Genomic DNA, 57,671 nt, shown 5'->3' on the forward strand with positions numbered 1-57,671 from the left:
TCCGGGGCGACATCCGCGATCGTCGCAAGGCCCGGAAGAAGGCCCAGGCTGCACCCGCCAGCGTCGTCAGCCCTGTCGACCTGCCACGCGCCGACGAGCAGCACAGATGACGCACCCGCTCGACTGGCTGAGTTGCCCCCATTGCGACCAGCCACTCCACCGGCACGACGGCGCCCTGCGCTGCCCGGGCAACCACACCTACGACATCGCCCGTCAGGGCTACGTCAACCTCTTGGGCCACGCCGCGCCGAAGAACGCCGATACGCCCGCCATGCTCGATGCCCGGGCCCGCTTCCTGGGCAGCGGCCTCTTCAGCCCCATCGCCGACGCCGTGGCCGACGCGGCAGCGGGCGCCACCCGGGTCCTGGAGGTGGGCGCGGGAACCGGGTACTACCTGGCCCACACCCTCGACGCGCTGCCCGACGCGCAGGGCCTCGCCACCGACGTCTCCGTCGCGGCCGCGAAGCGGGCCGCGCGCGTCCATCCCCGCGCCGGGGCCGTCGTCGCGGACACCTGGGCGGGGCTACCGGTGGCCGACGGCGCCGTCGATGCCCTGCTGTGCGTTTTCGCCCCCCGCAACCCCGCGGAGTTCGGGCGGGTCCTCGAGCCCGGGGGCCGGCTGGTCGTGGTGGTGCCCCTCCCCACCCACCTCCGCGAGGTCAGGGCACGCCACGGGCTACTGGACGTGCGGGGGGACAAGGCCGAAGCCGTCACCGCCGCCTTCCCTGGCTGGGACGCCGGCACGGCGACGGTGGAGCGCACGGCAGACCTCACCGCCGAGCAGACGCACGACCTCATCGCCATGGGCCCCAACGCCTTTCACGGTTCCCCTTCGGAGGTCGCCCCGGGTACGTGCCGTATCGCCGTGACGATCCTCTGCCTGACCCGGCCCTGAGGCACACCGGCCAGAGGCCATGGGCGGACCATCCTGGCCCCCGTAACGGTGGGGGTAGGCTCTCGAGCTACTACGTTCGAGATACTTGGGGGTTCCAATGGGTTGCAGCATGGCCCTTTCCGGGCTCTGTGGCCCGTCTGCATCACTAGGGTGTGCAGCATGACGTTGGACCCCGACCAGGGCAGCTTCCGGGTTGACCACAATGACGCGTAACCGTTGGGGCTTCGGCCTGGGCACTCTGGGGCGCGACATGGTCGCCGCCCTGGTGTCGATGTACCTCCTGTTCTACCTCACCGACGTGCTCGACGTCAGCGGCGCGCAGCTCGCCGTCGTGACGGTCATCCTCGTGCTGATGCGCATCTTCGACGCCGTCAACGACCCCTTCATGGGCGTGATCGTGGACAACACCCACACCAGGTGGGGCAAGTTCAAGCCGTGGATCTTCTGGGGCGGGCTGCTCTGGGGCATCGCCACTCTGATGATCTTCTTCGACACCGGCGTCGACGGCTGGAACTACGTGATCCTGTTCACCGTCCTCTACCTGGTGTGGGAGATCGCGTTCACCATCAACGACATCGCCTACTGGTCCATGCTGCCCTCGCTCACTCGTGATCAGAAGGAGCGCGAACGCATCGGGGTGGTGGCCAGGATCTGCGCCAACGTCGGACTGTTCTCCATCGCCGTCGGCCTGGTCCCCATCACGCGCTGGTTGACCGACGTGTTCGGCTCGGAGCGCACCGCCTGGTTCGTGCTGGCTCTGGCACTGGTCGTGATCATGTTGGCCTTCCAGTCGCTCAACCTCCTCCTCACCCGCGAGCGGGTCACCACCAGGCCTGAAGCCACCCCCCTCCGCGAGCTCTTCACCGTCATCTTCCGCAACGACCAGTTGATGTGGGTCACGTTGGCGATGGTGGCCTACATGGCCGGCTACATCACCACGACGTCGTTCGGCCTCTACTACTTCAAGTACATCTTCGACGACGAGGGCGCCTACCCCATTTTCGCGGCTGTGCTCGGCGTCACGCAGATCGCTGCCCTCGCCCTCTTCCCGCTGGTCTCCAGGGTGCTGAAGCGCCGCCAGATACACCTGCTCGCCACCGTGCTGTGCCTAGCCGGCTACGTCGTGTTCCTCTTCTCCGGCACCTCGCTGCTGCTGGTGGCGGCGGCCGGCGTACTGCTGTTCAGCGGTCAGGGCGCGATCCAACTGCTCATGGTGATGTTCATCGCTGATTCCGTTGAGTACGGCGAGTGGAAGCTCGGTCGCCGCAACGAATCGATCACGTTCTCGCTGCAGCCGTTCATCTACAAGCTCAGCAACGCCATCGCCAGCGGCGTGGTGGGGGCCACCGTGATCATCTCCGGCATCGACGAGGCGACCAGCGCCGCAGACGTGACCGTCAGCGGCGCCACCACTGTCCGGCTGTCGATGCTCGTGCTCCCCATGATCCTGATGGCCGTCAGCTACCTCATCCTCCGGGCCAGGTACACACTGGACGAAGAGTTCTACGCCCGTGTGGTGCGAGAAGTGAAGGAGCGCCATGTCCTACAAGCTGCTGACTAAGCGCAGCACCATCCACGACCTCTACCGCCACCCCATGGGGCGCGACATCGTGGACAAGCTCTTCCTCCAGACCGGCCTCCCCCGACGCCTGATCTACCTCTTCGCCGGCCTGCCCATCGGCGTCGTGGAGAAACTGACGGAGCGCATCAGCGGTCCGGGCATGGTGGACATGATCCTCGGCCTGGTCAACAGCGAGACGGAGCGCCCCCGCAGGGGCCGTGCCCCGGACCCGACGCCGTGGTGGCGCGAAGCGGTCTTCTACCAGGTCTACCCGCGCTCCTTCGCCGACTCCAACGGCGACGGGGTCGGCGACATCCGCGGCATCATCGGCAAACTCGACTACCTCCAGCAGCTGGGCGTCGACTGCCTGTGGCTGTCCCCCGTGTTCGACTCCCCGAACGAGGACATGGGCTACGACGTGCGGGACTACCGGGCCGTCATGGAGGAGATGGGCACCCTCGACGACCTCGACGAGCTGATCGCCGAATGCCACGACCGCGGGCTGCGGATCATCCTCGACCTCGTGGTCAACCACACCTCCGCGCATCATGAGTGGTTCCAGAAGGCGCTGAAGGACCCCGACGGCAAGTACGGCGGCTACTACTTCCTCGAGAGGGGTTCCCCGGACCAACCGCCGAACAACTGGCGCTCCTTCTTCTCCGGCCCGGCCTGGCGTTGGTTCCCCGAGGCCGAACGCTGGGCGTTGCGGCTCTTCGCCGAGGGGCAGGTGGACCTCAACTGGGACAACGACGAGGTGCGCGCCGAGGTCGCTGACATCGTCACGTGGTGGATGAAGCGCGGCATCGACGGCTTCCGGCTGGACGTCATCAACTACATCTCCAAGAAGCCGGGGCTGCCGGACGGGCATCCGTTCATCGGCGAGTTGCTCGAGTTCATCGGCGTGGAGCACTACTTCTACGGCCCGCGCCTCCACGAGTTCCTGCGGGGGCTGCGCCGGGAGGGGTTCACCCGCCGCGAGGCGCCGGTCTCAACCCCCCGTCGGAAACTGCCCGACGGCGAGCTCGGCGACCCACTGCCCCCGGACATGATCGGCATCATGGTGGGCGAGACCCCCGGCATCGGCATGGAACTCGGGCGGCTGCTGAGCGGTTACGGGCGCGGCGAACTTGACCTCATCTTCAACTTCGACGTGCTCGACAACCCCGGCCAGACCAGGTGGCACACCTACGACTACAAGCTCTGGTACCTCAAGCGCTTCTACCGCGCCTACGACCGGCACCTGTCCCCCAACGACTGGATCGCAGTCTTCCTCGACAACCACGACAACCCGCGGATGCTGTCCAAGTTCGGGGGTGGCCGCGAAGCCGACCCGGCCGTGCGCACGGCGATCGGCAAAATGCTGGCCACCATCCAGCTCACGATGCGCGGCACGCCGTTCCTCTTCCAAGGACAGGAACTGGGTGCCACCAACCACGCCTTCGAGGACGTCGAGCAACTCCGCGACGTCGAGTCGATCAACCGGCACGCGGATCTGCTGACCGCGGGCATGAGCAAGGTCGAGGCGTGGAAGCAGATCCTCGCGGGCACGCGCGACCACGCCAGGGTTCCCATGCGCTGGGATCCCGACGGCGGGTTCAGCGAGGCCCCCGCGTGGTTGGCAGGCACGGACACCACACCGGGATTCTCCGCGAAGGAGCAGATGGAGGACCCGGATTCGGTGTTCGCGTGGCACCGCGCGCTGATCGCGCTGCGCCGGAAGTTCCGCGCCCTCACGCTCGGTGACCTGCGGTGGGTCCACCGGCAGAAGAAGTACTACTTCGCCTACCAGCGCACGCTGGGCCCTCAGCGGTTCCTGATCGAGTGCAACACCACGGGGCGCAAGATCAAGCGGCCGCACGTGCGGGGCACGATCGTGCCGGTGCTGGGCGGCCCCCGCGGCCCCGTGATGGAGCCGTGGGAGGCGACCGTCAGCCGGATCTACTGACCTCATAGGCCCAGGAAGGCACGCATCTCTTCGCAGGCGGCTTCGGCACGCTCCTGCGAGGGGAGTTCGCAGAAGATGCGCAGCAGCGGCTCGGTGCCGGAGAAGCGAGCGATGATCCACCCGTCCTCGAAGTACACCTTCGCGCCGTCACGGTAGGACACGTCGACGACCTTCTCGGTGAATTCGGGGAGCTTCTTCTCCACCATGAGGGTGTTGAGGATCTCGGGCTTGCGCTCCTGCGGGAACTTGAAGTCGGTTTCCGCCATGTAGTGGGGGTCGAACTGACCGGTGATCTCTTCGTAGATCTGGCTCATGGGCTTGCCCACCACGGCGATCATCTCGACGAGCAGGGCCGCGGCGTAGATGCCGTCCTTGCCGGAGATGTGGCCGCGCACGGTCAGGCCGCCGGAGGATTCGCCGCCGATGATGGCGTCGGTCTCGAGCATCTTGCCGGAGATCCACTTGAAGCCGACCGGCACCTCGTAGGACTGCTCACCGAACTGCTTGGCCACGTCGTCGAGCAGCGACGTGGTGGCCACGTTGCGCACGACGGCGCCCTTCCAGCCCTTGTACTTGAGCAGGTAGTAGTAGAGGATCACGAGCAACTGGTTGGGGTGGAGGAAGTTGCCCTTGTCGTCAATCACGCCGATGCGGTCGGCGTCGCCGTCCGTCGCGATGCCCAGGTCGCACTTGTTGTCGAGGACGTAGCGCTTGAGGGACTCCAGCGTCGCGCTGGTGGGCGACGGCATGCGGCCACCGAAGAGGGTGTCGTGCCTGTCGTGGATGACCTCGACGTCGGCGCGGGCCGTCATCAGGATGGTCTGCAGTGACGTCTTGGACACCCCGAACATCGGATCGAGCGCGATCTTGAGGTTCGCGTTCTTGATCGCCAGCATGTCGACCTGCTCAACGATGGAGTCGATGTAGCCGTTGAAGGGGTTGATCTCGGTGATCTTCCCGGCGTCGAGTGCCTTCTCATAGGCGAGGTGGCCGATGCCGTCCTCGTCCTCACCCTCGAGCAGGCCCATCCGACGCTCGACGTCCTGGGTGACCTCCTCGTCGGCGTCCTTGCCGCCGGCGGTGAACACCTTGATGCCGTTGTAGAGCGCGGGGTTGTGGGAGGCGGTGATGGCCATCCCGTAGGGCAGGCCCTGGTCCTTGACGGTCCACATGATCATCGGGGTGGGCGCCTGCGCCACCTTGATCACCTGCGTGCGGATGCCCTCACCCGCGAACACTTCTGCGGCCCAGTGGGCTGCGACATCGGAGAGGAACCGGCGGTCATAACCGATCACGATGCCGGTGTCCGCCAAACCTTCTTCCCTGATGCGCTGTGCGAGTGCCCCACACAGCAGTCGAACGTTGCTACGGATGAATTCGTCGCCGATGATCGCACGCCATCCGCCGGTACCAAACTTGATTCTCGCCACGACTTCACCCTAGACCCGCGCATCAGATGAGCCAGGAACAGTGCCCGGATTACGAGCGAATGAACAGAAAGCGTGAACGTTCTACGCCAGATCGATCAATTCGGCATAGTCATCGGTCCACAGGTCCTCCACGCCGTCGGGCATGATCAGCACGCGGTCCGGCTCCAACGCATGCACCGCCCCCGGGTCGTGCGTGACCAGGACGACCGCCCCGGCATAGGTCCTGATCGCGTTGAGGACCTCGGCCCTCGACGCGGGGTCGAGGTTGTTGGTCGGCTCATCGAGCAGCAGCACGTTGGCCGCGGAGACCACCAGCATGGCGAGCGCCAGGCGGGTCTTCTCACCACCGGAGAGCACCTTGGCGGGCTTGGCCACGTCGTCGCCGGTGAAGAGGAAGGAGCCGAGCACCTTGCGCACCTCGGTGTCGCCGAGGTTGGGCGAGGCCGAGACCATGTTGTCCAGCACGCTGCGGTTGACGTCGAGCGTCTCGTGCTCCTGCGCGTAGTAGCCCACCCTGGCGCCGTGGCCCAGTTCGACGCGGCCCGCCGTCGGCTCCTCCATGCCGCTGAGGAGCCGCAGCATGGTGGTCTTGCCTGCGCCGTTGAGGCCCAGGATCACGACCTTCGAGCCCTTGTCAATGGCAAGATCGACGGCGGTGAACACCTCGAGCGATCCGTAGGACTTGCTGAGGTTGAAGCCGCGCAGCGGCGTCTTGCCACACGGGGCGGGCTCCGGGAACCGGATCTTGGCCACCGCGTCCACCTGCCGCTCCCCCTCGACGGAGGCCAGGAGCTTCTCCGCGCGCTTCGCCATGTTCTGCGCGGCGACCGCCTTGGTGGCCTTGGCCCGCATCTTGTCGGCCTGCATCATCAGCTGACCGGCTTTGCGTTCGGCGTTGGCGAGTTCGCGCTTGCGGCGACGCTCGTCGGTCTCGCGCTGCATGAGGTAGCGCTTCCAGTTCATCGAGTAGATGTCGAGTTCTGCCCGGTTGGCGTCGAGGTGGAAGACCTTGTTCACCACAGCGTCGAGCAGTTCGGTGTCGTGGGAGATGACGATGAGGCCGCCGGGGAAACCCTGGAGGTAGCTGCGCAGCCAGACGACGGAATCCGCGTCCAGGTGGTTCGTGGGCTCGTCGAGCAGCAGGGTGTCGGCGTCTGAGAAGAGGATGCGAGCCAGCTCGATGCGGCGGCGCTGCCCGCCGGACAGGGTCTTGAGCGGCTGCGCCAGGATCCGATCGGGCAACCCGAGGTTGGCCGCGATGCGGGCCGCCTCGGATTCAGCGGCGTAGCCGCCGGCGGCGACGAACGCGGCCTCGGCGCGGCTGTAGGCCTCCATGGCGTCCTCGCGCACCCGACCCTCCGCGGTGGCCATGCTCTCCTCGGCCTTGCGCATTCGGCGCACCACCACGTCGAGACCGCGGGCGCCCAGCACCCGGTCGCGGGCCAACTGCTCTGGGTCGCCTGAGCGGGGGTCCTGCGGTAGGTAGCCGAGTTGCCCGGCGCGGGTGACGGCGCCGCCGGCCGGCTGACCCTCTCCGGCCAGGATCCTGGTGAGGGTGGTCTTCCCGGCACCGTTCCGGCCGACGAGGCCGATCCGGTCACCGTTGATCACCTGGAAGCTCACCGGGGACAGTAATAAACGCGCTCCCGCGCGCACTTCGACGTCCTTTACCTGCAGCACCCGCCCAGTGTTCCCCGCCGGACCCGGATCGGCCAAACCGGATGCGCAGGACTACCGCGTGGAGTTTGGCGATCAGGGAGGGTCATTGTTCAATGTCACCGTCATTGCGTCCCAACCGAGGAGACGACCACCGTGCGCAGGCCCCTTCGACTTTTCACTGCGGCCGCAGCCGTGGCGCTCGCCGCCCTGCTTGCCACCGCATCCGTTCCTGCTCTCGGCGAATCGGGCCCCGAACCGGCGGGCACGCCCGGGCACAACGCCGAGTGGTTCGTGGAACTCGCAGCGCAACCGACGACCTCCGGCGGTAGCCGTTCCACCGTCGCGCGCCAGCAGAGCAGCTTCCGCGACACGGTGCGACGCGCCGTGCCGGACGCGGTGATCGGCCGGACCTATCAGAGCCTGTTCAACGGCTTCTCGGTGCAGGCGGACGCCGCGGATATCGCGCGGTTGGCGGACCTCCCCGACGTGCGGGCCGTCTACCCCGTCTTCCCGGTCTCCGCCCCGGAGGCGCGGTCCGCCACGCCCAGCGCCGACTCTCCGCTCGAGGTGACCGGCGCTGCTGCCGCGCAGTCCACCCTCGGGCTCACGGGGGCGGGCGTCAAGGTGGGGATCATCGACACGGGCGTTGACCTCGACCACCCCGATTTCGGCGGTAACGGTGTGCCCGGCGGCACCGCCTTCCCCTCGGCCAAGGTGGCCCACGGCTACGACTTCGTCGGCGACGACTACGGCTCCGGGGCAGCCATGCCGGATGCCCGCCCCGACGACTGCGCCGGCCACGGCACCCACGTGGCCGGCATCGTCGCGGCCGACGGCGGTGTGAAGGGCGTGGCCCCCAAGGCCACGCTGGGTGCGTACCGGGTGTTCGGCTGCACCGGTGGGACCGACACCGCCGTCATCCTGGACGCGATGGAACGGGCGCAGGCGGACGGCATGGACGTGGTCAACCTCAGCCTGGGCGCGTCGTTCCAGGCGTGGGCGCAGTACCCGACGGCCGCTGCGGCGGACCGGTTGGCCGCCTCGGGCGTCATCGTGGTGGCGGCCATGGGCAACGACGGTGCGAACCTCGGCCAGTCGTTGGGCGCGCCGGCCACCGGACGCGATGTCATCGCCGTCGCCGCCTTCGAGAACAGCATCACTCCCCGCGCCGCCTGGTTCTCCTCCTGGGGGTTGGCCGCCGACCTTGAGCTGAAGCCCGACATCGGCGCCCCCGGGCTGGGCATCTACTCCACCGTGCCGCTGGGGGACGGCAGCCCGTACGGAGCGATGTCGGGCACCTCGATGGCCTCCCCGCACGTCGCCGGCGCCGTCGCGCTCCTGATGGAGGCCCACCCCGGTCTCACGGCGACCCAGGCGCTGACCCGGCTGCAGAACACCGCCCTGCCGGCGCAGTTCCCCTCTCCCTCGGTGTCGACCGCGTTGGACACCGTCCAGCGCCAGGGCGCCGGCCTGCTCCGCGTCGACGAGGCGGCGGCCGCGGGGGCGCTGGTCACGCCGTCGAAGATCTCGGCAGGCGAAGGCGCGGACGGCCCGCACACCGCCACGCTCACCATCTCGAACCCGACGACGGGCGCGGTGACGTGGACCCCCAGCCTCGCGCATGCCACCACCACCCGCCCGGACCCCCAGGCCGGCAACACCCAGAACACGTTGCTGTACGGCACCCAGCGGGCGCGCGTCACGTTCGGCCGGGGCTCGGTCACGGTCCCGCCCCGGGGAACCGCGCAACTCTCGGTCACCGTCGACGCTCCGGCCGACGCCGTGGAGGGAACGGTTTACGGCGGGTTCGTGGTGCTCACCCCTGATGTCGGCGACGCACGGCGCGTGCCCTTCGCGGGCATGGCCGGCGACTATGGGAACGTGGACCTGCTCGCGTCCATGAACCGCGGCCTCACCACCCTGGCCCACGCCGCGTGCGAGTCGCGGTGGGGCTCCATCTGCTTCGACGAGGAGCCGGCCTGGCAACCGGCCGCCGGTGACGTCACCTATCACCCCGCCGATCTCCCGGCCATCGCCGTGCATCTCGCCTACCCCACCCGCAGCCTGGTCGTGTCCGTCCACCGGGCCGACGCACGGGGCCGCCCTCTCGAGGCCAGCCTCGAGGACCTGTTCCGCTGGGACCGCATGGGCCGCTCCGCACAGGTCTCCCTCTACTTCTGGGACGGCACGCTGGCCTCCCCCTCGGGTCCTGCCCCTGCCCCACCTGGCGACTACGTGCTGAGGGTCTCCGCGGAGGCGCCCGACGGCGACGGGCGCGTCCAGCACTGGACGTCCCCGGCCTTCACGTGGGGTGAGCAGGTGGCACCCACCCCGACACCGACCGTGAACCCGACGCCGACGGTCACGCCGAGCCCTACGATCACGCCGACCGTGGCACCCACGCCGACGGTGACCCCGATCACGCCGACCGTGCCCCCGACCCCTGCCCGGACGCCGACGCCTCCGGCCGAGCCGAGCCCAGCTCCCTCCGTCGCGCAGAGCTCCCCGTCGCCGACCTCGAAGCCCCCCGCGACGCCGCCGGTGAAGGAACCGTTCGTGCGCACCGCCCCCTACACCCAGGCGGGCACACACCTGTTCAACGGCCGCCGGTGGTTCACCTCGTGTGAGCCGTACTCCGCGACCGAGCGTTGCCGCACCGACATCTGGGCCACCGTGGTGGTCATCGAGGACGGGGAGTTCGTCAGGAGGGACGGCTGGGCGTTCAACAACCTGACGTACCTGCCGCTCATGACGCGCGCGGCCTGGGGCGCCAACCCGCTGGCCCACCACGACATGGACGGTTTCGCTTCAGGCGGCCGCCAGTGGCGCACCGAGTGCGACACCGCCCGCACGGGCCGCGGCGCCTGCCGTTCCTACACGCTGACGACGGTGTACGCGGCCGCGCCCAGGGCGACCGGCGGCTACGCGTTCATGCAGAGCAACCAGTGGGTGTTCAACAACATCGTCATGTTCAGCTGACCGGCTCGATCAGTGCGGGGCCTTCGGTCCCCACCTTGTTCACCGCCCGCGACACCTTCCGGTGTCCCATGTCCAGCGGTGCGGTCAACATCGCCACGGCGGCCTGCGCATCCGTGAATGCGGGGTCGAGCCAGTCGTCCCAGCTGTCGCGCGGCACCACCATGGGCATCCGGTCGTGCACCCACCCCAGCTCGTCCGTCGCCTCGGTGGTGATGATGGTCGTTGTGGATAACCAGCCGTCCGGTCCCTTCCAGAACTCGTAGAGCCCGGCCATCACCATGAGCCCCGACGGCGGGCTGAGGAAGTACGGCTGCTTGACGGGCTTCTTCTCCCCCGCCACGTCCTCGGAGCGCCATTCGTAGTAGCCCAGGGCCGGGAGGAGGCAGCGGCGAGCGGCGGCGGCCTTCCGGAACGACGGCTTCTCGGCGACCGTCTCCACCCTGGCGTTGATCAGCCTCGCGCCGCCGTCGGGCGACTTCGACCAACTCGGCACCAGGCCCCACTTGAGCGGCACCAGCTTCCTGGTGACCCCGCCGTCCTCCGCCCTGTCGACGACGGCGGGCACCACGTCGGTGGGCGCGATGTTGAAACGGGGCGTGGCCACCTCGGCCATCTCCTCGTCGATGAAGGAGATCTCGAACTCCTCCACCAGCTCACTGGGATTAGCCGTCGCCGCATACCGTCCACACATGACAGCAAGGCTAGTAGGGTTGCTCCATGAGTCTCTTGCGATTCGTAGCCCGAAGCCTGTTCGCCAGCTACTTCATCTCAGAAGGTGTCAAGGCGGTCACCAAGCCTGCCGACACCGCGCCAGATGCCGAAGCGTTCACCCACACCTTCACGCCGCTCGTGCAGCGCATCGTGCCTGCTGACCTTGCGTCCTACGTGCCCGAGAAGGCCGAGACGTGGGTGCGCATCTCCGGCGTGGTCCAGATCGTGGGCGGCGCCATGTTCGCCACCGGTATCGGCCGTCGCCTCGGCGCAGCCATGCTCGCCAAGGCCAGCGTCCTGAACCTCGCCATCTCCATGCCCGGCAAGCAGGCCACCAAGGAGGCCAAGGAACATGCGCGGCCGGAGATGCTGCGCAATGCGGCTCTCCTCGGAGCCGCGGTGCTCGCCACGCAGGACCTGCAGGGCAGGCCCAGCCTCGGTTGGCGTTCCGCGCACGCCGCCAAGGTCACGGAGAAGAAGGTCTCCGCCCTGAGCAATGACGTGAGCCGGAAGGCCCGGAAGCAGGCGAAGAGGATCGGTAAGAAGCTCGAGGCTGTCACTCCTTGACCAGCCAGTCGCTTCCCTCCGCCTCTTCCCCCGTCATCGGGGAACTGATCGTTCCCGGTTCCAAGTCGGAAACCAACCGCGCCCTGGTTCTTGCTGCCCTCGCGGACGGGCCCAGCACGCTTCGCGGCGTGCTCGACTCGCGTGACTCGCAACTGATGATCTCCGCGCTGCGTGCGCTGGGCGTCTCTCTCGAGGCCCGGGGCGACGCGCTGCGCGTCACCCCACCGGTCCGTTTCCGCGGTGCAGCCGACATCGACTGCGGCCTCGCAGGCACCGTCATGCGCTTCGTGCCCCCCGTCGCGTTGTTGGCGGACGGGCCCAGCTCCTTCGTGGGAGACCCGCACGCCTCGGAGCGCCCCATGGGGCCCCTGCTGGACGGTCTGCGCCAGCTCGGCGCCATCATCTCGGCGGATGCCGTCCCGTTCCGGATGGTCCCGCCCGCGTCGCTGGGGTCAGAGGCGGTCATCGACTCCTCCGGTTCCAGCCAGTTCGTCTCCGGTCTGATGTTGATCGGCGCGCTGCTGCCGCAGGGGCTGACCATCCGCCACACCGGGAACACGCTTCCGTCGCGTCCGCACATCGCCATGACCGCGCAGATGCTGCGCGACCGGGGGGTCACCGTCAGCGAGCCTGACGAGCGTACCTGGGTAGTGGCACCGGGCAGCATCCAGGCCCGCGACACCACTATCGAGCCAGATCTCACCAACGCCTCGGTGTTCCTCGCGGCGGCCGCGGCCACCGGCGGGCAGGTCACCGTGCCCGGCTGGCCGCAGCAGTCGCTGCAACCGGGGGCGCTGTTCCTGGAGGTCGCCGAGCGCATGGGCGCCACCGTCGAGCATCGCGGGGACAAGGTCACCGTGACCGGCCCCTCGCAGCTGCATGGCATCGACGTGGACCTCACCACCGCGTCGGAGCTGACACCGTCCATCGCCGCGCTGGGTGCTCTGGCACAGGGCACCACCCGCGTGCGGGGCGTGGCGCACATCCGGGGTCACGAGACGGACCGCCTCGCTGCGCTGGTCGCGGAGCTCCGGAAGATCGGCATCCGGGCGCAGGAAACCGACGACGGCCTCACTATCGAGGGCGGCACCGGCCTCAACCGGGCCGAGATCGAGACTTACGCCGACCACCGGATGGTCCACTTCGCCGCCCTGGTCGCGCTGAAGCAGCCGGGCATCACCGTGACGGACCTGCAGTGCGTCTCCAAGACGATGCCGGCCTTCCCCCAGGACTGGGCGAGGCTGGTCGGTTGAGCAGCCGCTGGGACAAACACGACCGCGACGTCGAGGACTTCGACAGGCCTCGTCGCCGCACCCGTCCCCGCACCAAGGAACACCCGGACTACTCGGCGCTCCCCATCGCGCGGGTGATCTCCGTGGACCGCGGGCGCTACCGCTGCCTCCTGGAGGGCCGTCCGGTCACCGCGGTGCGCGGCCGCCTCATCAACCGCAAGGGCGGCATCATCGTCGGCGACGACGTCCGCCTCGACGGCGATGTCACCGGCGACGAGGGCAGCCTCAGCCGCATCGTCGAGGTGATCGAGCGCTCCACGGTGTTGCGCCGCAGCGCCGACGACGCGGATTCCTTCGAGCGGCCCATCGTCGCCAACGCCGACCAACTGTTCATCGTGACCGCGCTGGCTGATCCGCCTCCGCGGACGGGCATGATCGACCGCATCCTGGTGGCGGCCTTCGACGCCAAGATCAGGCCGGTGCTCTGCCTGACGAAGTCAGACCTCGCCTCGCCGGACGAACTGAAGCGCGCCTACGAACCGCTCGGCGTGCCCATCGTCGTCACGGAGCCGGACGCGGACCTGACGCCGATCCGGGAAGCCATCCAGGACAGGGTGACGGTGTTCGTGGGCCACTCGGGCGTGGGAAAGTCGACACTGGTGAACCGGCTCATTCCTGATGCGAACCGCGCCACGGCAGAGGTGAGCGAACTCACGGGCAAGGGTCGCCACACGTCAACCTCCGCGGTGGCGATGGAGGTCCCCGGCGGGGGGTGGATCATCGACACCCCCGGAGTGCGCTCGTTCGGCATCATGCACGTCTCCCCGGAGTCGCTGGTGGGCGCCTTCCCGGATCTCAGGGAGTTCGCCGAGGACTGCGCGAGGGGCTGCAAGCATGAGACAGGGGCCGTGGACTGCGCATTCGACGATGCCGTGGCCGATGGGCGGCTCTCTCAGGAGCGACTCGCGTCCTTCCGCCGGATGGAAGCGGCGTTCATCTAGCCGTTGCCGCTACGGTGGTGCCATGGCACAGACAAAGGACCTCACCGACGACGTGCGCCTCGCACATCTCATGGCCGACGACGCCGATTCGCTCTCTATGAGCAGGTTCAAGGCGCTGGACCTCCAGGTCCGCTCCAAGCCGGACGCGACCCCGGTCACCGAGGCCGACACCGCCGTCGAGGAGTCCATCCGCCGCACCCTGGCACGCACCCGCCCCCGCGACGCGGTGCACGGCGAAGAGTTCGCCGACAGCGGCGACTCCCCGCGGCGGTGGATCATCGACCCCATCGACGGCACCAAGAACTACCTGCGCGGCGTCCCGGTCTGGGCCACGCTCATCGCGCTCGAGGTCGAGGGTCACATCGTCGCATCCGTCGTGTCGGCGCCCGCCCTGGGGAGGCGCTGGTGGGCGACGTCGGGTGGCGGCGCCTACACCGGGCGCTCCATCCTCAACGCCACCGAGCTGCGGGTGAGCAAGGTGGAGAACATCGCGGACTCCTCGCTGTCCTACTCCGACATCGCGGAGTGGGTCGATTCAGGCAAGGGCCAGGGATTCATCGACCTCATGCGCGAGTCGTGGCGCACCCGCGCCTACGGCGACTTCTGGAGCTACATGCTGGTGGCCGAGGGGTGCGTCGACGTGGCTGCAGAGCCGGATCTGGCGCTGTACGACATGGCGGCCCTCGACATCATCGTGCGCGAGGCCGGCGGCCGCTTCACGAACCTGAGCGGCGAGGACGGTGTGAAGGGCCCCGGTGCACTCGCCACCAACGGGCTCCTCCACGACGCCGTCCTCGGCTACCTCAGCTGATCAGAGCACCCGGACGCGCAGCGTCTCGTCGAGCGCCTCGAGTTCTGTGAGCAGGCCGTTGACATCCGCCGTGGCGATGTCGGTGATGGCGTAGCCCAGCGCACCCTTCGTCGACAACGTCTGCGACAGGATGTTGATGTCGTGCTTGGCCAGCAGGGAGTTCAGGCGGGCCATCACGCCGGGCACGTTGTGGTGCAGGTGCACGATGCGACGCTCGTGCACCGGGCCGGCCGCCACCTCCGGCAGGTTGACGCTCATCGACGTGGAGCCGGCGTTCTGGTAGTCGTTGATCTTGCCGGCTACGTAGCGGCCGATGTCCTCCTGCGCCTCCTGCGTGGAGCCGCCGACGTGCGGGGTCAGGATCACGTTGCTCAGGCCCTGCAGCTTCGACACGAAGGGCTCGTCCTTGCTCTTGGGCTCCGCCGGGTAGACGTCGACGGCCGCGCCGGCCAGGTGGCCGGAGACCAGCGAGTCGTGGAGCGCGTCGAGGTCGACGACATGGCCGCGGCACAGGTTCAGGAACAGCGAGCGGGGGCGCATCTTGGCGAACTCCTGCGCGCCGAACAGGTGCTTGTTCTCCGACCGGCCGTCCACGTGCACCGAGATGGTCTCGGCCTGGGCCAGCAGGGCGTCGAGGCTCTCGACGCGTCGGGCGTTACCCAGCGCTAGCCTGTCGGCGACGTCGTAGAACAGGACCCGCATGCCCAGCGCCTCGGCGACGATCGACAGCTGCGAGCCGATGTTGCCGTAGCCCACGATTCCCAGGGTGCGGCCACGCACCTCGTGCGAACCGATGGCGGACTTGTCCCAGACACCGTTGTGCATGTCGCGGTTGCGGTCCGTCAGCCTCCGCGCCATCGCGATGATCTCGCTGATGGCGAGTTCGACGACGGAGCGGGTGTTGGAGTAAGGCGCGTTGAACACGGCGACACCGAGCTCCGTGGCTGCCTCGAGGTCGATCTGGTTGGTGCCGATGCAGAAGGCGCCGATCGACTTCAGCTGGGGCGCCGCTTCAAGCACCTGTCGGGTGACGTGGGTGCGAGACCGGATGCCGAGGTAGTCGACGCCGTCGAGCGCCGCGACAAGGTCGCGCTCTGCGAGGGCGCCGGGGCGAAGCTCCACCTCAAAGCCCTTGGCTTCGAGGGACTTCACGGCGTCTTCATGGATGTTCTCAAGGAGGAGTGCCTTCACGATGGGATACTTTACGCGCCCGCACCCGTGGAGGTCGCGCCCGTCCAATCAGCCATGAGCGAATCGCACCGTCCTGAGCGGCAGGGCCCCTACAACGTCAGGGTGGCGTCGACCAGCGCCCGGGTGTACGGCTGCTGCGGGTTGTCCAACACGTCGGCGACAGCGCCCTCCTCGACGATGTGGCCGCGCTCCACCACCAGGACCCTGTCGCACATGTGGCGCACGATCGCCAGGTCGTGCGAGACCAGCACCAACGCCAGCGAGCGTTCCCGCACTTCGTCGGTGAGCAGGTTGAGCACCTGGGCCCGCACAGAGACGTCCAGCGCCGACACCGGCTCATCCGCCACGAGGAACGCGGGATCAGAGATCAGCGCACGGGCGATCGCCACCCGCTGGCGCTGGCCGCCGGAGAGCTGGTGCGGGAACCGGTCCAACGTGTCGGCGCTCAACCCGACGCCTTCCAGGGCCCGGGCCACCACCTCGACGGAGGCTTCAGGCACATCGCCCCTCCCCCGCAGCACCGGCGACCTCAGGGGCTCAGCAACGATGTCGCGCAGCTTCATCCGTGGGTTGAGCGAGGAGTTCGGGTCCTGGAACACCATGGAGGCGGAGGCCCGCAGCCAGCCGCGTTTCCGTTCCGGGAGGCCGACGATGGAGCGGCCGTCGAACAGCACGTCCCCCTCCGACGGCGGCACGAGGCCGAGCATCAGCCTGGCCATGGTCGTCTTTCCGGAGCCGGACCCGCCCACGATCCCGACGCGCTCCCCCGGCGCGACGACGACGTCCGACGGGTGCAGGGCGACGAACGGCCGGCCGGCCCGTCGGTAGGTCACGGCCGCGCCACGGAGTTCGACGATGCTCATGCCTCCTCCGCCCGGTAGAAATCGGCCACGGAGGGCAGCCGCTCGCCGGGGGGCACCGCGTCGATGCGCGCAGAGGCGATGAGGCCCTTGGTGTAGGGGTGCTGTGGCTCGGCGATCACGGAGCTGATGGGCCCCTCCTCGACGATGCGTCCGTCCAGCATCACGATCACGCGGGCGGCGATCTGCCGCACGACGGCGAGGTCATGGGAGACGAAGATCGCGGAGCGTCCCTCGAGTTGCTCGGCGAGCAGGGCGAGGATCTGGCGCTGGACGAGCACGTCGAGGGCGGTGGTGGGCTCGTCGCAGAGCACCAGCCCGGGCCGGTTGGCCAGTGCCATGGCGATCAGGGCCCTCTGGCGCTGGCCGCCGCTGAGCTCGTGCGGGAACGAGTCGGCGATGCGTTCGGGTTCCGTGATGCCCACCCGACCGAGCCAGGCGAGGACTTCGGGGCGGATCCGACCACGGCGGTCGCCGTGGTGCAGTGCCACGACCTCACCGATCTGGCGGCCCACCCGCATCGTCGGGTCCAGCGCGGTCATGGGTTCCTGGAAGATCATCGCGAGGTCGTCGCCGCGCAACGCCCGGTATTCGCGTTCGGGCAGGCCCACCAGCTCACGGCCGTCCAGGCGGATGGAACCTGTGACCTGGGCATGGTCCGGCAGCAGGCCCATGATGGCGAGCGCGGTGACGGACTTGCCGGACCCGGACTGGCCGATGATGCCGAGGCTCTCGGCGGCGTCGACGGTGAACGACACACCGTCGACGGCCCTGCGCTGGTGTCGCCCGAACGTGACCGTCAGGTCCGTGACCTCGAGGTAACTCACCGGATCTCCGTCAGCCGTGGGTCGAGGAGGTCTCGCAGACCGTCCCCCAGGAGGTTGAAGCCCAGCGTGGCGACTGCGATCGCCAGGCCGGGCCACAACGCCTGGATGGGCTCGCTGAAGATGTAGTCCTGCGCCTCGCGCAGCATGCGGCCCCACGTCGGCTCGGAGGCCCGTGAACCGAGCCCCAGATACGAGAGCCCGGCCTCGGCAAGGATCGCCACGCCGAAGCTCACCGACGCCTGCACTCCCAGCACAGGGGCGATGTTCGGCAGCACGTGGCGCACCGCCACGGCCGTCCCGGGGGTCCCGCTGAGGCGGGCCGCCTCGACGTAGCCCTGCGACATCACCTGTAACGTCGCGGCCCGTGCGATGCGCAGGAAGGCGGGGACGGTGGCGATGGAGATCGCGAGCATCGCCGTCCAGGTCGACCCGCCCAGGGCGGCGGCGAACAGGATGGCCAGCAGCAGCGCCGGGAAGCCGTAGAGGATGTCGGCCAGGCGGGCGGGGATCTCCCCCATCCACCCGCGCTTCATACCGGCGAAGATCCCGGCCGGCACGCCGACGACGGCGGCCCCGGCCACCGACACGATGCCCACGAGCAGCACGATCTTCGCGCCGTTGATGATGCGGGAGAAGATGTCGGCGCCGAATCCGTCCGTGCCCAGCAGGTGGGGCCAGCCGGGCTCAGCCAGCCGCTCGCCCACCATCGCTGTGGGGTTGTACGGGGTCCAGAAGACGCCGGCCACGGCGAACATCACCACCGCGCCGATGAGGACGAGACCTGTGTAGAGCGTCGCGCGCTTCATGCCGCGTCCGCTGCACGTCGGAGACGGGGATCGATGAGTTGATAGGCGACGTCCACCAAGAAGTTGATCACCAGCACGCTCCACACCAACAGCAACACGATGGCCTGCACGACGGCGAGGTCACGCTGTGACACAGCCAGCAGCAGCGCGGAACCCAGGCCCGGCAGCGCAAAGACCTGCTCGATGATGATGGCGCCCACCAGCAGGGTCGCCAACTGGAGGCCGATGACGGTCAGCAGCGAGATGGCGATGTTACGCAGCCCGTGCCGGAACAGGGCCCCGGCCCTGGACCAGCCGACGGCGCGGGCTGTGCGGAAGTAGTCCTCCTGCATGACCTCGATCACCGACGAGCGCACGTAGCGCGAGATGACGCTGCCCTGCACCAGCGCAAGCGAGACGACAGGCAGGACGAGCCGCGTGAGCCACTCGCCGACGGAGTCCCAGTACGACACGTAACCGCCGGCGGGTAGCCAGCGCAGCTGGATCGCGAAGATGATCACCAGCCAGATGCCGGCCCAGAAGGCGGGCACGGCCAGCCCCACCTGCGACAGGGCGGAAACGGCCGCTCCGTCGGCGTGGCGCCGTCGGACCGCCGCGTACGCCCCCACCGGAACCGCCACCAGCACCGCGACGAGCATGCCCAGGATGGCCAGCGAAAGCGTCACCTCGAGGCGCGCGGCGATCAGGGGCGCGACGGCGCGGCCACTGATGTAGGAGGCGCCGAAGTCGAACCGGAGCACGCCCCAGAGCCACTCGAGGTACCGCAGCCCGAACGGGCGGTTGAGGCCGAGCCGCTCCCGCAGCGCCTCCGCCTCACCCGGCGCCGCGTTGGAGCCGAGGATGATCTGGGCCATGTCGCCTGGGAGGGCGTTGGCCACCACGAAGATCAGGAACGAGGCCAGCAGCAGGCTGGCGAACAGCCACGCCGCCCGCACCAGCACCCGTCGCAGGGCCACGCGCGATCAGCCCCTGGCGAGCATCGTCAGGTCGAACGACAGAGAGATCTGGTTGACCTGGACGCCCGAGATGTCGGGGGTGGTGATGATGATGCTGGGCAGCAGGAACAGCCAGTCGGCGGCCGCGTCGTCGGACAGGAGACGGGCGGCTTCCTTCAGCTTCTCGGTCTGCTCCTCCGGGGTGAGTGAGGCGTCGGCCTCCTTCAACAGCTCGTTGTACTCGGGGTTGTTGTAGGCCCAGTAGTTGCCCTCGAACGAGAACGCCGTCATGTCGCGCGGTTCCACGTGGGCCACGATCGTCATGTCATAGTCGTGGTTGCCGTAGACCTGCTCGAGCCAGCGGCCCCATTCGAGTTCCTCCACCACGACATCGATGCCCACGGCCTTGAGTTGTTCGGCAATGAAACGGGCCGACGGCGGCGCGTAGGGCAGCACCGGAACGCGCAGGCGCAGCGTGAGGCCGGACTCGTGGCCCGCTTCCTTGAGCAGTTCGCGCGCCTTGGCCGGGTCGAACGGGTAGGCCCGCGAGAGATCCTCGTACCAGGGGTCTGTCGGCGGCACGTGCGAGCCGATCAGCGGCCCCATGCCCGCCCAGACCGCGTCGACGAGAGCCTCGCGGTCGATGGCGTGGTTGATGGCCTGACGGACCTTGAGGTCCTTGAGGGGCTCGGATCCGTGGTTGAAGCCGAGCACCACTTCGCCCGTGGTGGTGCCCTCATGGATGGTGTAGCGCGACTCGTCGCGGAACTGCTCGATCGACTGGGGCACGGTCAGGTTCGAGATGATGTCGAGCTGTCCCGAGAGCATCGCCGCGTTCATGGCGTTGGGATCCGAGTAGTAGCGGAAGTACACGTCGGAGAAGCGGCCCGGGGTGCCCCAGTAGTTCGTGTTGGGCTTGAGCTGGATGTAGGAGCCCTCCTCCCACGTATCGAAGACATACGAGCCGGAGCCCACGGGCACGGTGTTGATGGTGTCGAAGCCGGCGGGATCGGCCACGATCCCCATCGGGCCGCTCAGGTCGTACAGCCAGGCATGCGACGGCTGCTTCAGCGTGATCTCGACGGTGGACTCGTCGATGGCCTCGATGGTGTCGACAGGTCCCCACTTGTCCCGGATCTGCGCCGTGGCGGTGTCGCCGCGGTTGCGCTCGAAGTTGGCCACGACCGCGTCGGCGTCCACCGGAGCACCGGAGGCGAACTGGGCGCCGGACTCCAGCGTGAAGGTGTACTGCAGCGAGTCTTCGGAGATTCGCCATTCCTTGGACAGCAGCGGCTTGATGTTGCCGTCCGAGTCCACCTTCACCAACGTCTCGTAGACGTTGTACAGCAGCACGAACGGCGTGCCCGCACCGGCCACGGTGATCGGGTCGAGGCCGTCAGGCCGGGTGGTGACGCCGATGTTGAGCATCGACTCGGCGGTCTCCGGGGCAGGGTCAGGGCGGGCGCAGGCACTCAGCACCACCGATGCCACGAGGGCCAGGATGACGGCCACCGACAGGCTGCTACGGCGCATGGGGGGTTCCCTTCGAGGGTCCGGCTAAAGCGTCATCAGTGTAACCAGTAGGTTTTTGGTGCGTGATCATCCAATCGCTCCTGAGCCATCACGGGCGATCAGGACCGGGGGGATGGTGACGCCCGTCAAGTCGACCCCGGGGTCTGCGATCTGCGCCAGGACCATGTCCAGCACCGTCGCCGCCACCTCCTCCACGGGTTGGGCCATGCTGGAGATGCCGAGCTCCCGCGCCACGGGGGTGTTGTCGAAACCGATGATCCACCGGCCGGATTCACCGCGTCGGCGCAGCACGGTGAACGCGCCCAGCGAGAGGGTGTCGGAGGCACAGACCACCGCCGTCGCCCCCATGGCCAGCAGTTGCGTCATGCCGGCTGCGCCGTCGTCGACGGTGTCCTCCACCTCGACCGCCAGTTCGTTCTCCGCTTGCGGCGTGAGTCCCAGGGCCTCAGCCCAGCCGGCGCGCCGGTCCTTGCCCACCGGAGAGCCGTCGGACCAGCCCAGGTACCCGATGCGCTCGTGCCCCTGGCTGCGCAGGTGGGCAGCCGCCTCGGCTGCGCCGGCGCGGCCGTCGACGTCCGCCCAGCGCCCGTGATCGGGCGCGCCCCACGGTCTGCCGAAGGCCGCGAAAGGAACGCCTGCGTCCGTCAGTTGCTCCGGACGACGGTCGTCGAGCCAGGTGTCGGTGAGGATGCAGGCGTCGATGGCCAGCGTGCGGCGCAGCTCGACGAGCTTGTCCACCTCCTCGTCGTTGGTGCGGGCCGGGAACAGCACGACGCGGTAGCCGCTCTGATCGGCCCGTTCGACGAGTGAGTGCGTGAAGGCGTCCATGATGGATCCGCTGATGCCGTTGCGCGGGTTGCTCAACCTGAGGCCCAGCGACATGGCCCGCTGGTTGCGCAGCGCGCGGGCCGCGGCCGACGGACGGTACCCGGAGCGTTCGATGGCCTCCTGGACCCTCGCCCGCGTCTCCGGGCGCACCCTGTCAGGGAAGTTGAGGACATTGGAAACCGTCTGCCGTGACAGGTTCAACTCGGCGGCCAGGCTCGCAAGCGTCGGCTTGTTCATCTCACCCCCTGGATCGTTCAAGTTGCAGCAATGGTGCTCTGCAACGACGCCGGGGTCAAGCGACGCGGCCGAGCATCACATTCAACTGGTCGAGCGGGCCGCCCGTGGGCGATGCAGCACGGGCATGAGAAAAACTCCCGGCCAGATATCTGGCCGGGAGTCTTCCGGTAGTAGCGGGGACAGGATTTGAACCTGTGACCTCTGGGTTATGAGCCCAGCGAGCTACCGAGCTGCTCCACCCCGCGTCGCTTCGACAACTATACGGAAGCCCTTCCCAGAACACAAATCGAGGTCGGTGTTCGAGTTGGGGCATGGGTTCCACGGTGGTTCACGTCACCCCCGACACCGGCAACGCCGCTGGGCGAGATGTGCTGGGCGGGCGCTGTGCGGGTATGAATGGACCCATGAAATGGTTGCGGAACGCGGGCTGGGTGGCAGCGGGCATCGGCCTGGCTGGGACCGCTCTCGGAGTTTTCGGTGCACGGTCCCTGAACGGGCCGAGGCGCCAGTGGCCGCCCTACGGCTTCACACCGTTCGAGGTGGGGCTGCAAGCCGACAACGTCACCTTCACCGCCGACGACGGGGTGCGGATCGCCGGCTGGTGGTTCGACGTGCCGGGGTCGCGCAGCGTCGTCGTCATCGCCCACGGGCACCGGGGCAACAAGTCGGACCTGCTCGGCATCGGGCCGGGCCTGGTGCGCCGGGGCCACAGCGTGCTGCTCTTCGATTTCAGGGGGTCGAGCGACTCCGGCGACGGTGCGCTTTCGCTGGCCTTCCACGAACAGCGCGACCTGTTGGCGGCCGTGGACTATGCAGCGGCACGCCGCCCCGACGCCCGGCTCGCCGTCGTGGGCTTCTCCGGGGGTGCTGCCACGGCCATCCTGGCAGCAGCCAAGGAGACCCGCGTCGGGGCCCTGGTGCTGGACTCCCCCTTCGCGACTCTGACGGACGTGGTGGCCCAGGCCTTCCGTGGCCACCGCCTCCCCGCGGCGCCGTTCGTTCCGCTCGTGGCGCTCGCCAACCGGGTGGTGCACGGCTACCGGCTCCACGACGTGCGCCCCATCGACGCCATCGCCGAGCTTGCGCCCCGGCCGATCCTGCTGCTGCACGGCACCCGTGACGAGGTCATCCCCTACCAGCACGCGCTGGACCTGAGGGACGCGGCAGGGCGCGACGCCGTCGAACTGGTGACCTTCGACGGGGCGTACCACTGCGGCGGCTACTTCTCCGACAGGCCCGGCTACATCGCGCTGGTCGACGACTTCCTGCAGCGTTGGCTCGACAGCTGAGCCGCTGACCACACCACAGTGAAGCCGTCCCGCCGAAGGAATTCAGCGGAACGGCTCCAGGAACTTTAGGGACCGGCCCCCAAGGTTACGGACGCTGCGGAGGCGGCTGGGTCTTGGCCGGATCCCGCTGGACGAAGCCGCCGAGGACCTCGTCGATCCGGGACATGACATCAGCGGGCAGTTCGACGCCGCTGGCCTTGACGTTCTCGGCCACCTGCTCCGGACGCGAGGCACCGATGATCGCCGCCGCCACGTTCTCGTTCTGCAGCACCCATGCGACGGCGAGCTGGGCCATGGTCAGGTCCACCTCCTCGGCGATGGGGCGAAGGTCCTGGACGGCGGTGAGCAGGTCGTCCTGCATCCACCGGCTGATCATCTGTTGGCCGCCCTTGGCGTCGGTGGCCCGCGAACCCTCCGGCGCACCCTGGCCCGGCAGGTACTTGCCGGTCAGCACGCCCTGGGCGACCGGGGACCACACGATCTGCGACAGGCCCGCCTCCTGCGAGGCGGGGATCACCTCGTCCTCGATGACCCGCCACAGCATGCTGTACTGCGGCTGGTTCGACACGAGCGGAATGCGCAGCTCCCTGGCGTACCTCGCCGCCTCCAGGATCTGCTCACCGCGCCATTCCGACACGCCGATGTAGAGCGCCTTGCCCTGGCGCACGATGTCGCCGAAAGCGACCATCGTCTCCTCGAGCGGCGTCTCCACATCGAAGCGGTGCGCCTGGTAGACGTCCACGTAGTCCATCTGGAGCCGCTTCAGCGACGCGTCGATGCCCTCCATGATGTGCTTGCGCGAGAGGCCGGCGTCGTTGGCACCCTTGGGTCCGATCGGCCAGTAGACCTTGGTCAGGATCTCGAGCGACTCGCGGCGCTCGCCCTTCAACGCCTCGCCCAGCACCTGCTCGGCGACCGTGTTCGCGTACGTGTCCGCGGTGTCGAACGTGGTGATGCCGTTGTCCAAGGCGGCGCGCACGCACGCGCTCGCCGCGTCGTTCTCCACCTGCGAGCCGTGGGTGAGCCAGTTGCCGTAGATGATCTCTGTGACCTTGAGACCCGAATTGCCGAGATAGCGGTATTTCATGACCCACAACCTACTCTCCGGAGCACCTCGGCGGGCACGCTAGGCTCGCCGGTATGACCCAGGCGGACCTCCACTACGAACTGAGCCAACACGCACTCGACAACGGACTGCAGGTCGTGGTGGCGCCAGACGACGCGGCGCCCGGCGTCGCGGTCAACATCTGGGTGGAAGTGGGTTCCGCCGACGAGGTTGCGGGCCGCACCGGGTTCGCGCACCTCTTCGAGCACCTCATGTTCCAGGGTTCCTCCAACGTCGCCAGCGGCGAGCATATGGCCACCGTCGAGGCCCTCGGCGGCACGGTCAACGCCACCACGTCGCCGGACCGCACCAACTACTTCGAGACCGTGCCTCGTGGCGCCCTCGACCTGGCCCTCTGGCTGGAGGCCGACCGGTTCGCGTCGCTCGCCATCACCCCGGAGAACTTCGAGGCCCAGCGCCAAGTGGTCAAGGAGGAGAAGCGCCAGCGCTACGACAACCAGCCCTACGGCGACCTCCTCGAGCTCCTCACCGCTCAGCACTTCGCGCCGGAGCACCCGTACGGGCACCTCACCATCGGGTCCATGGAGGATCTCGACGCCGCCTCGCTCAGCGACGTGGCGGCCTTCTTCAGCACCTGGTACCCGGCGAGCAACCTCCGCCTCGTGCTGTGCGGCCCCGTCGGCGTCGACGAGGGGCTGAGCCTCGCGGAGCACCACTTCGGTCACCTCCCGGCGCTGTCGAAGCCTGCCCGCGGGGCGATGCCGGTGGGCGGGCTCGTGGCGCCGCAGACCGACGTCGTCACCCGTCAGGTCCCCCACTCGCTCAGCTACCTGTCCTGGGCCACCCCGGACGCGGCGCACTCGGACGTACCGGCCCTCGACATCGCGCTGGCGGTGCTCGCCGACGGGAACACCAGCCGCCTGCACCGGGCCTTGGTCAAGCGCTCCGATGTCGCCTATGAGGTGCACAGCGGAATGTTCACCAACCGCTCCACAGCGTCGCTGACGACGTTGGTGGGACGCCCTGCAGACGACGTGTCGCTGGAGCAGCTCTCCGACGCGATCACCGGGGAACTCGCCACCTTCCTGGCCGAGGGACCCACGGAGGCGGAACTGGCCCGCGCCGTGGCACAGTTCGAGCGCGACTGGCTGTGGGACCTGGCCACCACCAGCGGCCGGGCCGACGCCATCAACGAGGCGTGGCTCCTGCACGGCTCCCCGAGGTACGTGAACAAGTATCTGGGCGAGGTCCTCGCCCTCACGCCAGACGACGTCCGTGCCGCCGCCGCAAGGTGGCTCCAGCCCGACGCGTGCCACACACTCCTCTACCGTGCGGAGAACGCCCGATGAAAAGACCAGCCGTCCAGCTCGCCACGCCCTGGCACTTCCCCACCCCCACCGTCGTTCGCCTGTATTCCGGACTCAGCGTGTGGCACTTCCACCTCCCCGGCCAGCACGTGGCCACGTTCGAAGTGGTCCTCCCCACCCAACTCACGTATGAGCCCCGCGACAAGGAGGGCGTGGCCAACGTGGCTCTGCACGCCATTGACGAGGGCACCCACCAGCACCCCGACGGCGGGATCGGCGAACTGCTGGAGGCGCAGGGGGCGACCCTCCACGGCGGCACGCACCACCGCTACACCACGTTCGGTGGGCAGGCTCCCTCGCGGCGACTGACCGCAGTGCTGCCGCTGTTCGCTGAGGTACTGACGCAGCCTGCCTACAGCGAACGCGACGTCGCGCACCACGTGGAGGCCCAGATCGCCTCCCACGAGTCGCGGCTCGCCTCGCCCGGCGCCGCGAACCGGCTCGCCCTGCGCGCAGCGCTGTACGACCCCACCCACCGCGACTCCCGGCCCACGAGCGGCCTCCCGGAGACGCTTCAGCGCATCACGGCGGCCGACGCGGCGCAATGGCACCGGAGCCACTTCTCCCAGGTCGGCGCCACCCTCGTCATCGCCGGTGCCGTCACCCTGGACGAGGTGCTTGAGGGCATCGGCGGGTGGCACTCCGGGCAGCCCGCGGCGCAGGGGCTGCGGCCCACGTCGCCGCTGCAGGAGCCCACCGTGGTCGTCGTCGACCACCCGGACTCCGTGCAGGCCACCGTCACGCTGGCCAGCCGCACCGTGACGCGCAACGACCCCAGGTGGCCGTCCCTGCGCGTCGCCGGTCATGCCGTGGCAGGAGCCTTCGCGAGCCGCCTCAACCTCGAACTGCGCGAGCGGCTCGGCTACACCTACGGCATCCGCGGAGGCTTCTCCCCCGGCGTCGACGAGGGACAGTTCAGCGTCGGCGGGAGCGTGCGCACGGAGGTCGCCGGCGACGCGGTCGCAAGGATGCTCGACGGTCTGGCGCTGGCTGAGGCCCTGTCGGCCGCGGAGACGGACGATGCCCGGGACTTCCTGGTCGGGATCGCGCCGCTGGCCAACGAAACCTCAGCGGACATCGTCGCCCAGGGCTCCGCGTTGGCAGGCTCAGACATCTGGCCGGACTACCTCAATGAGCACTTCGCGGCGCTCAAGCTCGTGACGGCCGAGGGCGCGACGGCCGCGTTCCGCGAGGTCGTCGACCCCACGCACCTGACGATCGCCGTCACCGGCGCCGCGGCCGAGTTGGTCCCCGCTCTGGAACAACTCGGCCTGCGGCCGCAGGTGGTTTAGCCCCCGTCGAGCGCCTTGATCGCCTCGGCGACCTTCTCCTCGGCGCTCTTGGTCTTGGCCTGGAATTCGCCCAGGTTGCCTTCCTTCAGTGCGACGTCGGCGCCCTCGTAGAGCGCCTGCGCCTCAGTCAGCAACTGCCTCGCCCGCGCCTCGGCACCCGTGGCGGGCGTGACGCTCGGCGCCGGCGTCGGCTCTTCTCCCTCGACCTCGCCTCCGGGCTCGACGACGGGCGGCACGCCCTCCGCGCCACCCTCGCCCGTTTCAGCGCCGGCGTCGCCCTGGAACACCTGGTCCAGCGCGGCCTGCAGGGTGTCGCCGATGCCGATGTGTTCGCCGAAGCGCACGACGATGAAGCGCAGCGCCGGGTAGGAACCTGACGTGACGGCCTGGGTGTAGATGGGCTGCACGTAGAGCAGTCCGCCGCCCAACGGCAGCGTCAGCAGGTTGCCATGAATGGCGGTGGCCGAGGCCCCCTGCCGGTTGAACGGGAGAAGACGCTCCGCCACCACCGGGTTGGTCGAGATGAAGTTGAACGTCTGCCCCGGACCGGCGATCTGCTCTGCATCCGAGAGCTTGAGCACCCGCATCCGGCCAAAGTCATCGGAGGTGGCATCCGAGTTGACCGCCAGGTACACCGACAGGTTCTCCCTGTCCTTCGGCACGAACACCGTGGTGTTCGAGTAGACCGGCTCGTCGTCGCCGGGCCAGCGGATCGTCAGGAAGTAGGGTGGCTGCTTCTGCCGCGACTCCGAGCCGCGGACAGGGTCGTTGGGCACTTGCCAGACGTCGGACTGCTGGTACCAGGTACCCGGGTTGGTGGTGTGGTAGCGACCCAGGATCTCCCGCTGCGCCTTGAAGAGGTCCTGCGGGTAACGCAGGTGAGCCAGCAACTCCGGTGAGATCTCGTCCTTCGGCGTGATGGCGCCGGGGAAGGCCTTGGACCAGGTCTGCAGCAGCGGGTCCTCCTCGTCCCATTCGTAGAGCGTCACGGAGCCGTCGTAGGCGTCCACGACGGCCTTGACGGAGTTGCGGGCGTAGTTGACCTGCTGCCCGAGCAGCAGGCGGTCCGCCGACGTGTGCGAGTCGGAGATGGCCTGGGTCCAGTCCAGCCGGGTCGCGTTGGGGTAGGAATCGGTGGTGGTGTAGCCGTCGATGATCCAGACCATGCGGCCGTCGACCATGCTGGGGAACGGGTCCGAGTCGATGGTCAGCCAGGGGGCCGCCTCGTGCACGCGCTGCACCGGGATGCGGTCGTGCAACACCCGGGACTGTTCGTTGACCCGGTCCGACAGCATCAGGTTGATGTCGCCGAAGCGGATCGCGAACGCGGCCTTGGTGAACCAGTTGCCGATGGGCACGCCACCGGAGCCGGTGTAGGTGTACAACGATTCCGAGCGGCCCTCACCACCGGAGGGGGTGTCCAGCTCCACGGGGTCGCTGCCCTCAGGGGCTCCCACGACGACGTAGTAGTCCGTGCGCTCACCGAAGTAGATGCGCGGTTCATGGGCGTCGAGCTTGCCCATCGTCGGGATGCCGCCGGAGAAGAACACCGGCTCGCCGTTGGCTTCGCGCTGGTTGCCATAGGCAGCCACCATGCCGTAGCCGTGGGTGTAGACCGTGCGACGGTTGTTCCACGTGTCGCCGCCCTCGATGGATTCGAGGTTCAGTTCGCGGACCGCCACGACGGAATCCGTGGGCTTGCCATCGATCACGTAGCGGTCAACGTCGAGCGTGCGCGGGAAGGCGTAGTAGCCACGCACCTGCTGCAACTGCTCGAACGTGGGCGGTACCACCGTGGGGTCGATCAGGCGGATGGCCGGCAGCGCCGCGGCATCCTGACGCAACTGGCCGGCGCTGGCGCTGGTGGTCGCCTCGTAATCCTCGATCTCGACGTCCTCGATGCCGAAGGCGTAGCGCGTCGCCTTGATGTTGTTGGCGATGTAGGGACGTTCCTTGTCCTGCGGGCTGGGATCCACCTCGAAGGTCTGGATCATCCACGGGTAGGCCATGGACAGCAGGAGCCCCGAGACGATCAGCAGGGCGATGGAGGCGCCGGGCACGCTCCAACGCACCCGCCACGCGTTGAAGAAGCTGGCCAGCGCCGTGATGACTGCGATCGCCGCCATGATGATGGCGACGGGCATGCGGGTGTTGGCGTCGGTGTAGCCGATGCCGGTGAAGAGCGTCGACGGCGTCACGCTCAGCGAGTAGCGCTCCAGCAGCGTGTTCACCGCGATGACGAGCAGTACGAGGCCGAGCATGATCGACAGGTGCCGCTGGGCACCCACCATGGCGGGGCTGTTGCCACGCCCGCGGAACGCCGCTGTGTTCAGCGCTCCGGTCATGAAGTGGACGGACGCTGCTGCGATGCCGCCCACGATGAGGGAGAAGAGCACAAAACCGGTGATGAACTGCAGCCACGGCAGGGTGAACACGAAGAAGCTGGCGTCCATGCCGAAGTACGGGTCGTCCTTGCCGAACGGCGTGCGGTGCCACCAGGCGAGGAACGTCGGCGTGACGCCCGCGGCGGTGAGTCCGCCGAGGATTCCGAGGACGCCGGCCGGGACGGCCATCAGCGCCTTGGAACGCCGGTCCAGGGCGTCGCGCAGTTGCACGAGGAACTCGGAGTCGAGGTTGGCCCGACGGACCTTGGGCCGCAGCTTGTAGGCGATCAGCTGGCTGAAGAACACCACGGCGAACAGGAACAGCCCGAAGACCAACAACAGGCCGATGCGGGCGGCGAGCTGCGTGGTGAACACCGTCTGGAAGTCGATGCTTCGGAACCACAGGTAGTCGGTGCCCACGCGGGCGGCGATGACCGTGAGGAAGATCAGGCCGCCGACGATGAGTACCGTCCAGAGAAGGGGTCCGCGCCGTGGCTCGGCGTGGGCGTCGGTCAGGGTCTCGGTGCTCACGAGTCCTCACTCCTGAAGGTATCGAGCAGTGCGTCGGCGAGTCCGGGCACAAGGTCTTCGGCGCCCAGCAGGTCGTCCGGGTTGTCCTGGAGCCGGGCGAGCCCGTGCCTGGCTCCGTCGCGGAGCACCCCCACCACGACGCGCACGTCGGTCTTGGCAGGGTGCTTCATCACGAACATGGCCGCCTCATCCGGGTCATCCGGGATGTCCTTCTCATACTCCGGGGGGAGGAAGGCCCGCTCGAGTGCCAGGGCGCAGCCCTCGACGGTGTCGGGCCAGTAGATGCCCGCCAACCTGGCGAAGAGATCGTCCGTCGCATGGAACTCGTCCTGCTCGATGGCGGTGAGCGCGTCGGGGGCCGTGTCCGGCACCCTTCCCCGCAGATGTGGCTCCACATCCAGCAGCGTGCCGGTGGTCACCAGCGCGAACAGCCGCGCCGGCTGGTCCCATCCGGCGCCGGAGACGTGTCTTTCAACGTCCATGAGGCAGGCGATAAGTCGGTCAGCCACAGGTAGGCACCTCCGCAGTGTTTCCTTCGTTGATGAGTTGCAGGGCGGCCACCGCGTCCTTGAACGTGGCCACCTTGATCAGGGTCAGGTCAGTCCTGAGGTCCCCGATGTCCTGACAGTTGCGCTCCGGGACCAGGAATATCTCGGCACCGCCACGCTGGGCGCCGGTGATCTTCTCGCGGATGCCGCCGATGGGCCCCACCCGGCCGTTCGCGTCGATGGACCCCGTGGCGGCGACCACGCGACCGCCGAGCAGGTCGCCTTCGGTGATGCGGTCGTAGATGCCCAGCGCGAAGACGAGCCCGGCGCTGGGGCCCGTCACGGCGGCATCGATCCCGAACGTGATCGTCGGGGAGTACTGGTAGCCGATGGCCCAGCGCACGCCCAGATCCGGCAGGCGCGGGTTGGTGGCGTTCGGCTTGGTGGTGACGGTTTCAGTGCGCTGCTGGCCGTCACGCAGGATGGTGAATGTGAGGGTGTCCCCGACCGAGCGGCCCGCGATCACGTTCTCCAACTCGTCGATGTTCTCGACCGGCTGGTTGTCCACCTGCCGGATGATGTCGCCAGGCAGCAGCTTCTCTGCGGCGGGGCCGGTGAGCGACACCGCGCCGACGCTGGGTACCTCCGCCACGGGTACTCCCTCAGCGCGGAGCGCAGCGACGATGGCCAACGTGCGTGAGTTGTCCATCTGGAGGGTGGCCTCGGCGCGCACCTGCTCGATGGTCTTGCCCGGGGGGTAGTAGATCTCGCGCGGGATCGCGTCGGAGCCGGTGGCCATGTGCACATACAGGGCTTCAGGGAGACTGATCGTGGACTCCACCCGGGTCGCCGACACCGTCGTCATCAGGAGGCGGCCCTCGGACGGGTAGGTGGGAAGGCCCCCGGAGATTTCAATGACGGGCCCGGAATCCGTGTTGCCCAGCACGTCCACTGTCTGGCCGGGCCGCCAGGCCACGTACGGCACCGGAGTGAGGACCAACAGGGCTGCCAACGCGGCGAAGAGCAGGGAACTGACAATGGCGACGGCATTGCGTGACATGGCGGCTCCCTTCTGCGCGACTGCCGTCACACTACCAACCGTCGACAAGCGGTCGCGCGGCGCTTGCCCCATGCGGAACAATGGCCTGTATCGGTGCACAGGAGGAAACTGATGTCCAACCCCTCGTTCGGTCCTTTCGACTTCGAGCAGCTGCGCAAGATGCTGGAGCAACTCGGGCTGGGTGATGCCGACAACCTGAATCTTGAGGATCTGGTGGCGCACGTTCAGAAGATGCAGGCCTCGGGAGGTGGCTTCATGTTCGGCATGACCGCCGCGGACCGCGATCCGGACGCGGCGTGGCGCACCACCCTCACCGCGGCCAAGCACCTCGCCGCGGAGGCGGGCGGAGACCCGGAGCTGCGGTCGGAGGAGCGCTCCGCCATCGTCGACGCGGAGCGGCTCGCCCAGAACTGGCTCTCCCCCGTCACCACCTTCTTCGAGACGGGCCGCCCCGCCCGGGCGCTGACCAAGGGCGCGTGGCTGGACGAGACTGGTGACGGCTGGCGTGCGGTGATAGATCCCATCATTGACGGTCTGGCAGACGCCCTGCGCCGCGGGAGTGGTGCGGAGCAGGACGAGGAGCTCCAGCCGCTCGCCCAGATGATGGGCCCCATGATGAAGCAGTCGGCCTCCTTGATCTACCGCGACCGCCTGAAGCGGGAACTGGCCCGGGTGGCCGGCGACATCCTCACCGGCACCGAGATCGGCTTCAACCTGCTGGGCTCCAACGACGTGGTCATGGTGCCCGTCAACGTCGCCCAGTTCACCCAGGACCTCGACGCCAGCGACACCGACGTGACGCTGTACCTGCTGCTCCGTGAGGCGGCAAGGCAGCGGCTCTTCCACGCCGTCGGCTGGCTGTCACCCCAGCTCAGCGCGCTGCTCGCGCACTACGCGCGGGAGATCACGATCGACTTCGACGCCATCGCGGAATCCCTGCGGCCGGAAAGCCTGGAACAGTTGACCATGGAGGACATGGTGGCGGTGGGCGAACAGGTCCGCGGTTCCTTCTTCCAGCCGGCCAGCACGTCCACCCAGGTGGAGATCCTGGAGCGGCTCGAGGTCCTGCTCGCGCTGGTCGAGGGGTGGGTGGACCACGTGGCCGGACGCGCCGCCGCGCCCTGGATGCCCAACGCGCCGCAGCTGGAAGAGGTGTTGCACCGACGTCGCGGTTCCGCCACGCCCGTCACCGGTGTCTTCACCGAACTGCTGGGCCTGGATCTCCGCCCCCGGCTCGTCCGGGACGCGAAGAACCTGTGGGCCGCCGTCGAGCATGCACGGGGCGTCGACGGACGCGACGCGGTCTGGGGCCACCCCGATCTGCTGCCCACGCGGGCGCACCTGGAGGACCCGCTCTCCTTCACGTCTGGCGACGCTCACGCAGAGCCGGAGGAGGACGAGATGGACGCAGAATTGCGCAAGTTACTGGGCGGAGACTCACCGCGCTGACAATTGCTCCTTGACGGGGCTCACCGGGGCACGGTTAACTCTGCACAGGAGTCCCGGGGTCGAATTCGCAGGGGAAGGCGGATCACGAACCCGGGATTCCGCTTCTACAGGCGCGGTGTGTCATGCCAACAGAGCTTGTCGCCCCGCTAGAGTGATCAGGGTTGCTGAACCCATCAGCGCCCCAAACAAGGAGGAAATTCATGGCTGCAGAGACCTGGGAAGGCTCTTTCTACTGCGTCAAGTGCAAGGACAAGCGCGACGCGAAGGGCGAGGTCGTCGTCAACGCCAAGGGCACCAAGATGGCCAAGGGCAAGTGCCCGGTGTGTGGCACCAACCTGAACCGCATCCTCGGCAAGGCCTGAGCCCGAACACAGCTTGACGGGGCGGCAGCGTGACGCTGCCGCCCCGTAGCTTTGCCCCAGGGTGTTGTCAGCCGGCGCCCAGGTGTTGTCCGACCGGGTCCAGGTGTTGTCCGTTCCCTCCCCGGTGTTGTCCGTCGGCATCGACGCCACGGTGATGGCCGCAGCCGGCCACCAGAGTGTCCCCCATGACCTTCAGCACCCCCGTCCTCACCGTCCTCGGGTCACCCACTCGTACAGCTCCGATCGCCGCCGGGCTCCAGCGCGCGGGCCTGTTCACCAGGACCGTCACCCCTAAGGCAGCCCACCGGTCGCCCGGGACCACGTCCGCGTCCGCGCTGGCGATCCTCACCTGGCCGCCGGGTCGCCATCCGGTTCTCGAGTCAGAGATCTACGGCGCCGAAACAGGGGCCCTGCATGTGTGGTGGCATGCGAGGGGCGCCGCCGTGGGGCCATACGTCGCACCTGGCTTCGGCCCGTGCCCCGCCTGCCTGTCCTCTGCGGAGCGCACTCCATCCGAACGGGGAGCGCTGACGGAGTTGACCGCCTGGGCTTCAGCGTGGACCGCCCTGCAGGCCGTGGCACTCCTCCGGCACGGCACGACAGACCTGATGGGTTCCACGTGGATGTGGAACATCGACGAGCCGGGTCTCACCCTCTTCACCTGGCCCTGGCGTGCCGACTGCCGCACCCGTGGCTGTCACGACTCCTGATGCTGGCGCACGATGGTCAGGGCACCCTCGCCGTACTTGCTGAGCTTGGACTGGCCGATTCCCGGCAGCTTCAACAGTTGGGCCGGGCTGGTGGGTGCCGCTTCGGCGATGGCCTGCAGCGTCGCGTCGGTGAAGATCACGAATGCCGGCATCCGCGTCTCCTCCGCCACCTGCTTGCGCCAGGTGCGCAACGCCTCGAACAGGCCCTCGTCGTAGGAAACCTCGCACTCGGTGTGACGGTTCAGTTTCCGCTCCGCCGCCGTGTGGAGCGGGTTGCCGCACACCCGGCAGGTGCGGGAGCGCACGGAGGTGGTCTTGCGCGCGGGGGTCGTTTCCACCGGGCCGCTCACCTGATCTGCGATGAAGCGGGAGCGGGTGGCCTTGCCCCTCGACGCCGCCCAGCTGATTCGCAGGTCGCGCCGCGCGCGGGTGAACCCCACGTAGAGCAGACGACGTTCCTCCGACAGCGCAGGTTCCTCCTGGGCCAGCACGAACGGGATCATCCCCTCGCGGACTCCGACGATGGCCACGGCGTCCCACTCGAGCCCCTTCGCTGCGTGCAGTGTGGAGAGCGTGACGGCATCCGCCACCGGTGCGGCCTGCCAACTGGCCCTCTCCTGCAACCAGGTGGCGGCATCCGCCCCGGACCAGTCCTCCCGCTTGCCCGTCTCATCCGCCACCATCGCGCGCAGCGCCGTCAACGACTCCCACCGCTCGCGCTGTTTGCCCTGGCCGGACGGGGCCTCGGGCTTCCAGCCCAGGCCGCGCAGAACGGCGTCCATGATCACGCCGGGCTGGGCTTCCTCGTCGCGCTGGGAGGAGCGACCGAACTCCACGATGGCTTGGCGAACCTCCGCCCGGTCGTAGAACCGCTCGGTACCGCGCACCGTGTAGGGGATGCCGCGTTCGGTGAGCGCCGCCTCCAGTGAAGGCGACTGGGCGTTGATGCGGTACAACACCGCCATCTCGGACCACCTCGTGCCGGCGCCATGGCGGACCTTCAGCCAGTCGGCGACACCGGCCGCCTCCGTCGCCTCATCCGGAGCCGCGTGGAACGACGGGGCGGGCCCGGCATCCCTGGTGGCTCTGAGCGCGCCGGGTGCTGCGCCGCTCACCCGGAGGATCTTGTTGGCCGACGCCACCACCTCTGGGCTGGACCGGTAGTTGCGCACGAGCCGCACCGTCCGGGCGGAGGGGTACTCATCGGCGAACCGGAGCAGGTAGCCGGCGTCTGCGCCGGCGAAGGAGTGGATGGCCTGGTTGGCGTCCCCCACCACGCACACGTCCGGCCTGCCGTCGACCCACAGCTGGATGAGGCGGTGCTGCAGCGCGGAGACGTCCTGGTACTCGTCGACGACGAAGTGGCGGTAAGTGGCGCGGATGGTCTCTGCGATGTCCGCATGCTCGCTGAGGAGCACGGCGTTGCACAGCAGGATGTCGTTGAAATCGACGGTGCCCTCGGTGAGCTTGGCCTTCTCGTACAGCGTCATCACGTTGGCCACTTGGGACGGGGCGGCGCCGTTGACAGAGCGCCCCTCTGCCATGTCCACGTACTGCGCCGGGGCGACGTTGCTCGTCTTGGCCCAACTGATCTCCGCGTCGAGGTCTCGCACCAGCGCCGTGTCGGAACTGCCCAGCACCTGGTGGGCGGCGCGCGCCACCAGCCCGAACGTGTTCTGGGCGACGGAGGGGAAGGCGACACCGTAGGCCTGCGGCCAGAAGAACTGGCACTGCCGCAGCGCCGCCGAGTGGATGGTGCGCGCCTGCGCGCCCCTGACCCCGAGCCCCGCCAGACGGGAGCGCATCTCGCCGGCGGCCCGGGTGGTGAACGTGACTGCGAGCGTGGCCGTGGGCGAATAGCGGCCCTCGCTCACCGCGTGCGCGATGCGGTGGGTGATGGCGCGGGTCTTGCCGGTGCCCGCTCCTGCGAGCACCACCACCGGTGAATCCAGCAGAGTCGCGACGGTGCGCTGCTCGGGATCAAGGGCGTCGAGGATGTGGTTGCTCACGGCGTCATTCATACAGTCCCGGGCGGACAAAACGGAATTGTCGGGAGCCACCAGTAGGGTGAACGCCATGACGGTGAGACTGGTGAGAGGAGCCCGGTGGGCAAAACTGGTGGACCATCTCGCACAGGAAATCTCAGCGGCGGCAACAGATCCTTTCCTCACACTGCGCGTCGTGGTTTCCACCCGGGCCACGGGTCGCTTCCTCGGCCAGGAGGTGGCCGCACGGCTGGGTATCTCGGCAGGCATCAGCTATCTCGCCCCTGCAGACCTCATGCGGCACCTGGCGCGACAGGCCGGCGAAGAACGCAACCGTTCCCGTTGGCTGGGCACCCCGCTGGATCTGGCGGTGGCAGACGCCCTCGCCCAGGTGCAGCACCCGCTGGTGGCACGTGCCCTCGCCCCAGATGACACGCGCCCCGGGCGGCGTCGGGCCACCGCCATCCGCATCGCGCGCCTGCTGCGCGGCTATCTGGACCACACGCCCCAACTCCTCGCCAACTGGATCGCCGGGGGGGACACGGGCCTCGGTGGGGCCACCATCCCGGACGCGTTGTCCTGGCAGCCCGCACTGTTCCGGGCCGTGACCGACGCGCTGGAACTGGACCCGCTCGTCACGCTCGAGAAGATCTACGAGGCGGCCCGGGCCGACACAGTGCCCACCTTCGTGATAGCGGTGGACGACCTGACCAGGCCGCAACTGCAGGCCATGAGCGCCCTGGGCGACGGCCCCGGGCTCACCATCCTGCAGCCCACGGGTTCCGCCGGCGACGGCTGGGCCACTGAGCTCGCAGACGCTGTGGAATCGCTCCCGGGCGGAGCCGCTCCCCCACCCATGGTCTCCGTCCATGATTCCCACGGTGAGGCCAGGCAGGTGGAGGTGCTGCGAGACGAACTCACGCGCGCCTTCGCCGAAGACCCCTCTCTCGAACCCAGGGAGGTGGCCATCCTCTGCCCACAACCGGAGCGCTACTCCGCGCTGCTCGATTCGGCCTTCGCCGCCGTTGACGACACGGCCCATCCCGGCCGCACGCTGCGGGTGCAGCCCATCGGCTCGCTGGACGCCAACCCCGTCCTCACCCTTCTCGTCTCCTTGCTGCGCTTGGGCAGGGCCAGGGCCACCGCCACGCAGATCGTGACGCTGCTCCTCAGCCCTCCCATCGCGCACCGCTGGCGCCTGGCGGAGCGCCGCACCGTGGTCGAACTGATCGCCGGGGCTGGCATCCGCTGGGGTCTGGACACCGAACACCGTGCCGTGTTCGACCTGTCCGGCGTCGAACAGAACACGTGGGTGCGCGGCATCGACAGGCTCCTCATCGGTCTCGCCGTCGCTCCCGGCACCGACGTTGGACTCGGCCTGTCCGGGTCCGACGCGGTCACCGCCTCAGATCTGTCTGTCGTGGGCGCCCTCGTGGAGGTGTTGGCGCGCCTCCGGCACATCGTCGCTGCCACTGCGTCGCCGGCCACGGTCCCGGAGTGGGTGGCGCGCTCCAGGGACGCTCTCGGCTCGCTGGTCGGGCTCCCCCGTACGGATGAATGGCAACTGCTCCACGCGCTGGCGGTGCTCGCCCGCTTCGAGTCGGACCATCAGGGCAACCCCACCGTGCTCACGCCGCACGAGTTCGCCCACCTCCTCGAAGACGCTGCCCGACCGCCCCGCGCCCGCGTAGCAGCGGGCAATGGCACGCTCCAGGTGATCCCTCTGGGCGAACTGCAACACGTCGAACTCCGGGTGCTGGCCATGCTGGGCGTGACAGACGACGTGGTGCCCGGCCGCGGCGGTGTCCTGCCGGATTCCGTCGACCTCGGGGGTCACGCGCCGGACGTGCGCACCCGGCGTCTGCGTCAACTGCTCACGCATGCCCGCTCCGCGGAGAAGCTCCTGATCATCAGGCAGGCCTCCTCGCAGCGCACCAACCGCAGCACGGCCAAGCCGGTGGCGGTCAGCTGGTTGCTCGAACAGCTCGGCGGGTCCCCCGCAACGCTCACGCACCCGCCCACGGCCACGTCAGAGGCCAACTTCCTCAGCCGGCCCAGCTTCGACCTCCAGGCCCTCGGAGGGGCCGAGGCCCGGCGCGCCAGTGGTTCCGGGTCGCTCACCATCTCCGCCCGCCGCCGAACGGAGGCCCGCTCCCGGCAGGTGGGCCCTGCCCCGGCCCAACTCACCCTCTCGCAGCTGGAGCGGTTCCTCCTGGACCCGGCGAAGAGCTTCCTGCGCTCCGCCGGTGGCATCACGCTCTACGCAGAGCCACAGGTGACGGACGAGATGCCGCTGGAGGCGGGGGGTCTGGAGAGGTGGCAGGTCGTCAACGCGCTGGTGGATTCCTGGAAGAGCGGAACGACGCTCGAATCGGTCGAGAGCTACTTCCGGCAACGCGAAGACCTTCCGCCCCAGCGCATCGGCGACGCGCTGTTCCAGGCCGCGAAGGCGGAGGCCGTGCTCCTGTGGAAGAGCGCGTGGGGCGAATGGTCCGGTCCCGTCGCCCGGCACGCGGTCAGCCTCGAACTGGATCTCGGTGACGCCGGCACGGTCAGGGTGGTCGACGAGGTGTGCACCCGCAGCGGCTTCGCGCTCGTAGCCACACCCAGCAGGGGCGACCACAACATCCTGCGGCCGTGGCTGGACAGCCTGGCGCTCGCTGCCCAGGGCCTCGCAGCCCCCGCCAGATTCCACCGGTTCGTCAAGACCCAGGCCACCCGGTACGCCATAGCGGCGGAGGCCACCCAGGTTGATCCGCCCACCCCCGAGGATGCGCTCACGTACCTCACCACCCTGGTCGGCGCCTACGCGCAGGGCCAGCACCGGCTCATCGCTGTCCCCTGCGGGCCGGCCCTCACCTACGCCCGGGAGTTCGCCGCCGGCAAGTTCCGGGCTGCAGACTGGGCCGGTCCCGTCGGTCACTGGAAGTCCAAGTGGGCGAAGCCCGGCGAGGCCTGGCCGCTGTTCTACGCGGACGACGTGCGCGAACTCCTCACAGACGAGTTGCTCCCGGGCGACCCGGTCAACGGGCAGACCAGCCCGTTCCAGGCCTGGGCCTGGGAACTGTATGCCCCGCTCGCGAAAGGCTGGTCGTGACCACCTTCGACATCACCGCACCCCTGCCCACCGGCACCGTGCTGCTGGAGGCCAGCGCGGGTACCGGGAAGACGTACACCATCGCCGCGCTCACGGCCCGCTACCTGGCGGAGGAGGGGCTGGACGTCGCTGATCTGCTCCTGATCACCTTCGGGAACCACGCGGCCGGTGAGATGCGCACCAGGGTGTTCGCCCGCCTGCAGCAGGTCATCGCCGACATGGACCGCATCGCGGCCGGGCTGCCGCTCTCCGGAGAGGCCGCCGAGGACCCGGTCGCCCGCCTCCTGAGCACGGAGGATGCGGCGCTCCACCGCTCACGTCTGGCGGCCGCCGTCGCCCGCTTCAACGAAGCCACCATCCTGACCACCCACTCCTTCTGTCAGTCCATGCTCCTCGAGCTCGGCATCCTCGGAGACTGGGACCCGGCTGAGACGGTGGGCGCAGACCCGGTGGACCTCGCCCGCGAATGCGCCACGGACATCTACCTGCAGCTCTACCGCGACGAGGAGACACCGCCCATCACAGCGCAGCAGGCGCTCCTCATCGGAGAGGCCGTCTGCACCAAGAGCCTGCCGCTGCTGCCCACGTCCGGGCCGTACTTCGACTACGCAGAGGCTGTGCGTGAGCTGTATGCCCGCCGCAAGGCCGTCCTCGGCCTCTGCTCCTTCGACGACGTCACCACCCGGCTGCGTTGTCTCCTCTCAGACGCCGTGACCGGGGCCGCCGTCGCCTCGGAACTGCGGCGCCGTTTCCGGGTGGTCCTCGTGGACGAGTTCCAGGACACAGACCCAGACCAGTGGGCCATCCTGAAGTCCGCTTTCGTGGGCCCGGACCGGCCCACCATTCTGATCGGTGACCCCAAGCAGTCCATCTACGGGTTCCGGGGCGCAGACCTGGGCAGCTACCTCGCCGCCCGCGGCCACGCTGAGTTGGCCAGCCTCGGCACCAACTACCGCACGGACCGGCCGTTGGTGGAGGGGGTGGTCGAGTTGTTCGGCACCACCACGCTCGGCGAGGAGACCGTGACGGTGACCCCGGTGGGCGCGCACCACGGCCCCCGGCATGATCAACTGCCGGCCCACGCCCGCCTCTGGCTCCGAACCGCAGTCTCGGACCAGCTCGGCGACATCGCGGTGGACAGCGCCATCGAGCACGACGTCATCCGGCAGGTGCGCCAGATCCTGACCCGGGGCTTCGAACCGGCGGACATCGCCATCCTGGTGCGCACCACGGCCCGCGGCAGGGCCATCCGCACCGCGCTCGGGGACGCGGGCCACCCCGCCGTGCTCACCGGCACCCAGTCGGTATGGTCCCAGCCGGCCAACAGGCACTGGATCACCCTTTTCCGGGCGATGGATGACCCCACCCAGGCCCACATCAGGCTCGCCGCCATGACGCCGCTGATCGGCTCGCCGCTGACGGAGCTCCTCTCGGACCGTCCTCAAGAGGCCGCCCGCGTGAGCACCCTGGTGCGGGAACTCGCGCAGCGCTGGCGCGACGGTGGGGTGGCCGCAGTCCGCACCCACCTGCGCACGCACACCGCCCTCGACAGCCGGCTGCTGGCAGAACCGGACGGCGACAGGCTGTTGGCAGACGTGGCCCATCTGGCCGAACTGTTCGACGCGGCCGGAGAAACCACGTTGAGTGCGTTGATCGCCCTCGGCGAGGCGCGCGGCATCCCGGACGACGAGTCGGATTCGTTGAGGGTGGCCACCGACGAGCCGGCCATCCGGGTGATGACGATGCATGCCGCGAAGGGTCTCGAGTTCCCCATCGTGCTGCTGCCGGAGACCGGAGGCGCCCAGGCCCAGCGGCACCGGCCCTTCAGCATCGTCGAACAGGGTCGCCGCCACCTGTACATCGGCCCCAAGCCGCAGTGGAACGACGAGATCACCAGGGATCTCCAGGCGCAGCACCGCGACGAAGAGTTGCGTCTCCTGTACGTCGGGTTCACGCGCGCCGCGCATCTCGCCATCGCGTGGCACATCGCCAAGCCCAAGGGCGCCCGTTCCGACAGCCCGTTGGACGCGCTCCTCACCCGGCTGCCCGCCATCGGCACCGGACGCATCCTGACCACCCCGCTGGATCCGGCGCATCCCGGCCGCGTGACGACCCCTGCCCCGCCGAACGCCACGCTGACGGCGGCGAGGTTGCGCCGCAGCATCGACCAGACGTGGCGCCGCACGTCGTACTCGGGTCTCACCCAGGGTCTGCACGAGACGGCGGTGCGCGTCATCACGGATGAAGCCGTTGAGCTCGACGTGGCCCCGCCAGCGGCGTCGGACCCGGCGCTCAGCACGCCGTCGCCCATGTCTGGGCTTCCGGCGGGTGCGGCCTTCGGCACGTTGGTGCATGAAGTGCTCGAACTCCTGGACTGGACCCCCGGTCGGCTGGAGCCCCACGCTGCGGAACTCCTCCGCGTCATGGGCCCTGCGCACAACCTCGATCAGCAGCAGTCCGCGCAACTGGCGGCGTCGCTCGTGCAGTTGTGCCGCACCCCGCTGCTGCCCCTGTCGCCAGCCGCACTGACGGACGTTCCGCTGGCCAAGCGGCTCCCAGAGCTCGACTTCGACCTTCCTCTGGCAGATGGGGGCACCCCCGCGACGCTGCGTGAACTGGCCACGTTGATGGCCGGGCACCTGGCTCCTGAAGACCCGCTGGCGGCCTACCCGGAGAGGCTGGCCACTTCGGAAGCCGCGGGCGCCGTGCTCAACGGGTTCCTCACCGGATCCATCGACGGTGTCCTCCAACTCGAAGACAGGTTCGTCGTCGTGGACTACAAGACCAACCGGCTCGCACCCACGGCTGGCGACGAGTTGACCCTGGGCCACTACACGCGGCCCGCCATGGCGGAGGCCATGATGCAGGCCCACTACCCGCTCCAGGCCATCCTGTACTGCGCCGCCCTCCACCGCTACCTCGGTCAACGCCTCCCCGGCTATTCCCCCCACACCCACCTGGGCGGCGTGGGCTACCTGTTCGTCCGCGGCATGGCAGGGCCGGACACTCCGGTGGTCGACGGCGCCTCCTGCGGGGTCTTCGGCTGGTTCCCACCTGCAGACCTGGTCATCGCCGTGTCTGATCTGCTCGGAGGTGCCCATGCGTGAGGTTCCCGTCGCCGCCACCGGCCTGCTGCGCACCTTCTGCGAGGCCGGTTGGTTGGGGTTGATCGACTTCCACCTGGCCAAGCGGCTGGGGGCACTCAGCGGCGAAGCCGAACCGCAGGTGCTCCTAGCGTTCGCACTGGCCGCCCGCGAGCTGCGCCTCGGTTCGGTGTGCCTCGACCTGGCGACGGCGGCCACGGACCTGCGTCCCGAGTCGGACGACGACTCCGACGGCGACACCGAGGAGGCAGTCGCCCTCCCCTGGCCTGACCACGAGCACTGGCTCGAGTCGGTGGCCTGCTCCGCAGCGGTCGCCGACGCCGAGGGCGAAGAGAACCGGCCCTTCCGGTTGGACGGCACGTTGCTCTACCTGGACCGATACTGGCGGCAGGAACGCAAGTTGGAACAGATCCTGCAACGCCGGAGCTCCCAGCCTGCCCTCGCATCGCACTCGGAGGCTCCCATCCCGTTGCCCCGTCCCGACGGCACGGAGCAGGAGGCCGACGTGCACCAGAATGCGGCGGTTCTCGCGGCCCTCAACCACGGCACCACAGTGATCACCGGCGGCCCCGGCACGGGCAAGACCACCATCGTTTCGCGCATCCTGCACGCCCTGGCGCCGCAATCCCCCCGGATCGCGCTCGTGGCGCCCACAGGCAAGGCCGCCGCCCGGCTCCAGCAGGCGGTCCGCGAGCAGGGGCAGGGGCACGGCAGGCTGTGGGGTGGCACCATCCACAAGCTGCTCGGCGCCCGGCCCCGTACTTCCCAGATGGAGTTCAACGCCCAGAATCCGGTTCCTTATGATCTGGTGGTCGTCGACGAGACCTCCATGGTGTCCCTCGAGCTCATGACGTCGCTCCTGGAGGCAGTGGCGCCCACCACCCGGCTGGTGATGCTGGGAGACCCGCACCAGTTGCGCTCCGTGGAAGCCGGCGCCGTGCTGGCAGACATCGAGCGTGCCCCAGATCTGGTCACCGCACCGGGCGGCGCCATCGTCCGGCTGGTGCACAACTACCGCTCAAGGGCGGACATCAACGAGCTTGCGGAGGCCATCCTCACCGGCGACTCTGCCCGGGCGCGCCACCTCGTTGAGGAGTCTGAGTCCCTGCGTTTCGTCGAGTTCAGCGGTTCGGCAGACCCGGCGACGCTGACGGAGGTCCGGCACGACGCGCTGGCCACGGCGACGCTGGTGCAGGCGGCAGCCAGGAAGGGCGAGGGCACCGTCGCGAACCGTGCGCTGGAGCGCCACCGGATCCTCTGCGGCCACCGTGAGGGCCCGTTCGGGGTGTCCCACTGGGCCCGTTCCGTGCGCACCTGGCTGGCCACCCAGTTGGAGGACTACGGCTTCGACACGCGTCCCTATGCTGGTCAGCCGCTCCTCATCCAGCGCAACACAGACCTGTTCAGCAACGGCGACACCGCTGTGGTGGTCCAAGACGACGGCGGCCTCATGGCGGCGGTGGACCTGCCGGAGGCGGCGCTGAGGGTGGCGCCGTCGCTCCTCGACGACGCGGCGGATCTGCACGCGATGACCATCCACAAGTCGCAGGGCAGCCAGTTCGCGGAGGTGTCGGTGGTGCTGCCCCCGCCGGGCTCTCCCCTGCTGACGAGGGAGTTGCTCTACACCGCTGTCACCAGGGCGCAGGAACGTGTCACGCTGTATGGCTCGTGGGAGGCACTGGCCACGGCGGTGGAAACGCCAGCTCGCCGGGCCAGCGGTCTCGCCCGCACTGCGGGGTGACGGCGCTCAGCGCACCGCGGCGATCGCGTCAGCAACCTTGCCGAGGTTGCCTTCGTTCAACGCCGCCACGCACATCCGGCCGGAATCGGTGCCGTAGACGCCGTGTTCTTCACGCATCGCGACCATCTGTTGCTTGGTGAGACCCGAGTAGCTGAACATGCCGATCTGCTCGGCGATGAACCCCATGTCCGTGATGCCGCGTGCTTCGAGTTGCTGCACCAGGTCCTGACGCAGGCGCTTGATCCGTTCACGCATCTCGCCGAGTTCCTCCTCCCACGTGGCGCGGAGCGCGGGATCCGACAACACCGCCGCGACGATGGCGGCGCCGTGGGTGGCGGGGTTCGAATAGTTGGTGCGGATGCAGATCTTGACCTGCGACAACGTCCGCTTGGCTGCGTCGGCGTCAGCGGTCACGATCGACAGCGAGCCGACGCGCTCGCCGTACAGGCTGAGCGACTTGGAGAACGAGGTGGACAGGAAGAACTCCAACCCCGCGTCGACGAAGCGGCCGACGACGGCGCCGTCGCGCTCCAGACCGAACCCGAAGCCCTGGTAGGCCATGTCCAGGAACGGCACGAGGTTGCGCTCACGCAGCACCTCGATGACCTGATCCCACTGTTCCTCGACGAGGTCGTATCCCGTCGGGTTGTGGCAGCAGGCGTGCAGCACCACGATGGTGCCGGCGTCGGCCAACCGGAGGTCTGCGAGCATCCCCTCGAAGTTGAGGCCCTTGGCCTCGGCGTCGTAGTAGCGGTAGGTGTCGACGCGGAACCCGGCGCGGGTGAACAGTGCGCGGTGGTTCTCCCAGCTGGGGTCCGACAGCAGCACGGTGGCCGAGGGGTTCATCTGCTTCAGCAGGTCCGCGCCCACCTTGAGCGCTCCGGTGCCGCCCAGCGACTCCACGGTCACGACGCGCTCCTCCGCCAGCGCGGCGGAATCGGTGCCGAAGACGAGTTCCCGTACGGCGTCGCGGTAGGCGGGCATGCCGTCGATGGGGAGGTAGGCCTTCGGCTTGCCCTCCTCCGCGAGGCGCTGTTCGGCGATGCGCACACACTCCAGGAGCGGCAGCTTGCCGTGCTCGTTGAGGTAGACGCCCACGCCCAGGTTCACCTTGTCAGGCTTGCTATCGGCGTTGTAGGCCTCGGTCAGTCCGAGGATGGGATCTGCGGGGGCGAGTTCAACGGCATCGAACAACGACATGGGAGACCTCTCTTTCTTGGCGCGCCCCCAAGCCTAACGCTGATGCGCGAAACGACCCGAGCCAATCCACCGCCGTAGACTAATCTGCGCACTAACCGTCCGGGGAGGCCCGATGAAGATCAAATTCGGCCAGTCGAAGCAGTCCACCATCGGCATCGAGTGGGAACTCGCCATTGTCGACAGCACAACCTACGAGCAGGTGCCGGGCGCTCCGCTGCTGCTGGAGAAGGTCGACGACCCCGTCGACGGCCCCATCCGTGGTGAGTATCTGCAATCCATGGTGGAGTTCGTCACCGGCGTCCACCCGACGGTGGCCTCTGCCGTGGCGGAGATGGAGCATCTGCGTGATTGGGCACTCTCCGTTCTCGAACCCCGCGGCATGACACTGCTGGGGGCGGGGGCCCACCCGTTCGGGAACCCTGCCGACCAACGGCCCTATGAGAAGCCGCAGTACCGGCGCGTGACAGACCGAAACGGCTGGTGGGGTCAGCAGATGGCCATCAACGGCCTCCACATCCACGTCGGCATCGACAAGAAGGACAAGGCGCTCCCCATCGTCTACGGCCTGTCGCGCTTCACCCCCTACTTCATCGCGCTGTCTGCCTCCTCGCCGTTCTGGCAGGGGGAGGACACGAAGTTCGCCTCGCAGCGCACCATGGTCTTCCAGCAGTTGCCCACCAACGGCCTGCCGTACCACATGGCCGACTGGAAGGAACTCGAAACCTTCGCCTCCCAACTCGAAGGGGCGGGCATGATCCAGAATCCCTCCGAGATCCGGTGGGATGTGCGTCCCTCACAGTGGGGCACCGTCGAGAACCGGATCATGGATTCAGTGCCCACGCTGATGGAGATCGGGGCGTTGGCGGCCCTCAGCCAGACGCTCGTCGAACGGATGTCACGCATCCTGGCCAGCGGCGAGGTCCTCGACAGGCTCCCCCACTGGTTCATGCGTGAGAACAAGTGGCGGGCTGCCCGTTACGGGCTCTCGGCAGACATCATCAGCGTCCGGAAGGACGAGCACATCATCCACGCCACCGACGGGATCCTCTACTGGCTCGACAAGTTGGGGCCAGTCGCGGAGGATCTGGGCTGTCACGCCCAGTTCGAGCACGTCCGGGAACTCGTCGAGAAGGGACCCGGCTATCTCCGGCAGCGCCGGGTGGCCGCGGCGACCGATGGCGACATGCGCGCCGTCACCAGATCCATCGTCGACGAACTGCGCGCGGGGAAGCCGCATTTCAAGGAGGCCACGTGAAACCGTTTCTGCTGCTCAGCACCCGGCCGGAGGACGACGCGGCGGAGGGTGAGCGCGAGGCAGTGGTGCGGCTCTCCGCGCTGGCCGACGCAGACCTCGTCCAGCTGCGGGTGGAGAATGAGCCCATCCCCCAGCTGGATCTCGACGACTACGCAGGGATCTTCCTCGGCGGAGGGCCCTTCAACGCGAGCGACACCGAGAAGTCGCCACTGCAACGGCGCGTCGAGGCCGACCTCAACGGGATCATCGACGAAGTGGTCGAGCGCGACTTCCCGTTCCTCGGGCTGTGTTACGGCGTCGGCACCCTCACCGACCGGTTGGGCGGTGTGGTGGACCGCACGTTCGGCGAGGCGGTGGGCACCACGATCGCCACGGTCACGTCGGAGGGGCACAAGGACCCGATCTTCGACGGGGTGCCTGGTCGGTTCGAAGCCTTCGTGGGTCACAAGGAAGCGTGCAGAAGGCTCCCGCCCGGCGCCACCCTGCTCGCCACCGGCACCGCGTGCCCCGTGCAGGCGTTCCGAGTGGGGCGCAATGTCTACGCCACGCAATTCCATCCCGAGCTCGATTCTCGGGGCCTCGCAGACCGGATCAGGATCTACCGTGACGCCGGCTACTTCGAGCCCGCCGAAACCGAAACACTCGTCCGCTACGCGCTCGCCACGCAACCGACACCCGCGGTGCACCGGATGCTGATCAACTTCGTTGCGATTGCCAGGATGAGAGATCTCTCATCCTGAACCCATCCGCGCTTCAGTGACGCCCGGTTGAGTGGTTCCCACGGCGATCAACGCCGACCGACGAAAGGAACCCTGATGAAGCGACTCCTGAGCGTGGCAGCATCAGCCGCTCTCGCCCTCACCGGCCTGGCGGTCACCGCCCAGACGGCCGCCGCCGACGTCACCTGCACCGGCACCCTCTCCGCCCGGAATGTGGGCGACAACAACATCATCGTCCCCGGCGGCTCCTCCTGCAACCTCACCGACGTGACCACCCAGGGCAACGTCATCCTGGGCGCGGGCAGCTCCGTCACCATCAACGGCGGCTACGTCGACGGGAGCGTGCAGGCCGAGAGCAAGTCGCCGGGCTCCGTCGTGGTGCGTTCCGGTGCGCGCGTGAACGGCAACATCCAGGTCAAGTACGCCACCGGTGCCGTCACGATCAACGGCGCCCGGGTGGGTGGCGACGTGCAACTCTTCGAGAACCGCGCTGCCATCAGCGTCAATAACAACGTCATTGACGGCAACCTGCAATGCAAGGAGAACCTCTCCGCCCCCGCCGGCGCAGGCAACGTCGTGAAGGGGTCGGCAGAAGACCAGTGCCGCGGCCTCACCGGGACCGCTCCCGCTCCGAGCCCCGCCCCGAGCGGGCCCGCCGTCGACATCTACATCACCCCCGGCGATCACTACGTCAACGGCCGCCGTTGGCGCACGGTCTGCGAGCCGTACTCCGCAACTGAGCGGTGCCGCACCGAGATCCAGGCCACCATCGTCAAGTGGGATGACGGCGATGACGACGACCGGGGCCGCTTCGTGCAGGTAAACGGCTGGGCCTTCAACAACCTGACGTACAAGGCCACCGCCCGCTCTACCTGGAAGAACAACCCCCTCGCCGCCAACGGCGTGGTGGGCGGCAGGTACACGTGGACCGACGGCGGCCGCACCTGGCGCACCGAGTGCGACACCGCCCTCACTGGCCGCAACGGCTGCCGCACCTACGCCAGCGCAGACGTCGTCGAGAACCGGGGCGGCCGCTACGTCTGGGTGGAGAAGGAGATCCTCAACAACATGGTCCGCTTCAGCTGACCCCGCTCATGCAAGAAGGCCACCCGCTCCGGGTGGCCTTCTTGTTGTGTCTGCGGTCAGTCGAGGTAGTCGCGCAGCACCTGCGAGCGCGACGGGTGACGCAGCTTCGACATGGTCTTGGACTCGATCTGGCGGATGCGCTCACGCGTCACGCCATAGACCTTGCCGATCTCGTCGAGGGTCTTGGGCTGCCCGTCGGTGAGGCCGAAGCGCATCTGGACGACGCCCGCCTCGCGCTCGCTGAGCGTGTCGAGGACGTCGTTGAGCTGCTCCTGCAGCAGCGTGAAATTGACGGCGTCCGCCGGGACGATGGCTTCGGAGTCCTCGATGAGGTCGCCGAACTCGGAGTCGCCGTCCTCGCCGAGCGGAGTATGCAGTGAGATAGGCTCGCGCCCGTACTTCTGAACCTCGACAACCTTCTCCGGCGTCATGTCCAGTTCGACGGCCAGTTCTTCAGGGGTTGGTTCGCGGCCCAGGTCCTGCAGCATCTGGCGCTGGACGCGGGCGAGCTTGTTGATGACCTCGACCATGTGCACCGGGATACGGATGGTGCGCGCCTGGTCTGCCATGGCGCGCGTGATGGCCTGCTTGATCCACCACGTGGCGTAGGTGGAGAACTTGTAGCCCTTGGTGTAATCGAACTTCTCCACCGCGCGGATCAGGCCGAGGTTGCCCTCCTGAATCAGGTCGAGGAAGAGCATTCCGCGGCCGGTGTAACGCTTGGCCAGCGACACCACCAGGCGGAGGTTGGCCTCCAGGAGGTGGTTCTTGGCGCGGCGGCCGTCCTCGGCGATCCACTGGAAGTCTTCGACGTCCTGGCTCGTGGGGGGAGGGGTGTCCGACGAGAGCTGCTCCTCGGCGAAGAGGCCGGCCTCGATCCGCTTGGCGAGTTCAACTTCCTGGACGGCGTTGAGCAGCGCCACCTTGCCGATCTGCTTGAGGTAGTCCTTGACGGGATCCGCGGTGGCTCCGGCGGAGACGACCTGCTGTTCGGGTTCGTCCGCGTCGTCGGAATCCGAGAGGGCGAAGCCCTGCTCCTCCTCGACGAGTTCCTTCTCGTCCTTGGCCACTTCGACCTCGTTGAAGGTCGCTTCGTCCACATCGTCGAGCGTGCGCTTCTTTCCGCCCACGGTGAGCACCACGTCGTCTCCATCTCGCTGGAACTGAACCTCGACCTCGCCGGTGGAGGCCTCCGCAATGGTGGGCTCCTTCTTGGAGGACTTCGCCGCGGAGGCGCGGCGGGTGGCCGTCGTCTTGGTGGCAGCAGGCTTGGCTGCGGCAGGCTTACGTGTGGTCGTCCGCTTCACGGCGGGCGTTTCCTCAGCGGCGGCGCTCTTCGTGCTCCGGCGGGTACGGGGTGTCTTGCCGGTGCCTTCAGCGTTCTCGGTCACTGTGGTCCTCTCGAGGCCGTCGACTGCAATTTGCGCATGCGCCGCCCCGCCTCAGTCAAGGGTGACGCACCGTCCATTCTTGCACGGTGGATGTTCCCCTTCAAACCAATCGGGGGAACCGACCCGTAGCGGCCTCAGGGATCCACTGGTACTTGAGGATGATTTCTGTTCCCCACGCAAAACCGATGGAACCAACTCCGCGCCGCTTTCGTTGATATGGGTGACGACTGGCGAAAGGTCTGAAGAATATGAATCGTATTGCGCGCATGCGAAGCACCGAAGGTATCGAGGGCAAGGACTCCGTTGGCCTGTACCTCGACGCAATTGCCAAGACTCCCCTGCTCTCCGCTGTGGAAGAGGTTGAACTTGCCCGCGCCATCGAGGCCGGGCTCTACGCGCAGAAAATCCTGGACGGTGAGATCGACACCACGGTCGAGGCCACCGAGGACGAACTGATCGAACTCGCCGCGGAGGGTGAACGCACCGTCCAGCGTTTCGTGAAGGCCAACCTGAGGCTCGTGGTCTCCGTGGCACGCCGCTACGGCCGCGCCCAGATGCCGTTGCTCGACCTCGTGCAGGAGGGCAACACCGGCCTGATCCGGGCCGTCGAGAAATTCGACTACGCCAAGGGCTTCAAGTTCTCGACCTACGCCACCTGGTGGGTACGCCAGGCCATCTCTCGCGGCATCGCCCAGCAGAGCCGCATCGTCCGCCTCCCTGTGCACGTCGCCGAACAGGTCAACCAGGTCTCGGCCACGCGTCGCAACCTTGAGCGGGAACTCGGCCGGGATCCGGAGATCACTGAGATCGCCGCAGAACTGGGCCTCGAGGAGAGCCGCATCGTGGACCTCCTGCGTTACTCCCGCGACCACGTCTCGCTCGACGCCCCCGTCGAGGCTGACGGCGACACCGCACTGGGCGATCTGATCGCCCGCGAGACGGCCCCCGGCCCCGACGAGATGGTGCTCGACGCTGAAGAGCGCGCGCGCCTCGAAGGGATGCTCTCAGACCTCGACGAGCGTTCGCAGGACGTGGTGCGCCGCCGCTACGGGCTGCTGGACGGCCGCCAGGCCAAGCTGGCAGACATCGGCAGCCACTGGGGCATCACCGCCGAGCGCGTGCGCCAGATCGAGCGTGCCGCGTTGGCGACGATGCGTGAATCGCACGGTATAGCCGCCTGACCGAGCAGGTCGCCTCTGAACCGGACACGGTCCGCGCCTTTCCCCCAGGGCACGGGCCGTGTCCTATTTCACGACCCGGATGAGCCCCTCCTGGGCGCAACTGGCCACCGCCTGACCGTCCTGGAACAGCCTGCCGGTGGCGAACCCGCGAGCGTGTGAGGCCGAAGGCGAGAGCATGTCGTACAACAGCCATTCATCCACCCGCACGGGGCGGTGGAACCACATCACGTGGTCGATGGAGGCCGCCTGCATCTGCGGCGACAGGAACTCCACCTCGTGGGGGACCGTGGTGACGCTGAGCAGCGTGATGTCGCTGAGGTAGGCCAGCACCGCCGCATGCAGCACAGGGTCGTCGGGCATGGGCTGGCGGGTGCGTACCCACGCCTTCATGGAGCCACCGGAATCCGTGCGGTCCGGCCGCGCGGCCAGCCGCACGTCGAGCGCGTCCCATTCGGCCAGCAGCATGAACGGCGCCCCGAATCGGCGCTCGAGCACCTCTCGCAGCGGTGGGCTGGCGTCAGGCACGGCGACATCGTGAGGTGGGGAGGCCGAATGGTCCAGGCCTTCCTCGGGCTCCTGGAACGAGGCCGTCATCATGAAGATCTCCCGATCGCCCTGCCGGGTCACGACACGGCGGTTGCTGAACGTGTTCCCGTCGCGCACCAGTTCGACCTCGAAGTCGAGCGGGGCGTCGTTGGCCCCCGGGCGCAGGAAGTAGGCGTTCAGGGAGTGGATCCGCCGGCTGGGTGAGACGGTGCGGGCGGCCGCCACCAGGGTCTGGCCGAGCACCTGCCCCCCGAAGAGCCGCTGAAGATAGGTCTGGGGGTGCGGCCCGCGGAAACTCGACTGCCCGGTCTCTCTGAGATCGAACAGGGCAATGAGTTCAGCGACGTCTTTAGGCACGGGTTCCATCGTGCCACAACGGGTTCAGCCAGCCTGCCGGATGGCCTGACGGATGCGCTTGGCCGAGACGGGAACGGCGGTGCGCAACTGCTGGGCGAACAGACTGACCCGGAACTCCTCGATGAGGAACGCGATCTCCTCCACGTCACGGCTGAGAGGGCCGGGCGGCTGCCGTTCGGTCAGCTCCGCGTAAGCGTCCTCGACGTCATACAGCTCGACGGCGACCTTGTCGTCGCGGGCGCGATTGGCCGCCGCCGCCTGCAGCCGAACGACGGCAGCCTGCGCATAGCGCGGAAGGTGCGCGAACCAGGGATCAGGAGTGGCCGAGATGAAGCGGTTGAAGAACAGGTTGTCCAGCTGCGCGCTCACGTCGGAACCCAAAGCATCGCCGGTCGACATGGCACCCACAAGGATCCGTGCCTGCGTCACCGCCGTCAGCGCATGCGCGGCGGTGTTGACCACCTGCAGCGTCCGGCCGGGGCATTCCTGCCGCACCTCCAGCGCCAACCGACGGTAGTCGGCCTCGGTGCGCACGCCGTCGAGCGGACCCAGCTCGAGGGCCAGTTGTTCGCCAGCCTTGAGCCACGCGTCGGCCAGCAGTTCCGGCACCTTCGGGTAGGCGGAGTCCGCCAACGCCAACTTCTCGACGCGCCCCAAGTGGGAGACGACCCACTTGGTGGGATCCGGGTTCGTGAGGGTCAGCAGGCGCCGGACGCCCTGGGCGTGCGACACCTCTGCCCGCGCCGCCGAGTCGAAGACCCGCAGCCCGACAGCGGTGGCCTCGTCCACGAGCGCCGGGTACCCCACGACGCCCGTGCCCACGGTCGTCTCGCGCGGCACGTCGCCGAACGTCCACGACTTCTGTCCGGTGGCGGCCTTGTCTCCCGCGGAGGCGGTCAGCTTCGCGGCCACCTTGGGCGACAGTTTCCGGCGCAGCCCCTCGAGATCGACATCCCGGGCCACCTCACGGTCCTCGTCGAGGACCACGTAGGTCGGACGCAGGTGCTTGCCCACGGCCTCCGGCGCGAACTGCGGGCCCTCGACGACGACTCCAGTGAGCGCGGTGAGCGCCCGGGCCAGCGCGTCGGTGAAGGCACCCTCCCCCACCTGGCCTCGCTCGTCGAGCCAGGCCAACGCCCTGGCAGCGAAATCCGGCGCGGGCACGAAGTTGGTGCGCACCGACTTGGGCAGTGACCTGATCAGTTCGGTGGCCAACTCCGGACGCAGCCCCGGCACTTGCCAGGAGAACTCATCGGCGTCGAGTTGGCCGAGGAGCTCGAGGCGTAGCTTGAGCGTCACGCCGTCGCTGCCGGCCCCGGGATCGAACGTGTAGTCGATGGGCAGCTTGTGCTCGCCGAACGTCCACCTGTCGGGGAAATCGTTGGGGTGCAACTGGGTGGCGTCGACGATGGCGTCGTCGATCATCAGCAGCGGCCAGTCACTCTTCGGCGTCGAGCGCAACCACTTGTCGAAGGTCGCGCCGGAGACCACGTCGCTGGGCACCCGTGCGTCGTAGAAGGCGTAGAGCGCCTCGTCGGAGATGAGGAGGTCCGGCCGGCGCATCCGATCGGTCATCTTCTCCGCTTCCTGGATCACTGCGCGGTTGTCCCGGACGACGGGGTTGCGGGTGTCCCACTCCCCTTCGACGAGGGCGGTGCGCAGGAAGATCTCGCGCGCCTCCTCGGGGTGGTCCTTCGCGTAGTCGGTGCGGCGGCCCGCCACGATCGGTACGCCGAAGAGCGTCAGCCGTTCGTTGGCCACCACGCTGGCGGAGCGCTGCGACCACACCGGTTCAGACACGGTGCGGGTCAGCAGGGGGCCGGCCACCTCCTCCACCCATTCCGGCTTGATCCCGGCCACGGTGCGGGCCCACAGGCGGGAGGTCTCCACCAGCTCGAAGGCCATCACCAGCGGCGGGGTGGACTTGGCCAGCGCGGACCCCGGTTGGATCGCGAACCTCGCGCCGCGGGTGCCCAGGTACTCCTGAAGGGGCCGACGCTTGCCCGGCTCACGCTTGCCCCGTTGCTCCTCGGCCACGCCCACGTTGGAGAGTAACCCGCTCAACAGGCTGCTGAGGACCTGGTCGGTCGGCCCGTGACCGCGGGTGTCGAGGTCCAGTTCCTTGGCCGCCTCGCGGAGCTGGGAGACGAGGTCCTCCCACTCGCGGAACCGCACGAAGTTGAGGTATTCGGCGCGGCACATCCGGCGGAACTGGTTGCCGGAGAGCTCGCGTCGACGCTCGTGCAGGTAGTTCCAGATGTTGAGGAGCGCCTCGAAATCGCCGCCCTCCAGCGACGTCTTGGGCGCGGTCTCCTTGCGCGTGCCTGTGTGGGTCGTGTGGCGCCTGGGCGTCTCGCCCTCTTCGTCAGGCTTCGCCTCGATGCCCCAGAAGCGACGGTGCAACTGGTCGGCCTGATTCTGGAACTCCGCCGGGCGTTCCCGGATGTCGGGCACAGTGAGGCCTGCCACGAGCACCAGCACGGTGGCCAGAGTCCTGCGGCGGGCGCCCTCGATGATCATGCGCCCCAGCCGGGGGTCCACCGGCATCCGGGCGAGCATCCGGCCCGTGCGCGTGAGCCGCACCTGGGCATGCCGTGGGCGGGGGTGGATCGCGCCGAGTTCGCTGAGCACGCGGACGCCGTCGTTGATCTGTCCCAGCACGGGGGCCTCCACGAACGGGAAGCTCTCGACGTCGCCGAGGCCCGCCTGGGCCATCAGCAGGATCACAGTGGCGAGGTTGGTGCGCAGGATCTCCGGATCTGAGTACTTGGGCCGCGCCTCGAAGTCCTCCTCCGAGTAGAGCCGGATCGCGATGCCGGGGCCGAGACGACCACAGCGGCCGGCGCGTTGGTTCGCCGATGCCTGCGACACCGGTTCGATGGGGAGCCGCTGCACCTTGGTGCGCGTCGAGTACCGCGAGATGCGGGCCAGACCGGTGTCGATGACGTAGCGGATGCGCGGCACGGTGATGGAGGTCTCGGCCACGTTGGTGGCCAGCACGACCCTCCGTCGGCTGTGTCCTGAGAACACCTTCTGCTGGTCTGTCGCCGACAGTCGTGCGAACAGCGGCAGCACCTCCAGCCCGGACCCGAGCCCCTCGATCGCCTCCGCAGCGTCACGGATCTCGCGCTCCCCGCTGAGGAACACGAGGATGTCGCCGCCGCCCGGTTCGGTGAGGATCTCCTCGACTGCCCCCACGATCCCGTCGATCTCGTCCTGGCCCTCCTCGAGCGGCCGGTACCTGGTGTCGACGGGGTAGGTGCGTCCGGAGACCTCCACGACCGGGGCGTCGCCGAAGTGTTCCGAGAAACGGGCCGTGTCGATGGTGGCCGAGGTCACGATCACCCGCAGCTCCGGGCGCTTCGGCAACAACTGTTTGAGGTAGCCGAGGAGGAAATCGATGTTGAGGCTGCGCTCGTGCGCCTCGTCGATGATGATCGTGTCGTACCGGCTGAGCAGCCTGTCGTGGGTGAGCTCCGACAGCAGGATGCCGTCGGTCATCACCTTGATGCGGGTGGCTGCCGTCACCTTGCGGGTGAAGCGGACCTGGTAGCCGACGAAGTCGCCCAGCTCGACGCCGCACTCATCGGCGATGCGCTGCGCCACGGTGCGCGCCGCGATCCGCCGGGGCTGCGTGTGCGCGATGCGCGTGCGCCCTGCCATCAAGCAGATCTTGGGCAGCTGGGTGGTCTTGCCGGAGCCTGTTTCGCCCGCGACGACGACCACCTGGTGCCGGCGGATCAGTTCAGCGATGTGCTCGGCCTCCGCAGCGATGGGTAGCTGCGGGTCGACCTCGACGGTGGGCTCGGTGGGGGCCTCAGTCATCCGCGCGCGACGAACAGCGGACACTCCGCGTGGGCCAACAGGCCACGCATGAGGCCGCCCAGGGAGAGGCCTGGGATGTGTGAGTCACCCACGCCGACCACCAGCAAGTCGTAGCCCGCACTGCGGCTGACCAACTCGTTGATGGGGCTGTCTGCCGCCACCTCGACGCGGTACTGGACGTCGGGGTAGGACTGGGCGACCTCGTTGGTGATCGCCTCGATGCCACCCTTCGCGAAGCGCACCTGCTCGTCGAGTTCGTTCGGCGAGAGCTTGCGGGCGAATAGGCCCACTGGGGGCTGGATGGCGTGCACGATCTCGAGGCGCGCACCGAGACGCTGGGCCTGCTGGAAGCCGGCCTCCAGTGTCTTCTCGGACCCCGGGCTGGTCTGCAGCCCGACGCCGACGATGCCACGGCCACCGATGGGGTCAGGGTGGGCCGCGGCGGAGATGACGACCACGGGGCAGGAGGCGTTGGCCACCACGGCCACGGAGGTGGAGCCGACGAACATGCGCTCGAGGCCGGACGCCGCGCGGCGCCCGACGACGACCAGGTCGGCGACCTCGCTCAGCCTGGCCATCACGCCGCCCGGCGAACCCATCACGACCTCAGTCTTGATGCGGTGCTCCGGCAGCCCCATGCTCAGCGCCACGTCCCGGGCCTGTTCGTTGGCGGTGATTCCGGCGGACTGGAGCACCTCGGGGTCGTAGACGACACCCCAGGCGCCGGCCATGAGCGTGTCGTCGACGGCGTTGACCAGCAGCAGTTCGCCGTTGATCCGGAGGGCGGCACCGGTGCCGAAGCGCACGGCCCGCAGGCCGTCATCACTTCCGTCGACGCCGACGACAACCAGCGGAGCTGTCTTTTCGTTCATGACTCTCAGCCCTTCTTCGTTCCGGAGACAACACGCCCGTCGATCGACGCGGCGGTCACGGCAATACCGACGGCGAGGTCACCGTCGAGCCAGCTCTTGTTCGTCACGCCCGGGTCCGCCGCCCCTGCGGTGCCCTGCACCAGGACGGACCAACCGATGGCCGAATCAGGGTCGATCTCGTCCACCTGGAACGAGACCTTCCTGCCGTCGGCGAGCTTCGCCAGGCTGGAATCGGTGTCGGTGTGGAAGATGATGGTGCGATCCACGACCTGGTAGTTCACGGGGACCACGATGATTCCGTCGTCGCCCTGCCAAGCGATGCGACCGATCACGGTCTCACTCAGCAACGCCCAACATTCGTCGCCATCGAGCCGGGAGAAGTAGGTCACATGTTGCGGATCGGTCATATCTCAAACTGTATCGCTTGTCAGCCGTTGAACGTGGTGCGGCCGCCCAGCTTGGTGGCCAGCGCGTCGTCGATGCCGTCGGCGATCTGGCTCAGGTGCAGCAGCGCCTGGTGCAGGTGGGCCGCGACGAAGGGTTTCGCGGCCACGGAGATCTGCACGAACACCCGGTCACGGTGCAGAGCGAAACGGCCGTAGCGGGCCTCGACGTTGAGGTCGTTGAGCACCTCACACGCCCGCGAACGGCCGCCGACCTCGTGCACGAGCGCCGAGAACAGCACGAGCTCAGCCGCGTCCGGGGTGGAGCGGAGGAAGACCATCGTGGACCCGACGCGGATGGCGACGTCGCCCTGGTCATTGCGCAGCGGGGGATGGCCGTAGGCCTTGGCCAACTCGTGGTCCACGAGGTGGTCCAGGTCCGTCCGGTTGGCCGGCATGACCGCCATCTGGTCCTTGCTGAGCGGTTTGGGCGTGAGGGGAACCCAGTCGGTCTGCCCCTTCAGGATCTCGGCCAACTGGTCGGGCTCCAGGAAGATGGGGTGGAGCACGCCGAACACCTCCGCCAGGGTCTCGGTGGCGAGTTGCGCCAGCGCCGCCGAGTTCTCCTGGTCGACGACGGTGTGGAACGTGTTCCACTCGTTGTTGGGCTGGTCCCATGCCAGGCGGTGCAGGCCTTCGGCCTGCGCCTCTGTGGGCGCCCCGCCGTCGGGCCCCTTGACGTAGGCGGCGATCACCCCTGGCTCGGTCACGGAGAACCGGATGCCGGGGGGTTCGTCGGCCTCACCGTCACCGGGCTTCCTGGCCGAAGCCACGGAGATCGTCAGATCCGCAGTGGAATCCATCACCGACAGCACCTCGTCGAGGCGTGTGGTGAACTCCTCCCAGGCGCCCTGTTGGGTCGC

General features: G+C 68.4%; 44 protein-coding genes and 1 tRNA gene (2 of these 45 running past the window's edge). 22 read left to right on the plus strand and 23 right to left on the minus strand.

Annotated features, from left to right (window positions below):
* The 4 genes from H5393_RS10210 to H5393_RS10225 form a co-directional block, all read left to right on the plus strand.
* Positions 1–110, plus strand: partial view of an SURF1 family protein gene (locus tag H5393_RS10210; RefSeq protein WP_182766558.1) — the 3' end only. 685 nt of this gene lie to the left of the window's left edge; 110 of the gene's 795 nt are visible here — the last part of the coding sequence; its start codon lies beyond the left edge, outside the window; the stop codon is at positions 108–110.
* Positions 107–895 carry a putative RNA methyltransferase gene (locus H5393_RS10215; RefSeq protein ID WP_182766559.1) on the plus strand — a complete coding sequence of 263 codons (789 nt, stop codon included), beginning with the start codon at positions 107–109 and terminating at the stop codon, positions 893–895. The genes H5393_RS10210 and H5393_RS10215 overlap by 4 nt, the downstream gene beginning before the upstream one ends.
* A 202-nt stretch (positions 896–1,097) precedes the next feature.
* On the plus strand, positions 1,098–2,456 hold the full coding sequence (locus H5393_RS10220; protein WP_182766560.1) for a glycoside-pentoside-hexuronide (GPH):cation symporter: 1,359 nt from the start codon (positions 1,098–1,100) through the stop codon (positions 2,454–2,456).
* Complete coding sequence (locus H5393_RS10225; protein WP_182766561.1) at positions 2,434–4,401, plus strand: alpha-glucosidase; 1,968 nt, start codon at positions 2,434–2,436, stop codon at positions 4,399–4,401. Before H5393_RS10220 ends, H5393_RS10225 begins: the two co-directional genes overlap by 23 nt.
* 2 nt (positions 4,402–4,403) lie before the next feature.
* Here H5393_RS10225 and H5393_RS10230 read toward each other — a convergent pair whose 3' ends face one another.
* Both H5393_RS10230 and H5393_RS10235 read right to left on the minus strand, forming a co-directional pair.
* Positions 4,404–5,831 (minus strand): phosphoglucomutase/phosphomannomutase family protein, encoded by a 1,428-nt coding sequence (locus H5393_RS10230; RefSeq protein ID WP_182766562.1) that lies wholly within the window; start codon positions 5,829–5,831, stop codon positions 4,404–4,406.
* A gap of 81 nt (positions 5,832–5,912) precedes the next feature.
* The gene (locus tag H5393_RS10235) at positions 5,913–7,511 is read right to left on the minus strand and encodes an ABC-F family ATP-binding cassette domain-containing protein (RefSeq protein WP_182766563.1); all 1,599 of its coding nucleotides are present in this window, start codon (positions 7,509–7,511) and stop codon (positions 5,913–5,915) included.
* Between the two features lie 132 nt (positions 7,512–7,643).
* On the opposite strand from H5393_RS10235, the gene H5393_RS10240 reads away from it, so the two are divergent.
* The gene (locus tag H5393_RS10240; protein ID WP_182766564.1) at positions 7,644–10,469 is read left to right on the plus strand and encodes a S8 family serine peptidase; all 2,826 of its coding nucleotides are present in this window, start codon (positions 7,644–7,646) and stop codon (positions 10,467–10,469) included.
* Here the strand turns inward: H5393_RS10240 and H5393_RS10245 are convergent.
* Positions 10,462–11,160 carry an SOS response-associated peptidase gene (locus tag H5393_RS10245; RefSeq protein WP_182766565.1) on the minus strand — a complete coding sequence of 233 codons (699 nt, stop codon included), beginning with the start codon at positions 11,158–11,160 and terminating at the stop codon, positions 10,462–10,464. The genes H5393_RS10240 and H5393_RS10245 overlap by 8 nt on opposite strands.
* Before the next feature lie 26 nt (positions 11,161–11,186).
* Here H5393_RS10245 and H5393_RS10250 point away from each other — a divergent pair, with 26 nt between their 5' ends.
* Genes H5393_RS10250 through H5393_RS10265 form a run of 4 tightly spaced genes read left to right on the plus strand, consistent with a single transcriptional unit; the run spans position 11,187 to position 14,791 of the window.
* Entirely contained in the window at positions 11,187–11,747 is a 561-nt protein-coding gene (locus H5393_RS10250; protein WP_182766566.1) for a DoxX family protein, read from the plus strand.
* Positions 11,744–13,000: a 3-phosphoshikimate 1-carboxyvinyltransferase gene (gene aroA, locus H5393_RS10255; RefSeq protein ID WP_182766567.1), complete on the plus strand. Its 1,257-nt coding sequence runs from the start codon at positions 11,744–11,746 to the stop codon at positions 12,998–13,000. The genes H5393_RS10250 and aroA overlap by 4 nt, the downstream gene beginning before the upstream one ends.
* Complete coding sequence (rsgA, locus tag H5393_RS10260) at positions 12,997–13,980, plus strand: ribosome small subunit-dependent GTPase A (RefSeq protein WP_182766568.1); 984 nt, start codon at positions 12,997–12,999, stop codon at positions 13,978–13,980. The genes aroA and rsgA overlap by 4 nt, the downstream gene beginning before the upstream one ends.
* Positions 13,981–14,002: 22 nt before the next feature.
* Complete coding sequence (locus H5393_RS10265) at positions 14,003–14,791, plus strand: inositol monophosphatase family protein (protein ID WP_182766569.1); 789 nt, start codon at positions 14,003–14,005, stop codon at positions 14,789–14,791.
* Here H5393_RS10265 and serA read toward each other — a convergent pair whose 3' ends face one another.
* From serA to H5393_RS10305, 8 genes are all read right to left on the minus strand, one after another.
* Positions 14,792–15,982 (minus strand): phosphoglycerate dehydrogenase, encoded by a 1,191-nt coding sequence (gene serA / locus H5393_RS10270; RefSeq protein ID WP_182766570.1) that lies wholly within the window; start codon positions 15,980–15,982, stop codon positions 14,792–14,794.
* A gap of 89 nt (positions 15,983–16,071) precedes the next feature.
* Positions 16,072–16,845, minus strand: coding sequence for an ABC transporter ATP-binding protein (locus H5393_RS10275; RefSeq protein WP_182766571.1), 774 nt, complete (start codon positions 16,843–16,845; stop codon positions 16,072–16,074).
* Complete coding sequence (locus H5393_RS10280) at positions 16,842–17,669, minus strand: ABC transporter ATP-binding protein (protein ID WP_182766572.1); 828 nt, start codon at positions 17,667–17,669, stop codon at positions 16,842–16,844. Before H5393_RS10280 ends, H5393_RS10275 begins: the two co-directional genes overlap by 4 nt.
* Positions 17,666–18,475, minus strand: a complete 810-nt coding sequence (locus H5393_RS10285) for an ABC transporter permease (protein WP_182764855.1) — start codon at positions 18,473–18,475, stop codon at positions 17,666–17,668. Before H5393_RS10285 ends, H5393_RS10280 begins: the two co-directional genes overlap by 4 nt.
* On the minus strand, positions 18,472–19,431 hold the full coding sequence (locus H5393_RS10290; protein WP_370585969.1) for an ABC transporter permease: 960 nt from the start codon (positions 19,429–19,431) through the stop codon (positions 18,472–18,474). The genes H5393_RS10285 and H5393_RS10290 overlap by 4 nt, the downstream gene beginning before the upstream one ends.
* A gap of 6 nt (positions 19,432–19,437) precedes the next feature.
* Positions 19,438–20,943 (minus strand): ABC transporter substrate-binding protein, encoded by a 1,506-nt coding sequence (locus tag H5393_RS10295; protein ID WP_182766573.1) that lies wholly within the window; start codon positions 20,941–20,943, stop codon positions 19,438–19,440.
* 66 nt (positions 20,944–21,009) lie between these two features.
* Positions 21,010–22,008: a LacI family DNA-binding transcriptional regulator gene (locus H5393_RS10300; RefSeq protein ID WP_182766574.1), complete on the minus strand. Its 999-nt coding sequence runs from the start codon at positions 22,006–22,008 to the stop codon at positions 21,010–21,012.
* 171 nt (positions 22,009–22,179) lie between these two features.
* Positions 22,180–22,253, minus strand: a tRNA-Met gene (locus tag H5393_RS10305).
* Positions 22,254–22,412: 159 nt separating this feature from the next.
* On the opposite strand from H5393_RS10305, the gene H5393_RS10310 reads away from it, so the two are divergent.
* On the plus strand, positions 22,413–23,297 hold the full coding sequence (locus H5393_RS10310; RefSeq protein WP_182766575.1) for an alpha/beta hydrolase: 885 nt from the start codon (positions 22,413–22,415) through the stop codon (positions 23,295–23,297).
* Positions 23,298–23,382: 85 nt separating this feature from the next.
* Here the strand turns inward: H5393_RS10310 and H5393_RS10315 are convergent, their stop codons facing one another.
* Positions 23,383–24,384 carry an aldo/keto reductase family protein gene (locus tag H5393_RS10315; RefSeq protein WP_182766576.1) on the minus strand — a complete coding sequence of 334 codons (1,002 nt, stop codon included), beginning with the start codon at positions 24,382–24,384 and terminating at the stop codon, positions 23,383–23,385.
* A 53-nt stretch (positions 24,385–24,437) separates the two neighbouring features.
* Here H5393_RS10315 and H5393_RS10320 point away from each other — a divergent pair, with 53 nt between their 5' ends.
* Together H5393_RS10320 and H5393_RS10325 are read left to right on the plus strand one after the other, a co-directional pair.
* On the plus strand, positions 24,438–25,712 hold the full coding sequence (locus H5393_RS10320; RefSeq protein WP_182766577.1) for a pitrilysin family protein: 1,275 nt from the start codon (positions 24,438–24,440) through the stop codon (positions 25,710–25,712).
* Entirely contained in the window at positions 25,709–27,022 is a 1,314-nt protein-coding gene (locus H5393_RS10325; protein WP_182766578.1) for a pitrilysin family protein, read from the plus strand. The genes H5393_RS10320 and H5393_RS10325 overlap by 4 nt, the downstream gene beginning before the upstream one ends.
* On the opposite strand, the gene H5393_RS10330 is transcribed toward H5393_RS10325, so the two are convergent.
* The 3 genes from H5393_RS10330 to H5393_RS10340 are packed head-to-tail and all read right to left on the minus strand — an operon-like array spanning position 27,019 to position 31,485.
* Entirely contained in the window at positions 27,019–29,937 is a 2,919-nt protein-coding gene (locus tag H5393_RS10330) for a UPF0182 family protein (protein ID WP_245244171.1), read from the minus strand. The two genes, H5393_RS10325 and H5393_RS10330, sit on opposite strands and share 4 nt — an antisense overlap.
* A complete protein-coding gene (locus H5393_RS10335; RefSeq protein ID WP_245244169.1) occupies positions 29,934–30,446 on the minus strand; it encodes a PPA1309 family protein in 513 nt (170 codons plus the stop codon). Before H5393_RS10335 ends, H5393_RS10330 begins: the two co-directional genes overlap by 4 nt.
* Entirely contained in the window at positions 30,439–31,485 is a 1,047-nt protein-coding gene (locus H5393_RS10340) for a PDZ domain-containing protein (protein WP_182766579.1), read from the minus strand. The genes H5393_RS10335 and H5393_RS10340 overlap by 8 nt, the downstream gene beginning before the upstream one ends.
* A gap of 111 nt (positions 31,486–31,596) precedes the next feature.
* On the opposite strand from H5393_RS10340, the gene H5393_RS10345 reads away from it, so the two are divergent.
* The 3 genes from H5393_RS10345 to H5393_RS10355 all read left to right on the plus strand — a co-directional run bounded on the left by H5393_RS10345 (position 31,597) and on the right by H5393_RS10355 (position 34,006).
* Positions 31,597–32,934, plus strand: coding sequence for a zinc-dependent metalloprotease (locus tag H5393_RS10345; RefSeq protein ID WP_182766580.1), 1,338 nt, complete (start codon positions 31,597–31,599; stop codon positions 32,932–32,934).
* A gap of 200 nt (positions 32,935–33,134) precedes the next feature.
* Positions 33,135–33,296: a DUF5679 domain-containing protein gene (locus H5393_RS10350; RefSeq protein ID WP_182764892.1), complete on the plus strand. Its 162-nt coding sequence runs from the start codon at positions 33,135–33,137 to the stop codon at positions 33,294–33,296.
* 185 nt (positions 33,297–33,481) lie between these two features.
* The gene (locus H5393_RS10355) at positions 33,482–34,006 is read left to right on the plus strand and encodes a hypothetical protein (RefSeq protein ID WP_182766581.1); all 525 of its coding nucleotides are present in this window, start codon (positions 33,482–33,484) and stop codon (positions 34,004–34,006) included.
* On the opposite strand, the gene H5393_RS10360 is transcribed toward H5393_RS10355, so the two are convergent.
* Positions 33,994–36,084: an ATP-dependent DNA helicase UvrD2 gene (locus H5393_RS10360; RefSeq protein WP_370585970.1), complete on the minus strand. Its 2,091-nt coding sequence runs from the start codon at positions 36,082–36,084 to the stop codon at positions 33,994–33,996. The genes H5393_RS10355 and H5393_RS10360 overlap by 13 nt on opposite strands.
* Between H5393_RS10360 and H5393_RS10365 the strand changes: the two genes are divergently transcribed.
* Genes H5393_RS10365 through recD form a run of 3 tightly spaced genes read left to right on the plus strand, consistent with a single transcriptional unit; the run spans position 36,083 to position 43,933 of the window.
* Positions 36,083–39,088, plus strand: a complete 3,006-nt coding sequence (locus H5393_RS10365; protein WP_255436450.1) for an exodeoxyribonuclease V subunit gamma — start codon at positions 36,083–36,085, stop codon at positions 39,086–39,088. The genes H5393_RS10360 and H5393_RS10365 overlap by 2 nt on opposite strands.
* Positions 39,085–42,195, plus strand: a complete 3,111-nt coding sequence (locus H5393_RS10370) for a UvrD-helicase domain-containing protein (RefSeq protein WP_182766584.1) — start codon at positions 39,085–39,087, stop codon at positions 42,193–42,195. The genes H5393_RS10365 and H5393_RS10370 overlap by 4 nt, the downstream gene beginning before the upstream one ends.
* Entirely contained in the window at positions 42,188–43,933 is a 1,746-nt protein-coding gene (gene recD / locus H5393_RS10375) for an exodeoxyribonuclease V subunit alpha (RefSeq protein WP_182766585.1), read from the plus strand. Before H5393_RS10370 ends, recD begins: the two co-directional genes overlap by 8 nt.
* Before the next feature lie 6 nt (positions 43,934–43,939).
* Here the strand turns inward: recD and H5393_RS10380 are convergent, their stop codons facing one another.
* Positions 43,940–45,133, minus strand: a complete 1,194-nt coding sequence (locus H5393_RS10380; protein WP_182766586.1) for an amino acid aminotransferase — start codon at positions 45,131–45,133, stop codon at positions 43,940–43,942.
* 112 nt (positions 45,134–45,245) lie between these two features.
* Here H5393_RS10380 and H5393_RS10385 point away from each other — a divergent pair, with 112 nt between their 5' ends.
* The 3 genes from H5393_RS10385 (at position 45,246) to H5393_RS10395 (ending at position 48,193) form a co-directional block, all read left to right on the plus strand.
* Entirely contained in the window at positions 45,246–46,388 is a 1,143-nt protein-coding gene (locus H5393_RS10385; protein WP_182766587.1) for a YbdK family carboxylate-amine ligase, read from the plus strand.
* Entirely contained in the window at positions 46,385–47,128 is a 744-nt protein-coding gene (locus H5393_RS10390; protein ID WP_182766588.1) for a glutamine amidotransferase, read from the plus strand. The genes H5393_RS10385 and H5393_RS10390 overlap by 4 nt, the downstream gene beginning before the upstream one ends.
* A gap of 75 nt (positions 47,129–47,203) precedes the next feature.
* Entirely contained in the window at positions 47,204–48,193 is a 990-nt protein-coding gene (locus tag H5393_RS10395; protein WP_182766589.1) for a polymer-forming cytoskeletal protein, read from the plus strand.
* 56 nt (positions 48,194–48,249) lie between these two features.
* Here H5393_RS10395 and H5393_RS10400 read toward each other — a convergent pair whose 3' ends face one another.
* A complete protein-coding gene (locus H5393_RS10400; RefSeq protein WP_182764925.1) occupies positions 48,250–49,614 on the minus strand; it encodes an RNA polymerase sigma factor in 1,365 nt (454 codons plus the stop codon).
* A gap of 218 nt (positions 49,615–49,832) precedes the next feature.
* Between H5393_RS10400 and H5393_RS10405 the strand changes: the two genes are divergently transcribed.
* Positions 49,833–50,765, plus strand: coding sequence for an RNA polymerase sigma factor RpoD/SigA (locus tag H5393_RS10405; protein WP_182764901.1), 933 nt, complete (start codon positions 49,833–49,835; stop codon positions 50,763–50,765).
* Between the two features lie 63 nt (positions 50,766–50,828).
* Here H5393_RS10405 and H5393_RS10410 read toward each other — a convergent pair whose 3' ends face one another.
* The 5 genes in view from H5393_RS10410 to H5393_RS10430 are tightly spaced (at most 20 nt apart) and all read right to left on the minus strand, a layout consistent with a single transcriptional unit that may run on beyond the window.
* Positions 50,829–51,677, minus strand: coding sequence for an acyl-CoA thioesterase II (locus H5393_RS10410; RefSeq protein WP_220488338.1), 849 nt, complete (start codon positions 51,675–51,677; stop codon positions 50,829–50,831).
* A gap of 15 nt (positions 51,678–51,692) precedes the next feature.
* Positions 51,693–55,493 (minus strand): ATP-dependent RNA helicase HrpA, encoded by a 3,801-nt coding sequence (gene hrpA, locus H5393_RS10415; RefSeq protein WP_182766591.1) that lies wholly within the window; start codon positions 55,491–55,493, stop codon positions 51,693–51,695.
* Complete coding sequence (locus tag H5393_RS10420; protein WP_182766592.1) at positions 55,490–56,365, minus strand: universal stress protein; 876 nt, start codon at positions 56,363–56,365, stop codon at positions 55,490–55,492. The genes hrpA and H5393_RS10420 overlap by 4 nt, the downstream gene beginning before the upstream one ends.
* A 5-nt stretch (positions 56,366–56,370) precedes the next feature.
* A complete protein-coding gene (locus tag H5393_RS10425) occupies positions 56,371–56,772 on the minus strand; it encodes a pyridoxamine 5'-phosphate oxidase family protein (protein ID WP_182766593.1) in 402 nt (133 codons plus the stop codon).
* Positions 56,773–56,792: 20 nt separating this feature from the next.
* A protein-coding gene (locus H5393_RS10430; protein WP_182766594.1) for a hypothetical protein crosses the window boundary here: on the minus strand, positions 56,793–57,671 show its 3' portion. Its footprint extends 36 nt past the window's final position; the window shows 879 of its 915 coding nt (coding positions 37–915); the start codon falls outside the window, past its right edge; the stop codon is at positions 56,793–56,795.

The organism is Tessaracoccus sp. MC1756 (assembly GCF_014164735.1).
GTDB lineage: Bacteria > Actinomycetota > Actinomycetes > Propionibacteriales > Propionibacteriaceae > Arachnia.

Bases quoted from the DNA above. Each gene is read 5' to 3' on its own strand.
- H5393_RS10215 (WP_182766559.1), top strand. From the start codon at position 107: ATGACGCACCCGCTCGACTGGCTGAGTTGCCCCCATTGCGACCAGCCA.
- H5393_RS10220 (WP_182766560.1), top strand. From the start codon at position 1,098: ATGACGCGTAACCGTTGGGGCTTCGGCCTGGGCACTCTGGGGCGCGAC.
- H5393_RS10225 (WP_182766561.1), top strand. From the start codon at position 2,434: ATGTCCTACAAGCTGCTGACTAAGCGCAGCACCATCCACGACCTCTAC.
- H5393_RS10245 (WP_182766565.1), bottom strand. From the start codon at position 11,160: ATGTGTGGACGGTATGCGGCGACGGCTAATCCCAGTGAGCTGGTGGAG.
- H5393_RS10250 (WP_182766566.1), top strand. From the start codon at position 11,187: ATGAGTCTCTTGCGATTCGTAGCCCGAAGCCTGTTCGCCAGCTACTTC.
- H5393_RS10265 (WP_182766569.1), top strand. From the start codon at position 14,003: ATGGCACAGACAAAGGACCTCACCGACGACGTGCGCCTCGCACATCTC.
- H5393_RS10275 (WP_182766571.1), bottom strand. From the start codon at position 16,845: ATGAGCATCGTCGAACTCCGTGGCGCGGCCGTGACCTACCGACGGGCC.
- H5393_RS10285 (WP_182764855.1), bottom strand. From the start codon at position 18,475: ATGAAGCGCGCGACGCTCTACACAGGTCTCGTCCTCATCGGCGCGGTG.
- H5393_RS10295 (WP_182766573.1), bottom strand. From the start codon at position 20,943: ATGCGCCGTAGCAGCCTGTCGGTGGCCGTCATCCTGGCCCTCGTGGCA.
- H5393_RS10300 (WP_182766574.1), bottom strand. From the start codon at position 22,008: ATGAACAAGCCGACGCTTGCGAGCCTGGCCGCCGAGTTGAACCTGTCA.
- H5393_RS10310 (WP_182766575.1), top strand. From the start codon at position 22,413: ATGAAATGGTTGCGGAACGCGGGCTGGGTGGCAGCGGGCATCGGCCTG.
- H5393_RS10315 (WP_182766576.1), bottom strand. From the start codon at position 24,384: ATGAAATACCGCTATCTCGGCAATTCGGGTCTCAAGGTCACAGAGATC.
- H5393_RS10320 (WP_182766577.1), top strand. From the start codon at position 24,438: ATGACCCAGGCGGACCTCCACTACGAACTGAGCCAACACGCACTCGAC.
- H5393_RS10325 (WP_182766578.1), top strand. From the start codon at position 25,709: ATGAAAAGACCAGCCGTCCAGCTCGCCACGCCCTGGCACTTCCCCACC.
- H5393_RS10340 (WP_182766579.1), bottom strand. From the start codon at position 31,485: ATGTCACGCAATGCCGTCGCCATTGTCAGTTCCCTGCTCTTCGCCGCG.
- H5393_RS10345 (WP_182766580.1), top strand. From the start codon at position 31,597: ATGTCCAACCCCTCGTTCGGTCCTTTCGACTTCGAGCAGCTGCGCAAG.
- H5393_RS10350 (WP_182764892.1), top strand. From the start codon at position 33,135: ATGGCTGCAGAGACCTGGGAAGGCTCTTTCTACTGCGTCAAGTGCAAG.
- H5393_RS10355 (WP_182766581.1), top strand. From the start codon at position 33,482: ATGACCTTCAGCACCCCCGTCCTCACCGTCCTCGGGTCACCCACTCGT.
- H5393_RS10365 (WP_255436450.1), top strand. From the start codon at position 36,083: ATGACGGTGAGACTGGTGAGAGGAGCCCGGTGGGCAAAACTGGTGGAC.
- H5393_RS10360 (WP_370585970.1), bottom strand. From the start codon at position 36,084: ATGGCGTTCACCCTACTGGTGGCTCCCGACAATTCCGTTTTGTCCGCC.
- recD (WP_182766585.1), top strand. From the start codon at position 42,188: ATGCGTGAGGTTCCCGTCGCCGCCACCGGCCTGCTGCGCACCTTCTGC.
- H5393_RS10380 (WP_182766586.1), bottom strand. From the start codon at position 45,133: ATGTCGTTGTTCGATGCCGTTGAACTCGCCCCCGCAGATCCCATCCTC.
- H5393_RS10385 (WP_182766587.1), top strand. From the start codon at position 45,246: ATGAAGATCAAATTCGGCCAGTCGAAGCAGTCCACCATCGGCATCGAG.
- H5393_RS10395 (WP_182766589.1), top strand. From the start codon at position 47,204: ATGAAGCGACTCCTGAGCGTGGCAGCATCAGCCGCTCTCGCCCTCACC.
- H5393_RS10405 (WP_182764901.1), top strand. From the start codon at position 49,833: ATGAATCGTATTGCGCGCATGCGAAGCACCGAAGGTATCGAGGGCAAG.
- H5393_RS10410 (WP_220488338.1), bottom strand. From the start codon at position 51,677: ATGGAACCCGTGCCTAAAGACGTCGCTGAACTCATTGCCCTGTTCGAT.
- hrpA (WP_182766591.1), bottom strand. From the start codon at position 55,493: ATGACTGAGGCCCCCACCGAGCCCACCGTCGAGGTCGACCCGCAGCTA.
- H5393_RS10420 (WP_182766592.1), bottom strand. From the start codon at position 56,365: ATGAACGAAAAGACAGCTCCGCTGGTTGTCGTCGGCGTCGACGGAAGT.
- H5393_RS10425 (WP_182766593.1), bottom strand. From the start codon at position 56,772: ATGACCGATCCGCAACATGTGACCTACTTCTCCCGGCTCGATGGCGAC.